The 57,671-nt window shown below is 58.6% G+C and carries 51 protein-coding genes and 1 tRNA gene (1 of these 52 running past the window's edge); 32 read left to right on the forward strand and 20 right to left on the reverse strand.

From position 1 onward, the window contains the following. Nucleotides 1-283 precede the first annotated feature (283 nt). Complete coding sequence (gene tyrS / locus HLUCCO03_RS09110; protein ID WP_027830861.1) at nt 284-1,486, reverse strand: tyrosine--tRNA ligase; 1,203 nt, start codon at nt 1,484-1,486, stop codon at nt 284-286. Between the two features lie 306 nt (nt 1,487-1,792). Here tyrS and HLUCCO03_RS09115 point away from each other — a divergent pair, with 306 nt between their 5' ends. Next, a complete protein-coding gene (locus tag HLUCCO03_RS09115) occupies nt 1,793-3,226 on the forward strand; it encodes a peptidoglycan DD-metalloendopeptidase family protein (protein WP_027830860.1) in 1,434 nt (477 codons plus the stop codon). A 3-nt stretch (nt 3,227-3,229) separates the two neighbouring features. Continuing rightward, the gene (locus tag HLUCCO03_RS09120) at nt 3,230-4,327 is read left to right on the forward strand and encodes an anhydro-N-acetylmuramic acid kinase (RefSeq protein WP_027830859.1); all 1,098 of its coding nucleotides are present in this window, start codon (nt 3,230-3,232) and stop codon (nt 4,325-4,327) included. 9 nt (nt 4,328-4,336) lie between these two features. Here the strand turns inward: HLUCCO03_RS09120 and erpA are convergent, their stop codons facing one another. The 4 genes from erpA to argC all read right to left on the reverse strand — a co-directional run bounded on the left by erpA (nt 4,337) and on the right by argC (nt 7,020). Then, complete coding sequence (gene erpA, locus HLUCCO03_RS09125) at nt 4,337-4,690, reverse strand: iron-sulfur cluster insertion protein ErpA (RefSeq protein ID WP_027830858.1); 354 nt, start codon at nt 4,688-4,690, stop codon at nt 4,337-4,339. A 64-nt stretch (nt 4,691-4,754) separates the two neighbouring features. Next, nucleotides 4,755-5,231 carry a polymer-forming cytoskeletal protein gene (locus tag HLUCCO03_RS09130; RefSeq protein ID WP_027830857.1) on the reverse strand — a complete coding sequence of 159 codons (477 nt, stop codon included), beginning with the start codon at nt 5,229-5,231 and terminating at the stop codon, nt 4,755-4,757. A gap of 1 nt (nt 5,232) precedes the next feature. Beyond that, nucleotides 5,233-5,973 carry a DUF6776 family protein gene (locus HLUCCO03_RS09135; RefSeq protein WP_027830856.1) on the reverse strand — a complete coding sequence of 247 codons (741 nt, stop codon included), beginning with the start codon at nt 5,971-5,973 and terminating at the stop codon, nt 5,233-5,235. A gap of 9 nt (nt 5,974-5,982) precedes the next feature. After that, on the reverse strand, nt 5,983-7,020 hold the full coding sequence (gene argC / locus HLUCCO03_RS09140) for an N-acetyl-gamma-glutamyl-phosphate reductase (RefSeq protein ID WP_027830855.1): 1,038 nt from the start codon (nt 7,018-7,020) through the stop codon (nt 5,983-5,985). A gap of 134 nt (nt 7,021-7,154) precedes the next feature. On the opposite strand from argC, the gene HLUCCO03_RS09145 reads away from it, so the two are divergent. The 6 genes from HLUCCO03_RS09145 (at nt 7,155) to HLUCCO03_RS09170 (ending at nt 13,387) form a co-directional block, all read left to right on the forward strand. Further along, on the forward strand, nt 7,155-8,939 hold the full coding sequence (locus tag HLUCCO03_RS09145; protein ID WP_027830854.1) for a chloride channel protein: 1,785 nt from the start codon (nt 7,155-7,157) through the stop codon (nt 8,937-8,939). Nucleotides 8,940-8,942: 3 nt separating this feature from the next. Further along, nucleotides 8,943-9,365 (forward strand): protoporphyrinogen oxidase HemJ, encoded by a 423-nt coding sequence (hemJ, locus tag HLUCCO03_RS09150; RefSeq protein WP_027830853.1) that lies wholly within the window; start codon nt 8,943-8,945, stop codon nt 9,363-9,365. Between the two features lie 41 nt (nt 9,366-9,406). Then, on the forward strand, nt 9,407-10,165 hold the full coding sequence (locus tag HLUCCO03_RS09155; protein ID WP_027830852.1) for a hydroxymethylpyrimidine/phosphomethylpyrimidine kinase: 759 nt from the start codon (nt 9,407-9,409) through the stop codon (nt 10,163-10,165). 11 nt (nt 10,166-10,176) lie between these two features. Continuing rightward, on the forward strand, nt 10,177-10,848 hold the full coding sequence (gene thiE / locus HLUCCO03_RS09160; RefSeq protein ID WP_027830851.1) for a thiamine phosphate synthase: 672 nt from the start codon (nt 10,177-10,179) through the stop codon (nt 10,846-10,848). A gap of 3 nt (nt 10,849-10,851) precedes the next feature. Continuing rightward, a complete protein-coding gene (hemL, locus tag HLUCCO03_RS09165; protein ID WP_027830850.1) occupies nt 10,852-12,132 on the forward strand; it encodes a glutamate-1-semialdehyde 2,1-aminomutase in 1,281 nt (426 codons plus the stop codon). 364 nt (nt 12,133-12,496) lie between these two features. After that, the gene (locus HLUCCO03_RS09170; RefSeq protein WP_292016685.1) at nt 12,497-13,387 is read left to right on the forward strand and encodes a triacylglycerol lipase; all 891 of its coding nucleotides are present in this window, start codon (nt 12,497-12,499) and stop codon (nt 13,385-13,387) included. A 39-nt stretch (nt 13,388-13,426) separates the two neighbouring features. Here the strand turns inward: HLUCCO03_RS09170 and HLUCCO03_RS09175 are convergent, their stop codons facing one another. From HLUCCO03_RS09175 to HLUCCO03_RS09190, 4 genes are all read right to left on the reverse strand, one after another. Beyond that, a complete protein-coding gene (locus HLUCCO03_RS09175; protein WP_197025639.1) occupies nt 13,427-14,674 on the reverse strand; it encodes a tetratricopeptide repeat protein in 1,248 nt (415 codons plus the stop codon). Nucleotides 14,675-14,873: 199 nt separating this feature from the next. Continuing rightward, nucleotides 14,874-15,245 carry a hypothetical protein gene (locus HLUCCO03_RS09180; protein ID WP_027830848.1) on the reverse strand — a complete coding sequence of 124 codons (372 nt, stop codon included), beginning with the start codon at nt 15,243-15,245 and terminating at the stop codon, nt 14,874-14,876. Then, nucleotides 15,242-15,946 (reverse strand): anti-sigma factor, encoded by a 705-nt coding sequence (locus tag HLUCCO03_RS09185; protein ID WP_081813607.1) that lies wholly within the window; start codon nt 15,944-15,946, stop codon nt 15,242-15,244. The genes HLUCCO03_RS09180 and HLUCCO03_RS09185 overlap by 4 nt, the downstream gene beginning before the upstream one ends. A 10-nt stretch (nt 15,947-15,956) precedes the next feature. Next, on the reverse strand, nt 15,957-16,544 hold the full coding sequence (locus HLUCCO03_RS09190) for an RNA polymerase sigma factor (protein WP_027830847.1): 588 nt from the start codon (nt 16,542-16,544) through the stop codon (nt 15,957-15,959). 224 nt (nt 16,545-16,768) lie between these two features. On the opposite strand from HLUCCO03_RS09190, the gene HLUCCO03_RS09195 reads away from it, so the two are divergent. Then, a complete protein-coding gene (locus HLUCCO03_RS09195; protein WP_027830846.1) occupies nt 16,769-17,674 on the forward strand; it encodes a DUF4382 domain-containing protein in 906 nt (301 codons plus the stop codon). Nucleotides 17,675-17,722: 48 nt separating this feature from the next. Here HLUCCO03_RS09195 and HLUCCO03_RS09200 read toward each other — a convergent pair whose 3' ends face one another. Together HLUCCO03_RS09200 and mrcB are read right to left on the reverse strand one after the other, a co-directional pair. Next, the gene (locus HLUCCO03_RS09200; protein ID WP_027830845.1) at nt 17,723-18,298 is read right to left on the reverse strand and encodes a tetratricopeptide repeat protein; all 576 of its coding nucleotides are present in this window, start codon (nt 18,296-18,298) and stop codon (nt 17,723-17,725) included. Next, on the reverse strand, nt 18,295-20,619 hold the full coding sequence (mrcB, locus tag HLUCCO03_RS09205) for a penicillin-binding protein 1B (RefSeq protein ID WP_027830844.1): 2,325 nt from the start codon (nt 20,617-20,619) through the stop codon (nt 18,295-18,297). Before mrcB ends, HLUCCO03_RS09200 begins: the two co-directional genes overlap by 4 nt. Before the next feature lie 122 nt (nt 20,620-20,741). Here mrcB and HLUCCO03_RS09210 point away from each other — a divergent pair, with 122 nt between their 5' ends. Together HLUCCO03_RS09210 and HLUCCO03_RS09215 are read left to right on the forward strand one after the other, a co-directional pair. Next, nucleotides 20,742-22,319, forward strand: coding sequence for a bifunctional aminoglycoside phosphotransferase/ATP-binding protein (locus tag HLUCCO03_RS09210; protein WP_027830843.1), 1,578 nt, complete (start codon nt 20,742-20,744; stop codon nt 22,317-22,319). A gap of 71 nt (nt 22,320-22,390) precedes the next feature. Then, nucleotides 22,391-22,747 (forward strand): pentapeptide repeat-containing protein, encoded by a 357-nt coding sequence (locus tag HLUCCO03_RS09215; protein ID WP_027830842.1) that lies wholly within the window; start codon nt 22,391-22,393, stop codon nt 22,745-22,747. 21 nt (nt 22,748-22,768) lie between these two features. Here the strand turns inward: HLUCCO03_RS09215 and sfsA are convergent, their stop codons facing one another. Further along, the gene (gene sfsA, locus HLUCCO03_RS09220) at nt 22,769-23,488 is read right to left on the reverse strand and encodes a DNA/RNA nuclease SfsA (protein ID WP_027830841.1); all 720 of its coding nucleotides are present in this window, start codon (nt 23,486-23,488) and stop codon (nt 22,769-22,771) included. Between the two features lie 118 nt (nt 23,489-23,606). Between sfsA and dksA the strand changes: the two genes are divergently transcribed. The 10 genes from dksA to pgi all read left to right on the forward strand — a co-directional run bounded on the left by dksA (nt 23,607) and on the right by pgi (nt 35,616). Then, nucleotides 23,607-24,047 (forward strand): RNA polymerase-binding protein DksA, encoded by a 441-nt coding sequence (gene dksA, locus HLUCCO03_RS09225; protein WP_027830840.1) that lies wholly within the window; start codon nt 23,607-23,609, stop codon nt 24,045-24,047. A 57-nt stretch (nt 24,048-24,104) separates the two neighbouring features. Next, complete coding sequence (gene gluQRS / locus HLUCCO03_RS09230) at nt 24,105-24,977, forward strand: tRNA glutamyl-Q(34) synthetase GluQRS (RefSeq protein WP_027830839.1); 873 nt, start codon at nt 24,105-24,107, stop codon at nt 24,975-24,977. A 50-nt stretch (nt 24,978-25,027) separates the two neighbouring features. Continuing rightward, entirely contained in the window at nt 25,028-25,204 is a 177-nt protein-coding gene (locus tag HLUCCO03_RS09235) for a hypothetical protein (RefSeq protein WP_027830838.1), read from the forward strand. Next, the gene (locus tag HLUCCO03_RS09240; protein WP_027830837.1) at nt 25,194-28,154 is read left to right on the forward strand and encodes an ATP-binding protein; all 2,961 of its coding nucleotides are present in this window, start codon (nt 25,194-25,196) and stop codon (nt 28,152-28,154) included. The genes HLUCCO03_RS09235 and HLUCCO03_RS09240 overlap by 11 nt, the downstream gene beginning before the upstream one ends. Before the next feature lie 7 nt (nt 28,155-28,161). Continuing rightward, the gene (locus tag HLUCCO03_RS09245) at nt 28,162-29,568 is read left to right on the forward strand and encodes a sigma-54 dependent transcriptional regulator (RefSeq protein WP_027830836.1); all 1,407 of its coding nucleotides are present in this window, start codon (nt 28,162-28,164) and stop codon (nt 29,566-29,568) included. Between the two features lie 738 nt (nt 29,569-30,306). After that, nucleotides 30,307-31,650 carry a polynucleotide adenylyltransferase PcnB gene (gene pcnB, locus HLUCCO03_RS09250; protein WP_027830835.1) on the forward strand — a complete coding sequence of 448 codons (1,344 nt, stop codon included), beginning with the start codon at nt 30,307-30,309 and terminating at the stop codon, nt 31,648-31,650. 1 nt (nt 31,651) lies between these two features. Continuing rightward, nucleotides 31,652-32,167: a 2-amino-4-hydroxy-6-hydroxymethyldihydropteridine diphosphokinase gene (gene folK, locus HLUCCO03_RS09255; protein WP_027830834.1), complete on the forward strand. Its 516-nt coding sequence runs from the start codon at nt 31,652-31,654 to the stop codon at nt 32,165-32,167. Between the two features lie 118 nt (nt 32,168-32,285). Further along, the gene (panB, locus tag HLUCCO03_RS09260; RefSeq protein ID WP_027830833.1) at nt 32,286-33,080 is read left to right on the forward strand and encodes a 3-methyl-2-oxobutanoate hydroxymethyltransferase; all 795 of its coding nucleotides are present in this window, start codon (nt 32,286-32,288) and stop codon (nt 33,078-33,080) included. After that, on the forward strand, nt 33,077-33,925 hold the full coding sequence (gene panC / locus HLUCCO03_RS09265) for a pantoate--beta-alanine ligase (RefSeq protein ID WP_027830832.1): 849 nt from the start codon (nt 33,077-33,079) through the stop codon (nt 33,923-33,925). The genes panB and panC overlap by 4 nt, the downstream gene beginning before the upstream one ends. Before the next feature lie 26 nt (nt 33,926-33,951). Beyond that, the gene (pgi, locus tag HLUCCO03_RS09270) at nt 33,952-35,616 is read left to right on the forward strand and encodes a glucose-6-phosphate isomerase (protein ID WP_027830831.1); all 1,665 of its coding nucleotides are present in this window, start codon (nt 33,952-33,954) and stop codon (nt 35,614-35,616) included. Nucleotides 35,617-35,631: 15 nt separating this feature from the next. Here the strand turns inward: pgi and folK (HLUCCO03_RS09275) are convergent, their stop codons facing one another. Then, entirely contained in the window at nt 35,632-36,150 is a 519-nt protein-coding gene (gene folK / locus HLUCCO03_RS09275) for a 2-amino-4-hydroxy-6-hydroxymethyldihydropteridine diphosphokinase (protein WP_027830830.1), read from the reverse strand. After that, nucleotides 36,150-36,506, reverse strand: coding sequence for a dihydroneopterin aldolase (gene folB, locus HLUCCO03_RS09280; protein WP_027830829.1), 357 nt, complete (start codon nt 36,504-36,506; stop codon nt 36,150-36,152). The genes folK (HLUCCO03_RS09275) and folB overlap by 1 nt, the downstream gene beginning before the upstream one ends. Before the next feature lie 159 nt (nt 36,507-36,665). Between folB and plsY the strand changes: the two genes are divergently transcribed. Further along, complete coding sequence (plsY, locus tag HLUCCO03_RS09285; protein ID WP_027830828.1) at nt 36,666-37,259, forward strand: glycerol-3-phosphate 1-O-acyltransferase PlsY; 594 nt, start codon at nt 36,666-36,668, stop codon at nt 37,257-37,259. Here the strand turns inward: plsY and tsaD are convergent. Then, nucleotides 37,256-38,311: a tRNA (adenosine(37)-N6)-threonylcarbamoyltransferase complex transferase subunit TsaD gene (tsaD, locus tag HLUCCO03_RS09290; RefSeq protein ID WP_027830827.1), complete on the reverse strand. Its 1,056-nt coding sequence runs from the start codon at nt 38,309-38,311 to the stop codon at nt 37,256-37,258. The two genes, plsY and tsaD, sit on opposite strands and share 4 nt — an antisense overlap. Before the next feature lie 239 nt (nt 38,312-38,550). Here tsaD and rpsU point away from each other — a divergent pair, with 239 nt between their 5' ends. The 4 genes from rpsU (at nt 38,551) to HLUCCO03_RS09310 (ending at nt 42,886) form a co-directional block, all read left to right on the forward strand. Further along, entirely contained in the window at nt 38,551-38,766 is a 216-nt protein-coding gene (gene rpsU, locus HLUCCO03_RS09295) for a 30S ribosomal protein S21 (RefSeq protein ID WP_007153483.1), read from the forward strand. Nucleotides 38,767-38,919: 153 nt separating this feature from the next. After that, nucleotides 38,920-40,653: a DNA primase gene (dnaG, locus tag HLUCCO03_RS09300; protein WP_027830826.1), complete on the forward strand. Its 1,734-nt coding sequence runs from the start codon at nt 38,920-38,922 to the stop codon at nt 40,651-40,653. A 182-nt stretch (nt 40,654-40,835) separates the two neighbouring features. Then, nucleotides 40,836-42,683, forward strand: a complete 1,848-nt coding sequence (rpoD, locus tag HLUCCO03_RS09305; protein ID WP_027830825.1) for an RNA polymerase sigma factor RpoD — start codon at nt 40,836-40,838, stop codon at nt 42,681-42,683. Between the two features lie 126 nt (nt 42,684-42,809). Beyond that, a tRNA-Ile gene (locus tag HLUCCO03_RS09310) sits at nt 42,810-42,886 on the forward strand. Between the two features lie 92 nt (nt 42,887-42,978). Here HLUCCO03_RS09310 and HLUCCO03_RS09315 read toward each other — a convergent pair. Next, on the reverse strand, nt 42,979-43,587 hold the full coding sequence (locus tag HLUCCO03_RS09315) for a hypothetical protein (RefSeq protein ID WP_155939876.1): 609 nt from the start codon (nt 43,585-43,587) through the stop codon (nt 42,979-42,981). Nucleotides 43,588-44,185: 598 nt separating this feature from the next. Between HLUCCO03_RS09315 and HLUCCO03_RS09320 the strand changes: the two genes are divergently transcribed. Further along, nucleotides 44,186-44,845 carry a PEP-CTERM sorting domain-containing protein gene (locus HLUCCO03_RS09320; protein ID WP_027830822.1) on the forward strand — a complete coding sequence of 220 codons (660 nt, stop codon included), beginning with the start codon at nt 44,186-44,188 and terminating at the stop codon, nt 44,843-44,845. A 62-nt stretch (nt 44,846-44,907) separates the two neighbouring features. Here HLUCCO03_RS09320 and HLUCCO03_RS09325 read toward each other — a convergent pair whose 3' ends face one another. Continuing rightward, nucleotides 44,908-45,240 (reverse strand): tRNA-binding protein, encoded by a 333-nt coding sequence (locus HLUCCO03_RS09325; protein ID WP_027830821.1) that lies wholly within the window; start codon nt 45,238-45,240, stop codon nt 44,908-44,910. 135 nt (nt 45,241-45,375) lie between these two features. On the opposite strand from HLUCCO03_RS09325, the gene HLUCCO03_RS09330 reads away from it, so the two are divergent. The 5 genes from HLUCCO03_RS09330 (at nt 45,376) to HLUCCO03_RS09350 (ending at nt 53,690) form a co-directional block, all read left to right on the forward strand. Continuing rightward, nucleotides 45,376-45,615, forward strand: a complete 240-nt coding sequence (locus HLUCCO03_RS09330; protein WP_027830820.1) for a TIGR02647 family protein — start codon at nt 45,376-45,378, stop codon at nt 45,613-45,615. Between the two features lie 350 nt (nt 45,616-45,965). Next, nucleotides 45,966-47,303 (forward strand): alkane uptake protein AupA, encoded by a 1,338-nt coding sequence (gene aupA / locus HLUCCO03_RS09335; RefSeq protein ID WP_027830819.1) that lies wholly within the window; start codon nt 45,966-45,968, stop codon nt 47,301-47,303. Between the two features lie 13 nt (nt 47,304-47,316). After that, a complete protein-coding gene (locus HLUCCO03_RS09340) occupies nt 47,317-50,631 on the forward strand; it encodes an Ig-like domain-containing protein (RefSeq protein WP_027830818.1) in 3,315 nt (1,104 codons plus the stop codon). A 288-nt stretch (nt 50,632-50,919) separates the two neighbouring features. After that, nucleotides 50,920-53,214 carry a molybdopterin-dependent oxidoreductase gene (locus tag HLUCCO03_RS09345; RefSeq protein ID WP_027830817.1) on the forward strand — a complete coding sequence of 765 codons (2,295 nt, stop codon included), beginning with the start codon at nt 50,920-50,922 and terminating at the stop codon, nt 53,212-53,214. Nucleotides 53,215-53,234: 20 nt separating this feature from the next. Beyond that, nucleotides 53,235-53,690: a DUF2489 domain-containing protein gene (locus HLUCCO03_RS09350; protein ID WP_027830816.1), complete on the forward strand. Its 456-nt coding sequence runs from the start codon at nt 53,235-53,237 to the stop codon at nt 53,688-53,690. Between the two features lie 326 nt (nt 53,691-54,016). Here the strand turns inward: HLUCCO03_RS09350 and HLUCCO03_RS09355 are convergent, their stop codons facing one another. The 3 genes from HLUCCO03_RS09355 to HLUCCO03_RS09365 all read right to left on the reverse strand — a co-directional run. Further along, nucleotides 54,017-55,381 carry an HDOD domain-containing protein gene (locus HLUCCO03_RS09355; protein ID WP_027830815.1) on the reverse strand — a complete coding sequence of 455 codons (1,365 nt, stop codon included), beginning with the start codon at nt 55,379-55,381 and terminating at the stop codon, nt 54,017-54,019. Between the two features lie 130 nt (nt 55,382-55,511). Continuing rightward, the gene (gene recG / locus HLUCCO03_RS09360; RefSeq protein WP_027830814.1) at nt 55,512-57,587 is read right to left on the reverse strand and encodes an ATP-dependent DNA helicase RecG; all 2,076 of its coding nucleotides are present in this window, start codon (nt 57,585-57,587) and stop codon (nt 55,512-55,514) included. Nucleotides 57,588-57,595: 8 nt separating this feature from the next. Next, nucleotides 57,596-57,671 carry the 3' portion of a hydrogen peroxide-inducible genes activator gene (locus tag HLUCCO03_RS09365; protein WP_027830813.1) on the reverse strand. 884 nt of this gene lie beyond the right edge of the window, so the window shows 76 of its 960 coding nt (coding positions 885-960); the start codon falls outside the window, past its right edge; it ends in the stop codon at nt 57,596-57,598.

The following is a 57,671-nucleotide window of genomic DNA, read 5'->3' on the forward strand; positions in this document are numbered from 1 at the left end:
TACCTCGGCCAGCGCCCACACGAATTACTTGGTCAACTTTTTAAAGAGCGTTCGGGCTTCGAACTATCCCGATCAAGGCCGCGTATTCTACATCGAATCGCCGCCTTGTCAACCGCTTTGTGAAGAAATTAAAAACTCGAAATCTTCAATTAATTCAAACGGTTGCCTTTCAATTTCTGACCCGCCCCAGGGGCGTGTCCCTCGAAAGAGATGCGTATTCTACAGAGCTCACTTGAGGTGTCAACGAGCTTTTGGATATTTTCTCAAAATCCCCGGATTCCGTTCAATCCTTAACCACAACACGGGCAATTTTCTTTTTTCCCGCCTGGATGACGGAGTCATCACCGGCGGTAAACATACGCTCGTCGGTTAACTGGTCACCATTAATGTACACAGCGCCGCGAGCAAAAACGTCCTTGGCAGCCTTACCATTAGCTGCCAGCCCCGCCTCTTTAAGCAAGGACACTATGTGCAGCTCACCACGCCCGGCCAGCGAAACCTCAACCGTGGGCACATTTTCCGGGATTTCCCCCAGACCGACCCGGTTGCCCGCGGATTTGTGGGCGGTTGCAGCCGCGTCAGCGTCATGGAAACGGGTAATGATCTCTTCCGCCAGCAGTTTCTTGTAGTCCTGAGGGTTCGCCCCCTTGTCTACAGCAGCGTGAAACTCTTTCACCTCCGCCAGCGGCCGGAAACTCAACAATTCGAAGTATCGCCAGAGCAGGTCATCCGGCATGGAGAGCAACTTGGTGTACATCTCTCCTGGCGAGTCATTAACCCCCACATAGTTACCCAGGGACTTCGACATCTTCTGGACACCGTCGAGACCCTCCAGTATGGGCATGGTAAGGACAACCTGGGGCGACTGCCCGTAATGCCTCTGCAGAATACGCCCCATCAGAAGATTGAATTTCTGATCGGTTCCACCCAGCTCCACGTCCGCCTCGAGAGCGACCGAGTCATAGCCCTGCACAAGCGGATAAAGGAATTCATGAATCGCGATTGGCTGCTCTGCCCGGTAGCGTTTGGTGAAGTCGTCCCGCTCCAGCATCCGGGCCACTGTGTACTGGCCGGCCAGGCGAATCATGTCTGCCGCGGAAAGCTTGTTCATCCAGTCAGAATTGAACACCACCCGGGTTTTCGCAGGGTCCAGGATCTTGAACACCTGCTCTTTATAGCTGATGGCGTTTTGAGCCACCTGGGCCTCTGTTAATGGCGGCCGTGTTGCGCTCTTGCCGGTGGGGTCGCCGATCATCCCCGTGAAATCACCAATAAGAAAGATGACCTCATGCCCCAGATCCTGAAACTGGCGCAGCTTGTTGATCAGCACGGTATGCCCCAGGTGCAGATCAGGAGCGGTGGGATCGAACCCCGCCTTGATCCTGAGAGGACGACCCTCCTGCAGCTTTTCAATCAGCGCTTCTTCGGAAATCAACTCATCCATGCCGCGCTTGATTACGGCCAGAGCCTCATCAATAGATGCCATGAACTCCACATCCTCAATTCTGATAGTTGGGGCGGGAAGCTGGTTACAGACCTCTACAAAAGAAATCTGTGCGTTACCAGTCTCCCTGCTAAAGTATTCCTGCTCAGTATTTAAACAGGGCCGGAGATTTAAGGCGGGGGAGTATAGCAATCCTGGCCGCGGAAATCCGGTCCGTATACCAGCAACGGTAATGTTTGAAGCTGTCCTGAGCGCATTTTATACGGTAATCTGTTGGACTATACTTAAACAGCAGCTTTAATTAGGTAGTATAAACTACCGGAATGCCGATCAAAACGGATGCGACACGTGCTGAAAATGTTTCCAAAAACGCATATTACCATCGCCGCCGCGACCAGTGTTGTTGTCGCCGCAGCTATTTTAATGAGCCCGAGTGCCAGTGTTGAAGCCAACAGAATGGCATACGCACTGGACCTTGATGAAGGTACGGTAACCCAGTCGGGTAACAAGGCTGCGGCTGAAGAAACCGAACGGCAGGCTGACAGCGACAAAAACAGCCAGGGCGAGGAAAGCTCCGCATCCAGCCCTGACGTGTTGGCCTTGTCGGAAGAATCCGAACTCCCTGACGTGCTTGATACCGCTTCGGCCATGGCGGAGGCAAGCGAGCCCGACCTGGAGTGGCAGGAATACAAGATCAAGTCCGGCGACTCCCTGTCATCACTGTTCGGCAAGGCCGGCTTCAACGACGGCGTCATGCTGTCTGTGATCAATGGCGATGGCGAGGCGGACAAACTGCAGCGCCTCTACGCGGGTGAAACCATCTCCTTTGCAACTGATGACGCCGGCGACCTCGCAGCAATTGACCTGCAGCGCAACCGTCTTGAAACCCTCCGGGTAGAAAAAACCGAGGACGGCTTTACCGCAGAAACAGTCGAGCGGGAACCGGAAGTCAAACCCGCATTTGCTTCAGGTATTATCGACGGTTCGCTGTATCTTGCCGCACGGGCAGCGGGAATGACCGACAGGCTTGCCATGGACCTGGCAGGTATCTTCGGCTGGAACATCGACTTCGTCTATGACGTGCGTAAAGGTGACCGGTTCGAGGTAGTGTACGAGGAGCTTTACCTGGACGGCGAGAAATTCGACACTGGCAAAATTCTCTCTGCCCGCTTTGTAAACCAGGGGAAGGAAGTCATCGCGCTGCAATACACTGACAGCAATGGCGATACCGACTATTACAGCCCGGATGGCAGCAGCATGCGCAAGGCATTCCTGAGAACGCCAATCGATGCCCGGGTATCCTCTTCCTTTAACCTCCAGCGCAGGCACCCGGTACTGGGCGTGGTTCGCCCACACGAAGGTACCGACTATGCAGCGCCCCCGGGAACTCCAATCAAGGCGGCAGGCCATGGCAGGGTTCAATTCGCAGGATGGAAAGGCGGCTACGGCCGCACCGTGATACTCCAGCATGGCGACAATATCACCACTCTCTATGCCCACATGAAAAGTCTCGGAAAGGGCATGAAGAAGGGAGCCCGCGTCAAACAGGGACAAACCGTCGGGCATGTAGGTTCCTCCGGCATGGTAACCGGCCCTCACCTTCACTACGAATTCCGGGTGAACGGCTCCCCCAAGAACTCCCGCACGGTAAAACTTCCGGATGCCAAACCGATACCGGATAGTGAAATGGCGCGGTTCAAAACCTATGCCAACCAACAGGTTGCCAAATTCGAGGTTTTCCGCAAGGACTACCAGCAACTGGCCCTGGCCGCAGACGAATAAAACATGAAAGCCTGGATTGGACTGATGTCAGGCACCAGTATGGATGGCATAGACGCCATACTGGTGTCGTTCGGTGACCGGCGGATCGAGATCCATGCCACCCACACCACCGATTATCCTGACGACATCCGCCAGCGCCTTTGCAGCCTCAGCCAGAATCACGGTACCCCGGACGATCTTGGGGAACTGGATCACACCACCGGCTCCCTGTTTTCCCTGGCCGCAATCAGTGTCATCAAAAAATCCGGCTTCTCATCAGGCTCGATTGCAGCTATCGGCAGCCACGGACAGACGATCCGGCACCAGCCGGACGGCTCCACACCGTTTTCCATCCAGGTAGGCGACCCCGCCCTTATTGCAGAGCGTACCGGCATAACAACCGTTGCCGACTTCCGGCGCCGGGACCTGGCAGCCGGCGGACAGGGCGCCCCTCTGGTACCAGCGTTCCATAAAGCCTTTTTCAGTGCTGCCGGCGAAGATCGTTGCATCCTTAATCTTGGCGGCATTGCCAACATCACCCACCTGCCTTCGGATGAACAGACGCCGGTTACCGGATTCGATACCGGCCCAGCCAATGCGCTGATGGACGCCTGGTGCATGGACCAGACCGGACGCGGCTATGACAAGGATGGAGCCTGGGCAGCCGAAGGGAGCGTTGATCAGGGCCTGCTGGGCGATATGCTTTCCGACGCCTATTTCTCACGCCAACCGCCCAAAAGCACCGGTACCGAACGGTTCAATCTGGAGTGGCTGAAATTACAGTTGAACCGTCATCCGAACCTGTCCGGCGCCGATGTACAGAGGACATTGCTGGAGCTTACTGCCGTCACCGTGGCACAGCAAATCCCCCATTCGCCGGGGATGACCATCTTCGTGTGTGGTGGCGGTGCAAACAACCGGGTGCTGATGCGGGAACTGCAACGTACCTGCAGCCCTACCCGGATTGCGTCTACTGCAGAGCTGGGCCTGGACCCACAATGGGTGGAGCCCGCTGCATTTGCCTGGCTGGCCAGCCAGACCCTGTCGGGAAAACCCGGCAACCTTCCGGAAGTAACAGGTGCAAGCGGAGAGAGAATTCTGGGCGCGGTTTACCACGCCTGAGCGGGCGCGTCAGATCGAAAAAGAGCTGCCGCAACCGCAGGTGGAGCTGGCGTTGGGATTCTGCACAATGAACTGGGAGCCCTGCAATCCTTCCTGGTAGTCCACGGTGGCCCCCACCAGGTATTGATAACTCATGGGGTCCACCAGAAGCATTACACCATCCTTTTCGATCACGGTGTCTTCGTCGTCCTGGGCTTCGTCAAACGAGAAGCCGTACTGGAAACCCGAGCAACCACCGCCAGTGACAAACACGCGAAGCTTGAGGTCAGAGTTACCCTCTTCCTCAACAAGCTCACGTACTTTGGACACCGCGCTGTCACTGAAAAACACCGGTGTGATTGCCTGTTGCTGAACTACACTCAAGTCCGCCTCCGGTTTGCCACTAGAAATCTGACCTGATTATCGTATTCCTGACTAAAACAATCAACTATTCCTTGTCGGGCACCACCACTGCATCATTGTGGTCTTCTGCCTTGCCTTCTTCAGCAGCCGGGGCACTGATCTGGTGCTTGTCCCGCCCGAGCAGGCCTACCGGCTCGTTCTGATGAACCAGGCTGCCATTTACCGATGCCCCCATGGCCATCTCTATGAGGTTGTAATAGACGTTACCATGGATGGAGGCTTTTTCCGCCAGTTCAAGATGCGTGGAAGCATAGACATCCCCGTGCACGGTACCGTTGATGATGACATGGGGTGCAACAATATCCCCCTCAACGGAGCCCACCTCGGACACTCTGAGTACTGCGTCGCCACCTTCTTCCGCGACCACCCGGCCCCGAATGGTACCATCGACGTGAAGCCCGCCGGAAAAATGCACATCACCTTCAACCGTTGTCCGGGACGAGACCAGAGTGTCGAAGTGCCCCGTCGGACGACGCGGTTTCTGTTTCTTTTTGCCAAGCATGTCAGTTCTCCGTTAATTCATCCCAATCAAATGTTCGTTCGGCCTGGGACGACTTGTTACCTTCGGCCCGGGCGACAACCTGAAGCTCCACTGGCTCGAAGCCATCCGGGACCTCCAACCGACCCTCGATATCCTGGAAGTACCGGAAGCGGAACTTCACCCCCAGATCGTCGATATCGTCAGAAAGGTCCCTAAGGGCGATCACTTCTTTCTCGTCATCGCGCATGCCGATCACGTTCACGGCGACGACGCCAGAAATATAGCTCTTGTTATCGCCCACCTGGGTCAGTACCAGTTTGAAATTGTAAGCCCCTTCCTGTCGTGCGCCCTGCACAGACAGCCGATCAACCTGCAACCCCTTGCTGGTTTCCGAAGGTGCCATAATGTTTTTATAGAATGTCAGGTCCGCATTCAGTGATGCGATCTGCGTTTCCAGATCAACGATGGTTCTGCGGGCCTGGTTAAGGGCCTGGGCATCAATGGTTCGCCCGCGTTCAAGATTGACCAGCTCCTGACTGGTTTCGCTGTTCTGCTCCCGGAGCTGCTCAACCTGCTCCTCGAGACGGTCACGGGATTCCTCCGCGGTGGAGAAACGGAATCCGCCCTGGGCCATCCCCGTCACATACCCGAGCACCGCAGCAGTAATGGAGAATATCAGCAGGATCAGCGTGCGCCGCAACCGGTAGCCAGGCCGATGCCTGATGACAACGTATTCTTCAGCAGGTTTTCTGGGTTCGCTCACCGGACAGACCTATGGCAGCAACGCGGGCGCTTCCAGCCCCATGGTTTCCTGCAGGCCGAACATGATATTCATGTTCTGGATAGCCTGTCCCGCGGCACCTTTCACCAGGTTATCGATCACCGAAGACACGATTACAATGTTGCTCTGTTCCTGCCGGTGAAGTGCCATGCGGCAGTTATTGGCGCCGCGCACACTGCGGGTTTCCGGATGGCTGCCAAACGGCATCACGTCGACAAAAGGCTCGTCCCGGAAGCGATCCTCGAACAATGCCTGCAGGCGGTCGAAGTCAGCGGGGTTGCTCAGCTCTGCATACAGGGTGGCTTCGATACCGCGGATCATGGGAATGAGATGCGGGACAAAGGTAACCCCCACATCACCGCCGGCCGCCTGCGACAGGCCCTGACGGATTTCCGGAAGATGCCGGTGGCCCGAGGCACCGTAAGCCTTGAAGCTCTCACCCACCTCACCGTGCAGCATGCCGATCTTGCCCTGCCGGCCGGCACCGCTGGCACCGGATTTTGCATCAGCAATCAGGCGTGAGGGATCGACCAGGCCGTTCTCCAGCAGTGGCAGAAAGCCCAGCTGAACCGCTGTCGGATAACAACCGGGGTTGGCCACCAGTTGCGCGGTGCGAATCTCGTCCCTGACCACTTCCGGCAGGCCGTAGACAGCCTTTTCCGCCCACTCGGGGCTTTCGTGGGGCATGCCATACCAGTTTGCCCAGACATCCAGATCCTTCAGGCGGAAGTCGGCGGACAGATCCACCACCCGCGCACCCGCTGCCATCAGTTCCGGCATCATCCGCATGGCCACACCATGGGGAGTCGCGAAAAAGATCAGGTCACAGCTTGCCAGGGTTTTCACATCCGGCTCTGAAAACGCAAGGTCATAATGGCCGCGCAGGTTGGGGTACATATCCGCGACCGGCATGCCCGCCTCGGAACGCGAGGTGATGCAGCTGACGGTCGCCTCCGGATGAACCGCCAGGAGTCTCAGAAGTTCAACACCGGTATAACCGGTTCCACCTACAATGCCTACTTTTATCACCAGTTACTCCAGCTATAAATAAGGTTCCCGAAAGGGCAATAGTCTAACATGATAAACCAATGACTTATTGCAGCCCGACCAGCGCTGGTTACAATATCGTCAGAAAACCATTCACCTCCGGAAAACCGGCGTTCATGCGTAAATTCTGGCACAAGACCACCGAGAACCTGATCCCTGTTTTCCGCCGCCGGCTCTCCGGTGTGGACGCGCTGCCGCAACTGGCTGTTCTCGGCCTGCTGTCCGGATTATTTACCGGTGGTGTGATCCTGATTTTCCGGCTGGCAATTGAATGGCCGCTGGACTATTTCCTGCCCGGTGAAGGCTCCGAATCCTTTGAGGACCTGCACATCCTGACCCGCGCCATCCTGCCACTGGCCGGGGCCGTGGGGCTTGGTCTGTTGCTGCACAGCCTCGCCATCAACGACCGCAAGGTCGGCATCGTGCATGTCATGGAACGGCTGAACTATCACCAGGGCTACATCTCCATGCGCAGCGCCCTGGTTCAGTTCGTCACGGGTGTCGGCACAGTCGTAACCGGTCAGTCCGCTGGCCGGGAAGGGCCGGCAGTACATCTGGGCGCCGCGTTTTCAAGCCTCATGGGCCAGTGGATGCGGCTGCCCAACAACAGTATTCGCACGCTGGTCGCCTGCGGCTGCGCCGCGGCCATCTCGGCGTCGTTCAACACGCCCATTTCCGGCGTTATCTTCGCAATGGAAGTGGTGATGATGGAATACACCATTGCCGGATTCACGCCGATCATCCTGGCGTCCGTGACTGCTGCGGTGGTGAGCCAGGCCGTGTATGGTTCCGAACCTGCGTTCAGTGTGCCCCCCCTGACCATGAACTCGCTGCTGGAGATCCCCTGGATTATCGCGATCGCCATCATCATAGGGGTGGCCGCGGCGGCATTTATCCAGCTGGTGGATTCCACCGGCAAGCATCATCACCGGCCGGTATTACTGCGCCTCACCATAGCGGGACTTCTCATGGTGCCCTTTGCCGTGGTGGTGCCGGAAGTGATGGGCATCGGCTACGACACGGTCCAGTTCACCATCGACAATCAGCTGCCTTTCTGGTTATTACTGGGGGCGGGCATCGCCAAGCTGGTCATTACATCGGTCACGCTGGGCCTGGGCATGCCAAGCGGCGTAATAGGCCCCACTCTGTTCATGGGCGCAACGCTGGGGGGCGCCATGGGGCTTATTGGCGCACAGATTTTCCCTGACACAGCGTCATCGGTGGGTTTCTATGCCATGCTCGGCATGGGGGCCATGATGGGCGCCGTGCTGCAGGCTCCCCTTGCGGCACTGATGGCATTGATGGAGCTTACCCGCAACCCCAACATCATTCTGCCGGGCATGCTGGTTATCACTACCGCGAGCCTGGTAACCAGTGAGGCGTTTGGCAAGAAGTCCCTGTTCCTGACCATCCTCAAGAGCCAGGGCCTGAGTTACCAGAACTCCCCGGTCATTCAGGCACTGAGACGGGTTTCCGTTGGCGCCATCATGGACAGGAGCATTCTGCGCACCGAGCGTTTCCTGTCCCGGGACGAGGCCAGCAAGATCCTGAAATCCGAACCCAAATGGCTGGTGGTCGAGGGCAGCAGCGGGCCCACGGCCCTGCTGCCCGCCGTGGATCTCGCGCGTTACCTGGAAGATACCGAGCCAACAGCCAGCCGCGAACATGAAGACGGGGAAGAAACCCCGGAACAGATCGACCTCATGGACATTCCCGCCAATCGCCGGGATATTGCCCCGGTGCAATACCAGGCGACCCTGGAAGAGGCACTGAACGAGTTTGAGCATACCAGCGTAGAAGCCCTGTATGTGCAGCGCCACGTTGCTCCGATGATTCAGCGGGTGTATGGCGTGGTACTGAAATCCGATATCGAAAGTTACTACCAATACCGACGGAGTTAGCCAATGCTGTGGGTCAAAGCACTGCATATTATTGCCATGGTGTGCTGGTTCGCCGGCATATTCTATCTGCCCCGGCTGTTTGTCTATCACGCTGCCTGTGAAGACGAACCCGGCCGGGAGCGCTTCAAGATCATGGAGCGCAAGCTGTATCGTGGCATCACCACGCCGTCCATGGTGGCAACAGTCATTTTTGGACTCTGGCTCATCAGTTACAATGTCCAGGGCTATATGAGCCAGGGCTGGCTGCATGCCAAGCTGCTGCTGGTGGTTCTGCTGATTGTTTACCACTTCTACTGCGGGCACCTGGTGAAGGTATTCCGCGACGACAGGAACACCCGCAGCCACGTGTTCTATCGCTGGTTCAATGAGGTGCCGGTACTGGTTCTTGTCGCCGTCGTCATTCTTGCTTCTGTCAAACCATTCTGAGGAGCCTGATCATCAAACTTTATCACCGTCCTCATGTTCTTATTGTTTCCGGCCTTGATCCGTCGGGGGGAGCCGGCATCCAGGCTGACATTCAGGCCGTTACGGCCCTGGGTTGCCACCCTTTGCCAGTGCTTTCATGCCTGACCGTGCAGGATACCCGCAACGTCTATAACGCCACCGCGACAGACCCGGAGATTATCCGCCAGCAACTGGAATGTCTGGCGGCAGACTCCCCCATTCATGCCATAAAAACCGGCGCGCTGGGCAATGCCGCTGTGGTGGATGTGCTGGTGGATTTCCTGGCGGACCATCCGGAGGTGCCGCTGATTACCGATCCGGTCATCAAGGCCGCCGGCGGCGGAGACCTGGCCGACGAAGTCCTGATTGACCGCATGAAGGGTCGCCTGTTCCCCCGCGCCGAGATCATCACACCCAATGGTATCGAGCTTGCCCTGCTCGGTGGTGACAACGACGAAGCCCGTTCAGCCCTGAACCTTCTGGCGACCGGCTGCCAGTCCGTACTGGCCACCGGAGGGCATGGCGAAGGCGAGGAAATCATCAATACCCTCTATGCCCCGGACCATGAACCCCTGCACTTCTACATCGAGCGTATTGGTGGCGAGTACCATGGCACCGGCTGCACGCTGGCAGCTTCCATTGCTGCAGGCAGAGCTTCCGGGCTCTCGGTCCGTGCGGCGATAGCCCAGGCCCAGAACTATGTGCTGCGGGCCATACGGCATGCCCTGAAAGTCGGTGAGGGCCAACCGGTACCGGACCGGGGCATCCCATGGGAGAACTGAGCACCAACGCCATGGCCAAGGGGCTGCGGCCCGGCCTCTATGCCATTACCGACAGCCAGCTGTTACCGGCAGACAGGCTGCTGGCAGCGGTGGAAGCGGCACTGCGGGGCGGTGCCGTGCTGGTTCAGTACCGCGAGAAGCGGGCGCCACATCCCGAGCGTCTGCGGCAGGCCAGAAATCTGGCGACGCTGTGCAGAGAGGCAGGCGTGCCGCTGATCATCAACGACGACCCCGACCTGGCCCGGCGCTGCGGCGCGGCCGGTGTTCATCTGGGGCAATCCGACAGTTCCCTGGTTTCCGCCAGGCAACAGCTCGGCGAACATGCGATCATAGGCGCCACGTGCCATGCCGATCTGGCCCTGGCCGCAAACGCAGACCGTGACGGCGCCGACTACCTGGCCTTTGGCCGGTTTTTCAACTCGACAACCAAGCCGGATGCGCCAGCGGCAGACCCCACGGTTCTGGCCAGCGCCAGGCAGTTCGGCAAGCCGGTGACCGCCATTGGCGGCATCACCGTGGATAACGGCGAATCCCTGATCCGTGCCGGTGCCGACCAGCTGGCGGTGATTGGTGGCCTGTTCCACGGCGACCTGGCTTCCATCGAGGAACGGGCACGCCAGTTTACCCGGCTGTTTGCAGCCCATCATCCACTTTTCTCATCGTCCGTACATCAGGAGTCCTGAACCATGACCCAGTCCGAAACCCTATTCGCCGAGGCTCAGAAATACATTCCCGGAGGTGTTAATTCCCCGGTCAGAGCCTTCAAGGGAGTCGGCGGTACACCGCTGTTTTTCAAACATGCCGAGGGTGCCTACCTGTTCGATGAGGATGATCGCCGTTACATCGACTACATCGGCTCCTGGGGCCCCATGATCCTCGGCCACGGCAACCAGACCATCAAGGATGCCCTGCACGCCCAGGTAGACCAGGGCATCGGTTACGGCGCGCCTACCGCCCTTGAAACCGAGATGGCGAAGAAGGTCTGTGAGCTGGTGCCTTCCATTGACCTTGTGCGCATGGTGAATTCCGGCACCGAGGCCACCATGAGCGCCGTGCGCCTGGCCCGGGGCTATACCGGCCGAGACAAGATCGTGAAGTTCGAGGGCTGCTACCACGGCCACGTGGATTCACTGCTGGTCAAGGCCGGCTCCGGTGCCCTCACGATGGGTGTGCCCAATTCCCCGGGCATTCCCGCCAGCCTGGCGGAACACACCCTGACCCTGACCTTCAACGACATCGACAGCGTTCGGGAAACCTTTGCAAAAATGGGCGACGACATTGCCGCCATCATCGTCGAACCGGTTGCCGGCAACATGAACTGCATCCCGCCGGTACCGGGTTTCCTCGAAGGATTACGGGAAGTGTGTGACGAGCATGGCACGGTGCTGATCTTCGACGAAGTCATGACCGGTTTCCGGGTATCCCTGGGAGGCGCCCAGGGCTTTTACGGCGTCACCCCGGATCTTACCGCACTGGGCAAGGTCATCGGTGGCGGCCTGCCGGTGGGTGCGTTCGGCGGCAAGCGGGAAATCATGGAGCATATCTCTCCCCTGGGGCCGGTGTACCAGGCCGGTACACTCAGCGGAAACCCGCTGGCCATGTGCGCCGGGCTGGCGACACTGAACGCCATTTCCGAACCCGGCTTCCACGACCGCCTGACCGAGAAAACCAATGCCGTTCGCGATGGACTGAAAGAAGCTGCAGACAGCACCGGCATCCCCCTGGCGGTGCAGAGTGCCGGCGCCATGTTCGGCTTCTTTTTCACCGATGCGCCGGCCATTACCCGCTTTGACCAGGTCATGGCCTGCGATGTGGAGCGATTCAGGAAGTTCTTCCAGGGTATGCTCCGGGAAGGCGTCTATCTCGCACCCTCGGCCTTCGAGGCCGGCTTCACCAGTGCCGCCCTGACGGATGAGGACATTCACCAGACCATCGAAGCAGCACGCCGGGTAATGGCCACACTCTGACGCCTGTGACACCAGAGAAACTTCCGGGCTGCGGCCCGGAAGCCTACCGAAAACATGTCTTCTCAGGCCACACACATGAACCCCGTCACACTTTGACAGTCTCCACCCCTCCAGGGCCTCTCCTGCCGTTGACTTATTACTCCTTCTGGCCGAATTATGTGCAGATCTCATACAAAGAGATGCACTGACTGCGACCATCTAACAAAGACAAGACAGAAGTCAGCGCAAGGAAGCCATGCAGTACTGCCTTGGACTGCCTGCAAGCAGCAACCGGCATCACCTGTTAGGTCGAGCCGCAGTTTGATAACAAATACAACAGCAAACTGTAGGTGCAACAATGAAACAATGGATCAAGGCATTCGCCATGCTGGTCGTTCTGGCATGGTCAGCGCCCTCAATGGCCTGGTGGGACTCTACTCCATCCAACTACACCGACACCCGTTATCCTGTGGTGCTGGTTCACGGCATGTTCGGCTTCGACTCGATCGCCGGCGTGGATTACTGGTACGGCATCGCGGAGGACCTGCGCAAGTATGGTGCTGACGTATACACCACCCAGGTACCGGCACTGGACAGCACCATTGCCAGAGGTGAGGCATTACTCCCGCAGATCGCATCCATTGCGGCGATTCACGGCAAGGTAAACCTCATCGGCCACAGCCATGGCGGACCGACAGCACGGTATATTTCCAGGGTCAGGCCTGACCTGGTGGCCTCGGTGACTTCCGTCGGCTCACCCCACAAGGGTTCACCGGTAGCGGACCTGATCTACGGCTCGCCCGCGGAAAGCCTGGCGGCATCCCTCGGCAATGCGCTCGGCGGCCTGATCGACCTGCTGTCTGGCGGTGGCTACAACCAGGACCTGCGCTCCAGCCTCTACTCACTGACCTCCCAGGGCAGCGCCGAATTCAATAACTTTGCCCCCGCCGGCGTCCCTGCCACTGCCTGTGGTGAAGGCGCCTATTCCGCCAATGGCGTACGTTTCTATTCCTGGGGCGGAACCGGAGTACTGACCAACGTTCTGGATCCGTCGGATGCGCTGCTCGGAACCACCAGCCTGGCATTCGGCTTCAGTGCCAACGACGGCCTGGTCGGGCGTTGCAGCAACCACTTCGGCAAGGTCATTCGCGACAACTACTTCATGAACCATCTGGATGAGGTGAACCAGGCTCTTGGCCTGCACAGCCTGTTCGAAACTGACCCGAAAACGGTCTACCTGCAGCAGGCCAACCGGCTCAGAAACGCCGGCCTCTGATCTCAGGCCCTGGCCGGGAATGGACGCCCGGCCATCACATCAGAACCCCATCTCGATACCCACCATTGCCTCGCGGCGGCTGTAGTCGTAGCGCTCAATAGTGCTGCGGTTATTCACCATGTTCAGTTCCGCCAGAACCAGCCACGGGCCAGACAACTGATACTGGGCCAGCAACACACCCCTCAGACGATGGTCGGTACGGCGCTCGGAGATGATATCAGCGCCCGATAACAGCCGGTGTTCATCCTGGTAGCGGGAATGGCGGTAATCCCCCCTGGCGGACAGGGATAGCCGGGCGGTCACGTAATAGCGGGCCTCCGCCGACAACAGGTTGCGTAACGGAGACACGCTGATGAACTGTTCTCCGGCCGTCAGATCCCGGCGATCGTTAAATTCGAACTGATAACGGCCAATGAATACCCAGTTTCCGATACCTTTTTCAGCACCGGCCCCCAGGCGCAACATCTCGCCGTCGTAGGCACTGAAACCGCTCCCGCCCTGAATGGTGGAAACCGACCCGTCAATGCTGCAGTCGTATCCGTAAGCCCCGATGCCGAAGGCGCAATCGTCGGGACGATATACCGCTTCCAGCCCGAGCTGGCGTTCCAGGGTGTCGCCGCCAAACCAGGAACTGGCGAGGCTCAGAGTGGAGGTCAGCTCCCCGGCCCCCACACCCTGCTGCCAAGCTGCGCCCGTGCTGAGGTAACTGTTGTCGAATTCGGCGTTATCCGGATACTGGCGGGTGTAGGCAACGCCAAGCAGGCTGACGCCATTGCCCAGGCGGAGATTCCCGGTCGCCAGCAGATCGGCAAATCCACCACTCTGGTTACTGGAGGCATCGTCCGGTGTCCCGGCAATATTGTCATCGTAACCACCAACGGCGGCGAGGTAGCCACTGGCGTCAATACCATCGAATCGGCCGGGTTGCGCCTCATCAAGCTGACGACGTGCCAGCACCCTCACCTTTTCCGGTGACTCAGGCCCGGCTGCCTGTTCGAACCATTGCCGGGCAGCCGGTTCGTCACCGCCGGCCCGCTTCACCAGCCCGAGATTGAATCGGGCAAGATCCGCATGGGGAGTGTCCAGCAGTTCCATGAACACCGCTTCAGCCTCGTCATAACGCCCGAGCCGGAAGTAGACAACGCCAAGATTGTAGAGCAGTGACGGGGTTTCGAGGCCACTTGCCCTGGCCGTCTCAAAATGGGCCAGCGCCTCGTGAGGCTTGTCATCAGCGAAGGCCGCCACGCCGGCTTCAAAATCCGCGGACCCGGCTGAATCCTGGGCCACCAAAGGCGTGGCCGGCATCATCAGGGCAAAAAAACGAGGGCTAAACTTGAAAGGCGCAAGCCTTGCTCCGGGGTAACGGTTGTTATCCGATGGCCCACACCGGAGATCGCTCGGTTAGTGGGCCGGCAAACCCGGGAGTATAGCAAGGGAAGCAGCAGATCACCGCATCAGGAAAGCGTTATGAAAATCTGGCAGGGAGTTATGGCAGCTCGGGCCGCTCCGGGCGGTTCGATGGGTCCGGGCGATCAGGGAGCTCGGGGCGACCGCGTTGCTCGTTCCGTTCACGAACTTCCCGCGCCCGTTCGGTGGCAGTCCGAGCCGCTTCACGGCCCCGCTGACGTGCTTCGCGGGCATTTTCCGCAGGCTCTCCCGCGTTGCTGTCCCGACGCTCAAGCGCCACGGGTTCGCGCAGTTCAATCTCACGGACAACGGATTCCGTCAGGTTGGTATCGTCTGTAACCATCCGCATGGTCACGCCCATATCATCGTCCGCAACCACTGCGGCAGGTGTCAGTATCAGCAACCCGATACTTCCGAAAGCAGCCACACTCTTCCAACCCCAGGGTTTCATGATGAAGGCTCCGGCTTTCCGTTCACAGCAGCGCCATCAAGGCTGGTGCGGAATGTCTTGGTTCTGCGGCCGTCATCGAGATGAGCAACCAGCTCTCCCTCACCCGCAAACAGAATATTAAGTGGCAGATTGACCACGTTCTCACCTTTATCCAGATCCACTTTCCAGCTCAGCCGCTGATGCCCGGGGTAATCCGAAACTTCCACGTTCGGCGGCAACTCCACCGTCAGAGTGACCCCTTCAAGGGCCTCCGTTGAGCTGAAGGCCAGCCGGACATTCCGGGCAACCGGCTCGGCTACCACAGTCCTGGCATCGGCGGCCTGCTCCTCATCGGAGAGCGCCAGATCCGCACCGGAGTCCGTGCCTGATTGCCAGCCGAACCCCAACGCAATACCCACAACCAGGGCCGCCGCGACGGCACCACCGGCTACGGGGGTGCTCCAGCCATGGCCGGAAGAACCTGCCCGGGACCGCCCGCCTTTGCCTGTGGCAGCCCCCAGCACCCGTGCCTCGAATCCGGACGACGGGGACGGCACCGCCTGGGTGTCATGCAGTGAATCGAAAATGGCTTTTTCGTTATGTGCGGCGATGGAACAATCATTACACATGGCAATATGCTGCTCAATGCGGCTGGCCTGCGCCGCAGAAAGTTCGCCCCTGATCCAGGAACGCAGATTGTTCTTGCATTCGTTACACTGCATTTTCATCACCTCATTGTTCCACACGCCCGGCCTGCTGAAAAAGTTCCGGTCTCTCCAGCAGTTTTTTCTTCAGCGATGCGCGGCAACGATGAACCCTTGATTTCACCGTACCCACCGGTATTTCAAGCACCCGGGCAATGTCCTCCTGGCTCCACCCATCCACATCATGGAGCAGCATCAGTGTGCGCATATCCGGATCCAGTTCCTGAATGACCGAATCCATCACCGGCTTCAGACGCCCGGCACTGATCTGCTCCGCCAGCTCCGGAACATCCGCTGCGTAGGAATCCAGAAAGGTGGCCTGCTGATCCGGCTCCGCCACATCACTCACCGGCCGGTCCGCACGGCGGCCCCGTCGCCGCACCTGATCGATAAAATGCCGGTACAGCACCCGGTTAAGCCACGGCCGCAACTGCTCGATACCCTCCAGCTCTTCAAGCCGGGGGTAGAGTTTCACCACCACGTCCTGGACCAGGTCCTCCGCATCCTGCTGCTGCCCCGCCAGCCGGAAGGCAAAACGGTACATGGCCTCCAGATGAGGCTGGACCAGCTTTTCAAATCTTTTGGAACGGGAAGGTCTGAAGGGAAGTAATGCCAAATCCGGTTTCCGCGCGCTCGTGAATGATCAGTTGAAAGTGGAGCATAGCGGTATCGCAAGCCCAAGTATATTGCCGGGAAAATCTTCTCCTGAGGATTTATGTGCGTCTTTTAACAAATAGTAATACTCGCCAATGGAACGCGCTTACCTCTCCCGTCGTTAGGCCTGCAGCGGCATAGAAAAATGCATGCAGACCCGGATAAATCAAACAACGGAGTTTTATTATGAATCATTCTCTCAAGGTCTTTACCGTCACGGCCCTTGCCAGTGCGCTTGCCGCCTGTGGTGGCGGTGGAAGTGGCGACGGCGATTCTACTGGCACTGCATCATTTGACCTGACAGATGCTGCCGTCGACAGTGTCCAGGCAGTGAACATTACGGTGGTTGGCGTTGAATTGCAGCCTGCCGACGGGGAGAGAATCAGCTTTGATGTAGAAAATCCTGATCTTGAAAACATCAACCTCCTTGATCTCCAGAACGGCTCTGTTGAAGCTCTTTTGAGTGACCAAGAGCTTCCAGCTGGGGAGTACGAGTGGATTCGCCTGAAACTCGGCGATCAGAGCACTTTTACAGTTATTGATGATAATGGCGGCACTAATGATCTTTTCGTGCCTTCCGGTGACCAGCGCGGCCTCCAGACGTCCGGATTCGTTGTGCCAGCAGGAGGGACGGTAAACTTTACTATAGACTTTGATGTCCGAAAGTCTCTGGTAAACCCTCCCGGGCTTAACAGCTATTTGCTCAAACCTGTACTGAGGCTGGTGGACAACGCCGAAGTAGGTACCATCAAGGGCACTATTGGCCAAACACTTCTGTCGACTTGTGAAGATGCCAACTCTTACGCGGGCGGCGTATACATCTACGAAGGAAGCGACGTAACGCCAGACGATCTTGGCAGCGAGAACGAGCCATTGGTCGTTGCACCAGTGGACACAGAGTCCGGCGATTATGATTACACCGCTGCGTTCCTTCCAGCGGGTGATTACACCGTTGCATATACCTGTGACATGGATGAACGCCAAGATGAGGACGGCAACATGATTGACGAGGATCTCGATTTCACTCCTGGCGTCAATGCTGAAGTCATCGAAGGCGAAGAAACAACGGTCGATTTGACAGCTGCAGACTAATTGAAAGGCCTTGCTCATAATCCCCGCCACTGGCGGGGATTTTTTTATCTACAGACTAGCTGCCCTCTCCTCCGCCTGATCCGCCCCGGCCACATTCCCCCGGGCACGACGAATATCCGCCAGCAACAACCAGCCCGAACGCTGCAGTGCCGCATCACTGCCTGCCAGTGACAGCCCTTTCAGGGTGAACTGCTCCGCCGAGCCCAGTTGATCCAGCGCCACATAGGCTTCCGAGAGTTTGAAGTAAACTGCAGCGGAGCGTGGTGCTATGCGCTGTGCCCGCTCCAGTTGCGCGACCGCAGCCTCGGTATCGCCCTCGGCCATAAGGCTGTCTGCCCGCTGGATCAGGCTTTTGGCAGCCGGCGAGAGTACATCGCCTTCTTCCTGGTAGCTCGGTGAGCTTCGCTCTGGCTCCACCACCGGTTCCTCGGGCTGCTCGCTCTTGCGCTCGACCCTTGGTTCGTCACTTTCTTCGGTGGTTCTGGGCGGCTCCGGGGCTTCGTCGTCGGACGAGGCGCCGCCGGCGGGCACATAGATGGAACCACCACCGGGGCCGGAGGCACAGCCAGCCAGTGTAAGCGCCAGGGCAAGGAGCCCGGCATATCGGAATGTGTTCATTTTCATTGGAAGAGTCCCTCAAACCAGCCCCGTATCCGCCGCTCGATATTGCCGCCGCAGGAAACCATTTCCTGGGGCTCGCTACCGGCTATGAACGGTACAAGGCGTGCATTTTCACAGTGCTCATCAGTCAGGGCACCTTCTGCCGGATTGACCCAATGATACCCCACACCATCCGGCACCACCGGCGAGAATCCGTGCTGTGGCACCTGGCCCATAAACCGCGACCAGATCGGTAACGCACCGGTCGACCCGGTCAGTGCCGTGGGCCCGTTGTCGTCGCGGCCCACCCAGCTGACCGCAAGCAGGTCCCCGCTGAAGCCGGCAAACCAGGAATCGCGGCCATCATCGGTGGTTCCTGTCTTGCCCGCAAGTGTAAGTTCCCGCGGCACGGTACGGTATACCGATCGGCCGGTGCCTTCCTGCATGGTTTCCTGCATCACATACTGAACCAGGTGGACAGCGGCCGGGTCCGCCACCTGGTCCACTTTCAGGCTGTAGCGGGAAAGTGCTTCACCTTTCGCATCGGTCACCTGCCGGATGGTTCTCAGAGGCGTGTTGAAGCCGGAGGTTGCCAGCCCCTGATAGATCTGGGCAACCGCCACCGGTGTCATGGGTACAGAGCCCAGCAACATGGAGGGATACTCGGAGATCGCGCTGGTAACGCCGAATCCCTGGAGTGTGGATTTCACCGCGTCGATGCCCACATCGAGCCCTACACGAACAGCGGGGAAGTTATAGGACCGTGACAGGGCTTCGTGCAGTGGCACCTGGCCACGCTCTTCGCCGTCAAAGTTCTTTGGCTCCCAGCGCCGGCCATCATCGAATACAAGTGAAAAGCCCTTGTCTTCAACGGGGCTGATCAGGGTGTAGCGGTCCGGTTGCTGAAGGGCCGTCAGGTAAATAAAGGGTTTGATCAGCGAACCAATGGGGCGACGGGCATCCAGAGCCCGGTTGAAACCGGCATATTGCGGATTGCGGCCACCTACCAGGGCCAGCACTTCACCGCTGTCCCTGGATGTAACTACCAGTGCGGATTCCAGCGTGGTGTCGGAATTGCCCTCCATACGGGCCAGCATATCCTTGACGGAAAACTCAGCCGCATACTGGATGGCCGGATCCAGGGTGGTGAATATGCGCAGGCCTTCGCTTTGCAGGTCCTCCTGCTTGTAATCCCGGGCCAGGTGCCGGCGCACCAGATCAATATAGGCAGGGTAACGATTCTCCGAATAGGATGCCTGGTCCGTTACCTCAAGGGGCTGGGCGCGTGCCCTGGCGGCTTCTGCCTCACTGACCAGGCCGGTTTCCGCCATCACGTCAATTACCAGATTACGGCGGGACAGTGCCTGCTCCGGTCGGCGCCGGGGATTGTAGTAGCTGGGCCCCTTGACCATTCCCACCAGTAACGCCAGCTGATGGGCTTCGATGTCACGGAGGGACTCACCAAAATAGAACTGGCTGGCCAGGCCAAAACCGTGGATGGCCCGCGTACCCGCCTGCCCCAGGTACACCTCGTTGAGGTAGGTTTCCAGTATGTCGTCCTTCTCGTAGTGCAGCTCCAGCAACAGCGACATCAGGGCTTCGTTGCCCTTGCGCAGCAGGGTCTGCTCGCGGGTCAGGAAGAAGTTTTTTACCAGTTGCTGGGTCAGGGTGCTGCCCCCCTGCACAATCCGGCCTGCCTGAATGTTCGCCAGCATGGCCCGGGCAATAGATAGTGGAGCGACACCGTGATGGTCTTGGAACTGACGGTCTTCCACCGCCAGCAGGGTGTCGACAAACAGGTCCGGAACCTCGTCAAGCTGCACCAGTACCCGGTCCTCTTTGTGGGCGGGATAGATGCCGCCAATCTGGGCCGGTTCCAGGCGAACGATAGGAGAATCTTCGCCGGACAGCACCCTGAAATCCTGCACCCGATCCCCGTAGATGGTCAGTGACAGACGCCGGCGTGGTTCCAGCCCGTCTGTGAACAGGAACCCCCTTGTACTGATGGTAAAGTGCCCGCCGTTGCGGCGATAGGTGCCGGCCTTGCTGCCATCCCCTGCACGGTATCCGGAGAGCGCCAGTTCCCGCTCAAGCGCCCCGGAGCTGACACTGGCGCCATCGTATAGCTCCAGTGGTCGTGCATAGACCCGGGACGGCACCTCGAAACGGCGGCCTTCAAAGCGGGATGTCACCACGGCATCGAGATACACCATCCAGCCGGCAAGCAACACCACGCCGATAAAGAATACGCGGAAAAACAACCGCCAGAACCAGGGCTTGCGGGCACTCTTGCCTTTGCGACTGTTCTTTTTCGGGGATTTTCTGGGAGGGGCAGATTTTTTCATGGCGGGATTATAACGAATCCCGGCATCCCTGAGGCAGGCCATCCGTGTGTTATTTCTGTAATCTGCCCGTTATGATAGGCACAAGAAAAATCAATGAGTTCGAGGAACCCAAGGAGAGAACCGTGAGCGATGTAACTGCCGACAACCTGATTCTGGCGCTGCAGGATCCTGCGCTGTACGACCACCCGGTGAAAGAGTTTCAGGTTCTCGAAACACACATCTCCTGGGTCATCCTCACCGGCGACTACGCCTACAAGATCAAGAAGCCCATGGATTTCGGCTTTCTCGATTTCTCCACCCTGGAGCGGCGCAAGCGTTTCTGCGAGGAAGAGCTGCGCCTGAATCGTCGCCTCGCTGAAAAGCTCTACCTTGAGGTGCTTCCCATCAGCGGATCACCGGACGCCCCGGAACTCGGTGGCCATGGTGAAGCCTTCGAGTACGCCATTCGCATGCGTCAGTTCGACCAGAACGACCTGTTCGACGTGCGCCAGGAGAATGGCAAACTGGCGCCGGAGCTGCTTGCCAGCCTGGCCCGCCAGGTTGCGGATTTCCACGAAAAACAGCCGGCCGTTGCCGAAGGCAAGCCCCTGGGTACGCCGGAAGCTGTGTATGCCGCCATGCAGGAGAATTTTGACCAGATCCGGCCGATGATTGACGATGAAGCCCTGTTATCGCAGCTGGACAATCTGGAGCAGTGGACCCGCACCACCTTTGAGCGCCATTCAGCCCTGATCGCCGAGCGCCACGACGGTGGCTTTGTCCGGGAATGCCACGGTGACCTGCACCTGGCAAACATCACCGTGTATGACGGTGAAGTGACGGTGTTCGACTGCATCGAATTCAGCGAGCCCTTCCGCTGGATTGACGTGATCAATGACCTGGCCTTCCTGCTGATGGACCTGGAGTCCCGCCGCGAGCCCGAGCTGGCCAACCTGGTTCTGAACACCTACCTGGAATACCGTGGTGATTTCACCGCCCTGCCCCTGCTGCCCCTGTACAAGGCCTATCGTGCCATGGTGCGGGCCAAGATCGCCCTGTTTACCATGGGCAACCCGTCGCTGACCGAGGCCGACAAGGCGGGGCTGATGCAGCGCTATCGCGATTACGCCCAGCTGGCGGAGGATTACAGCGCCATTCCCAACCCCTATCTGCTGGCTACCACCGGGCTGTCCGCCAGCGGCAAATCCCTGGTGAGCAGCTCCATGGCCGCCGAACTGGGGCTGATCCGCCTGCGTTCGGATGTGGAGCGCAAGCGGCTGTTCGGGCTGGGGCCGCTGGACCAGAGCAAGTCACCCACCGGCGGCAACCTGTATACCGAAGAGGCCAACCAGCGCACGTATCAGCGCCTGGCGGATCTGGCGGGGGAGCTGCTGACCAGTGGCCTGCCCGTCATTGTCGATGCCGCCTGCCTGAAGCGGGCGGAGCGTGAGATGCTTGCGGAAGTGGCCGAAAGCCGAGGAATGCCGTTTGCCCTCATTCACTGTGAGGCTCCCCTGGAAAGCCGCAGGGAATGGATCCGCAAGCGCGAAGGTGATGCCTCCGAGGCCACCGAGGAACTGCTCGAGGTTCAGGAAACCTGGTTCGAACCTCTCACTACAGAAGAAAAAACCCACACCATCCATCTGCATACGGACCAGGAACACGTGGCCGAAGCCGTTGCGGACCGTATCCGCCAGCATTTTGGCCTGCCCGGGCACTAAAACGTCTACACTGAACGGAGCCCGGCTATCAGCGCCGGGCTGATGTGTATAACTATCCCGGGAGTGTAACCATGGATACAGATGCCGTTCGTCACATTGAACATCCGCTGTATGAAAAAATCCGCAACGAAGATATCGATGCATTCAATGCCGCCAGAAAGGAGCTGCCCGAGCTTCCGAGCCTGGCCCACGGTGACTTTCGGGGTCTGGACCTGCGGGGAATGGACGCAAAGGGCCTGGACCTGAGCCATGCCTATTTCCGGGGCGCGGATCTGCGTGGCATTGATTTCAGCCAGACCAATCTGGAAGGCGCGAGTATCGCCGGCGCCAAGATTTCAGGCTGTTACTTTCCGCCCCAGTTGCATTCGGATGAGATCATACTGTCTCTCAACCATGGCACACGGATGCGTTACAACATCCTGAAATGACGACGGCAACGCGCTGGCCGCTCAGGCTTCCAGGCTGACCGGCACGGCCCCGGTCAACGAGAGGTCGCCATCGGGCCCCAGCAGTGCCGCCCTGTAAGCCAGCAATTCCACGCCCGCCGCCCGGGCCTCACGCAACAGCTTGCCATAGGCCGGGTCGATATGATCCGCCGGCCGCACACTGGTGATGCCGGTATGATTAACCACAAAAAACAGCACTGCCCGCTCGCCGGCACGGGCCTGGGCCATGAGCTCCCGCAGGTGTTTCTGGCCACGGGTGGTAACGGCATCCGGGAAATAACCCCGGCCGTCCTCGCACAGGGTTACGTTCTTCACTTCCACCCAGGCATCGGCAAGGCTTTTGTGATCCGACAGGTGCAGGTCAATCCGGCTTTTCTCGGTTCCGTACCGTACCTCTGCCCTGCAGGTTCCGTAGCCCGCCAGTTCGGGGACAGTACCCTGTTCAATGGCATCGCGTGCCTGGTTATTGGGGCGGGAAGTATTGATGCAGGCCACCTGGTCCGGGGCTGTCTCGACCAGCTCCCAGGTGTATTTCAGTTTGCGCTTCGGGTTGTCACTGGCGGTCAGCCAGACCCGTGCATCTGCCGGCTGGCAACCCAGCATGGAGCCTGTATTGGGGCAGTGAGCGATCACTTCGCTGCCGTCCGGCAACAATACGTCTGCAAGAAAACGCTTGTAGCGGCGAATCAGCCTGCCTTCGATGAGAGGCGCGGGTAACTTCATTGATGACTCCATGCTAAAGTTGTTGTCACAAGGCTGGCACCCCCGGGACTAATCTGCTATTTTCCGCAAATTCCCGTTTCAGGACGAGTGCTTTTCAGGATTATAAGAGGCCGTATTCATGGCAGATACTGCAGCACAAACACGCGAGCGTTTTACCAACTTCACCCCCTATGAAATGAAAAAGGGTGAAGAGTACATGAGTGCTGACATGCTCGAGCACTTCAAGAATCTGCTCCTGCAATGGAAACAGGAGCTGATGGAAGAAGTGGATCGCACCATGCACCATATGCAGGAAGACGCCGCAAATTACGCGGATCCCAGCGACCGCGCAACCCAGGAAGAGGAATTCAGCCTGGAACTGCGCACCCGTGACCGTGAGCGCAAGCTGATCAAGAAAATTGACCAGACCATCGATCGCATCGACAAGGACGATTACGGCTTCTGCGACCAGTGCGGTGTTGAAATCGGTATCCGTCGCCTTGAGGCGCGCCCGACAGCCACACTGTGCATCGACTGCAAGACCCTCGCAGAAATCCGCGAGCGCCAGACTGGCATCTGATCAACCCCTGCCCTCTGAATGTGCTGGCCTCCGAAGCGGGGTCAGCCGTCACACATCATGAATGAATCCCGTTACCGGGGCCGCTTTGCGCCCTCTCCCACCGGCCCGCTTCACTTTGGCTCACTGGTCACCGCGGTTGCCAGCTTCCTGGAGGCCCGCAGTCACCACGGTACATGGCTGGTACGGATCGAAGACCTGGACCCCCTGCGGGAATCCCCGGAGGCTACCCGACAGATACTGGCAAGCCTTGATGCCCACGGCCTGCACTCCGACGAGCCGGTGCGTTTCCAGTCTGAACGGCATACTCATTATCAGAAGCTGATTGACCAACTGCTGGATCAGGGCCGGGCATACCGCTGCGCCTGCTCGCGCAAGGAACTGCGGGAGCACGGTGGCCGGCATCCGGCGCACTGTCGTGACGGCCACGCCAATCCCGGCGACCAGCCGTTTGCAGTGCGCTTCGCCTTGCACGATGAACACAGTGTCTGGCAGGACCAGCTACTGGGGCCCCAGTCCCAGACCGTCCACGCCGAACTGGACGACCCGGTCATCCTCCGCAAGGAAGGCTTCTATGCCTACCAGCTGGCGGTGGTTGCCGATGACATAGACCAGGACATCACGCACGTGGTCCGGGGTTCTGACCTGTTGGACATGACAGCCCAGCAACAGCAGATTGACCGGGCTCTCGGGGCCCACCCACCCCACTGGATGCACATTCCTGTCATACTTAACGAGCAGGGGCAAAAGCTCAGCAAGCAGAATCATGCCCCGGCGCTGGATGACGCGCTGGCGCAGGACAACCTGGAACAGGCCCTGGCAGCACTTGGGCAGGATATGAGCCGGTTGTCCGGCGCGCCGGACATCGATACCCTGCTAGAGCGGGCGGCAGCCGACTGGGCGCCGGAGCGGATTCACCTGACAGCCCGGTGAACGACATGTTATAAAGCTTCACACAAACGACAGTGCGGATATCATGCCTGATGTATATCTACCGTCTGGTCTTCCTTCTGGTTCTGGCCATCTACATATTCTCGCCCAACATTCTTGACTGGTGGACCTCACCCGGGAATGCCTGGTACAGCCCCTACATTATCTGGGCCGGCCTGATTGCCATCGGCTTCTGGCTGGAATGGCGACGGGATCCCAATGAGTTTTAGTGCACCCGGCCTGTTGCTGGCCAGCCTGCTGTACCTGATTCTGCTCTTCGGCATCGCATGGATTACCGAAAAGGGCGTGCTGCCCCGCAGCTGGGTCAGGCACCCTCTGGTTTACACACTGAGCCTTGGCGTCTATGCCGGTATCTGGGCGGTCTATGCCGCGGTGGGCATCGCGGCGGAATCCGGGTTCGGTTTCCTGGCCTACTATCTGGGCATCAGCGGGGCCTTTCTGCTGGCACCGGTGCTGCTCAATCCGATCATGAGGATCGGCCGCGCCTACCAGCTCACCTCCCTTGCCGACCTGTTTGCCTATCGATATCGCAGCCAGTGGGCGGGCACGCTTGTCACCATCTGCTCCGGCACGGCGATACTGGCCCTGCTGAGCATGCAGATTCAGGCGGTTTCCACCTCTGCCAGCCTGCTGGCGCCAGACACCTCTCCCCAGTTGATCAGCGTACTGTTCAGCATAACCGTGGTGCTGTTTGCCATGCTGTTCGGCACCCGGCGCAGCCAGGGATCGGAAAATCACCAGGGCCTGGTGCTTGCCATCGCCTTCGACTCCATCGTCAAGCTGCTCGCACTGCTGACCCTGGGTGGTGTGATCCTGTTTGGTGTCTTTGACGGCATGGCAGGCCTGGAAGCCTGGCTTGCAGACCAGAGCTCACCGGTCAGCTCCATGACCATGAGCATCGACGATGGCAGCTGGCGGGCACTGATGCTGATGTCCTTTGCCGGCGCCCTGGTGCTTCCTCATATGTACCACATGACCTTCAGCGAAAATCCCTCGCCCAAGGCACTGGCGAAGGCCAGCTGGGGCCTTCCCCTGTATCTGTTGCTGCTCGGCCTGCCGGTACCACTGATTCTCTGGGGTGGCCAGGCACTGTCTGCCACCACCGGCCCCGACTTCTATGCCATCGGCACGGCCCAGGCACTGCGCAGTCCGGCACTGACGCTGTTGATGTACATTGCCGGCCTGTCTGCAGCCAGCGGATTGATGATTGTCAGCACCCTGGCTCTGGCGGGCATGGTGCTGAACCACGCCGTATTGCCGTTGCGCACCCCGAAAGACCAGGGCGATATCTACCACTGGCTGCGATGGGTCAAACGGCTGCTGATTGCTGCCATCATCTTCGCGGCTCTGCTGTTTCACGAAACCCTGGGCAAGAATCTTGACCTGTCCATTCTGGGCGCCATTTCCCTGTCCGGTATGCTCCAGCTTCTGCCCGGCGCGCTGGGGGTGATCTACTGGCCTGAAGGCAATCGCCGCGGCCTGATTGCGGGCCTGATTTCCGGCCTGGCTATCTGGATCGTCACGCTGGTACTGCCTTTTTCCCACACTGCCAACCTGCTGGAATTCCTTGGCGCACCGCTGGTGCCGGACTACAGCAACTGGCACATCTTTACCTTCGTCAGTCTGACCGTAAACGTTGTGGTGTTTACGCTGATTTCGGTGCTCAGCAGCAGCACCGCCGAAGAGGCGGGTGCGGCCGAATCCTGCTCCCTGGGTGCGCTCTCCCGCCCCCAACGCCGGGAACTGCTGGCCACATCCTCAGCGGATTTCGTGAAACAGCTGGCGGTTCCGCTGGGGTTTGGTGTGGCCAGGCGGGAGGTTGAGCGGGCCCTGGCCCAGCTCAAACTGCCCAACGTGGAATACCGGCCCTACCAGCTCAGACGCCTGCGTGACCGGGTGGAAGTGAATCTTTCGGGCCTGCTTGGCCCGGCCGTGGCAAGGGACCTGGTGAAACGGCATCTGGGCTACAAACCCATGGCAAGCGGCGGCACCGCCCAGGATATTCGCTATGTGGAACGGGCCCTGGGTGACTACCAGAACCGCCTGACGGGGCTGGCCGGGGAACTGGACAACCTGCGCAGGCATTACCGCCAGACACTGCAGAACCTCCCCATTCCCGCCTGTTCCGTGGGCGAAGACGGGGAAATACTGATGTGGAACAACGCCATGGAAACCCTTACCGGCATCACCGCCGATGATGTGGTCGGCGCGCGGCTGATGGCTCTGCCGGAGCACTGGCACCTGCTGCTGGACGACTTCAACAGCGGTGAGGACCTGCATCGCTACAAACACCGCCTTGACCTGAAAGGCCGGCCCCACTGGCTGAACCTGCACAAGGCAGCCTTGAGCGGCCCGGATCACACCGAAGGTGGCAGTATTATTCTGGTGGAAGACCAGACTGAAACCCGCTTGCTGGAAGACGAACTGATGCACAGCGAGCGGCTTGCGTCGGTTGGCCGGCTGGCCGCCGGCGTTGCCCACGAGATCGGAAATCCGGTGACCGGTATCTCGTCACTGGCGCAGAATCTGAAACTGGAGACCGACGATCCGGATATCCTCTCTACGGCCGACCAGATTCAGCAGCAGACCCGTCGCATATCCACCATTCTGCAGTCGTTGATGAATTTCGCCCGTACCGGCAACCATGCCCATGCCAACCGCTATGAACCGGTGACCATTCGCCGCTGCGTGGATGAGTCCATCAATCTTTTGTCCCTCAGCGACAAGGGTATGGGCATTCACTACGTGAACGACTGCCCGGACGATCTGCTGATCCTGGGAGATGAGCAGCGCCTGGTTCAGGTGTTCATCAACCTTCTGGCCAACGCCCGGGATGCCTCGCCAATCGGTGGTGAAGTGCGCATCAGTGGAAACCGCGATGGCTACTCCGCTATTATCGAAGTCACTGACGAAGGGTCCGGCATACCTACAGAACAACTGGACCATATCTTCGAGCCTTTTTACACCACCAAGGCACCCAACAAGGGAACCGGTCTTGGGTTATCGCTGGTGTACAGCATCATTGAAGAACATTACGGCAATATACAGGTGGACAGTCCGGCAGATGCTGACCTGGGCCGGGGAACCCGTGTGCGCATGAGGTTACCCGCCTACGAACCGGACACCGGAAATACCATCAGCCAGAACCAAGGGTCGTAAAAACGTTATGCCTCGCATTCTGATCGTAGAAGATGAAGAGATAATCCGTTCAGCGGTCCGCAAGCTGCTCACCCATGCCGGCTATGACGTCGCCGACGCGGGATCGGTCGAGGAAGCTGAAGACCACGACCCCACCCGCTTTGACCTGATCATTTCCGACCTGCGGCTGCCCGGTGCACCGGGCACCGAGCTGATCAAGCGCGCACCCAACACCCCGGTGCTGATCATGACCAGCTATGCCAGCCTGCGCTCCGCCGTGGACTCCATGAAAATGGGAGCGGTGGAATACATCGCCAAGCCGTTCGATCACGACGAAATGCTGGAAGCGGTGGAAGGGATTCTCGACAGGCAGACACGGAGCGCCGGCGTGGCTGTCGACACAACCGAGCGCACCCCCGCAGGCAGCCACCCGGACAGCGATCCGGCAGCGATCATGTACGGCCACTGCGACGCCATGCAGAAGGTATTCACTCTGATCCGCAAGGTGGCCCCCACCGAGACCACGGTGCTGATCCAGGGTGAGTCCGGCACCGGCAAAGAGCTGGCCGCCAGGGCTCTGCACCTGATGAGCCCCCGCGCTGCCCGCCCGCTGATTTCAGTTAACTGTGCGGCCATTCCGGAAAGCCTGATCGAGTCAGAGCTGTTCGGCCACGAGAAAGGCTCTTTCACCGGTGCCGTTTCCGCACGCACCGGCCTGATCGAGGCGGCAGACGGCGGCAGCCTTTTCCTGGATGAAATCGGTGAATTACCCGCTGAAGCCCAGGCCCGCCTGCTGCGGGTGCTGCAGGAGGGGGAAATCCGCAAAGTGGGCTCCACCCAGAGCCGACAGGTGGATGTGCGCATGATTGCCGCAACCCACCGTAACCTCAAGGCCATGACCCGCACTGGTGAATTCCGGGAGGACCTGTTCTACCGCCTCAACGTGATGCAGGTACGCATCCCCCCCCTGCGGGAGCGCCAGGGTGACATTCTGGGACTGGCCCAGCGCTTCCTGAAGCGTCAGGGCGAGAAAATGGGCAAACCCGATCTGAACCTGACACCAGAGGCCATGCGGGCCCTGGAAAGGCACCGCTGGCCCGGCAACGTCAGGGAGCTGGAAAACGCGATCGAGCGGGCCACCATCCTGTGCGACAACGACCTGATCACCCCGTCCCTTCTGGACCTGGATGGCGAAGGTGGCGACGTCAACATTCCGGAATCCCTGGTGGAAGGGGATAACGAGCAGACCCTCTCGCGGGATGCGGAAGCCACCAGCGACCTGTCCCTGGAGGACTATTTCCAGCACTTTGTACTGGAAAACCAGGACCGTATGAGCGAAACAGAGCTTGCCCAGAAACTCGGCATCAGCCGGAAGTCCCTTTGGGAGCGGCGCCAGCGCCTGGGGATACCCCGCAAGAAAAGTTCGGGTAACTGACTACACTCCGGCGGGGGCCAACAGTGTTACCGGGAAAGTGTGAACCTGGGCTCATTTGTTACCCCGTGTTCCTCACGGTAACACCCCCGATCTAAAAAACGAGCGATCAGTAACACTCCGGACTTATACGTACTCCTCCAGCAAGATTGCAAAATACTAACTCACTGTTAATAAAGACTTTTCAAAAACTGGCACACGGACTGCACTCTATAGGGCGCACAACAACAAAAACAACAGTGATACGCAGCGCCAACAACAAGAACAAAAAGCTGTAGAAGACGTTCGGTAACAAAAACAAAAACAGAACGTGAGCGAACTGAGTGTTTTGGGTACTTTGCTTTTTAGTGGTCCCACGGCACGTGCGGGTTGTAGATGTGGAGAAGAATCGTCAACAGACGGCACAGCATTTACCTCAAAACCTGCCCGATGTCTCTGACTGCTCTGTGTATTCAAAGCTTTCCGTTTGCACTACTGAGATCCCTGTATTTGGGGATTGACAGTGGGGTAGAAAAACGAAGAAAAATCCCGGTAACAACAAAAACAATGCAGATCGTCAACGCTTTCAGGGCGGGTTCGTGAAAACGGATCCGCCTTTTGATTATCTGGCCCACCGGTTTTCCAACCGGGCCACATCTGCCCTCTGCAAGCAGTTTTCGCGCCCTTATGGCCGCCAGACGTGTGCAAATCCCGCCCAAACCGTTAAACTCTCGCTTTTGCTCATCGCAATAACGGAATTCAATGCTTAAACGACTGTTGTCATACGTTTCAGGAAACGGGAAGAAAAAACCCCGCACCTACCAGCGTCGGGAGATCCCCCGGGACCAGCACAATGTCTCCCGCTCGGCCATCAGCGAGCCGGCCAAGAAAGTCCTCAGCCGCCTGAATAACGCTGGCTATGAGGCCTACCTGGTGGGCGGCGGTGTTCGCGACATTCTGCTTGGCGGCAAGCCCAAGGATTTTGATATCGCCACCAACGCCACGCCGGAAGAAGTCCACGACCTGTTCCGGAATTCGCGGCTGATCGGACGGCGCTTCCGGATTGTCCACGTTCTGTTCGGCCGCGAAGTCATCGAAGTGACCACCTTCCGGGGCAACGCCGCTGATGCGGACGAGGAGGACGATGATGACGACCGCAGAACCAGCGAACACGGCCTGTTGTTGCGGGATAACGTCTACGGCAGCCAGGAAGAAGACGCCCTGCGCCGGGACTTTACCGTCAACGCCCTGTATTACTGCATCCGCGACTTTACCGTGGTGGACTTCGCCAACGGTATTGAAGACCTGAAAAACCGCCAGATGCGCCTGATTGGTGACCCGGAGACCCGTTACCGGGAGGACCCGGTCCGCATGCTTCGCGCGGTGCGGTTCGCCGCCAAACTCGGCTTTGATATCGAGCCGGAAACCGAGGCCCCGATCCGGGAGCTGGCGCCGCTGCTGACCCACATTCCTCCGGCCCGGTTGTTCGAAGAAGTCCTGAAACTGTTTTCCGCCGGGCACGGCGAGGCGACCTACGATCTTCTCAGCGAATACAACCTGCTGGCCCCGCTTTTCCCGGAAACGGTACAGGCCATCAACAACGGCGAGCCGGATGAGCTGATCCGCCAGGCACTGCGCAACACCGACGCCCGTATTGCCAAAGGCAAGTCCGTTACCCCCTACTTCCTGTTTGCAGCTATGCTCTGGCCGGCGCTTCAGGCGGAATGGCGCAAACGCCAGGATAACGGTGAGCCGGTGCAGCCGGCATTGCACCAGTCCATCGCCAAGGTTATTGGCCGGCAGGTGCAGGCCACTTCGATTCCCAAGCGTTTCTCCGGGCCCATGAAGGAAATCTGGGAACTGCAGATGCGCCTGCCCAGACGCCAGGGTAAACGGGCATTCGTCACCATGTCCCACCCGCGTTTCCGTGCCGCCTACGATTTCCTGCTGGTGCGGGAAGAGTCCGGTGAGATAGAGCCGGGCCTGGGCCAGTGGTGGACCGAGTTCCAGGAAACCGACGAACGCGGTCAGGAGCGCATGCTGACGCAACTGGGCAGTGATCGCCCCAGGAAGCGCCGCCGCAAGAAGCCTGCAAAAAAGGCCTGACATGACAGCCACGGACGCCTTTGTCGGGCTTGGCAGCAACATGGCAGATCCGTCTGCACAACTGGCCGGCGCCGTGGCCCGGCTGGCGGCGTTGCCCGGAACCACGCTGCTGGCGCAGTCACCGTTTTATCGCAGCAAACCGGTGGGCCCCCAGGACCAGCCCGACTTCGTCAACGGTGTCGTCTGGCTGAGCACGGAGCTTACCGCCCTGGAACTGCTGGACCAGCTGCAGGCCATCGAACAGGCCCATGGCCGCGAACGAACACAGCACTGGGGCCCGCGAACACTGGATCTGGACTTGCTGCTCTACGGCGACGAAACCATCTCCGAAGAACGCCTGACGGTTCCCCACGCCGAACTGGCCAATCGCGACTTCGTACTTCAGCCGCTGCTTGATCTGGATCCGCATCGGCGCCTGCCGGACGGCCGCAGCCTCGCGCACCTGAGGCAACACTGCCCGGACAACAGCCTGCAGAAACTCAACCCGGTGGCACGAACGCCCTTTCCGCCCGGCTGATACCATTGGCTCGGTGTGCGGCTATTGCCTCAGGCACACCCCCGGATTACCCTAAAGGCCTGAATGCCGGCATACCCCCGGCCCGGCCTGGCCCATCCACCCACAAGGCAAGGATTCTATGGCTGTTACCATCAATACCCTGCGGGATTACAAGCAGAAGGGCGAAGCCTTCTCTGTGCTGACATCCTACGATGCCACGTTTGCCCAGATCGTGAGCGAAGCTGGCGTTGACGTTATCCTGATTGGCGACTCCCTGGGCATGGTACTCCAGGGGCACGACAGCACCCTGCCCGTTACCATGGACCAGATGGTGTATCACGTGTCGTCTGTCGCCAAGGGCAATCGCGGATCACTGATCATGGCTGACATGCCGTTCATGACTTACGGCACCACGGAAGCCGCCCTGGAGAATGCAGCCGAACTGATGCGTGCCGGTGCCCACATGGTCAAGCTCGAAGGCACCGACTGGATGAAGGACACCATCCATGCCCTCAGTGAACGGGGCGTTCCGGTGTGCGCCCATCTTGGCCTGACCCCACAGTTCGTCAACAAGTTTGGCGGCTACAAGGTGCAGGGGCGCGATGAAAAGCATGCGGAACTGATGATCGAACACGCCTGTGAACTGGTTGCCGCCGGCGCCGACGTCATCCTGCTGGAGTGCGTACCCGCCCCGCTGGCCGCCCGCATCACCCAGGCCGTGCAGGCGCCTGTAATCGGCATCGGCGCCGGTGCCGATACCGACGGCCAGGTACTGGTTGTCCACGATATGCTGGGCATGACCACCGGCCGCAAGCCGCGCTTTGTGAAGGATTTCCTGGCGGAATCCGGATCCGTCAAGGGTGCTATCGAAGCCTACGTGGCCGCTGTTCGCGACCGATCATTCCCCGCCGAGGAGCATACGTTCAAGGCATGAGAACCGTCCATACGCTCAAAGAACTCCGCGCCATGCTTCGCAGCCATCGCCAGCAGGGCAAACGTATCGGGCTGGTACCCACCATGGGTAACCTGCACGAGGGCCACATCTCGCTGGTCAGAAAAGCCCGCGAGGCCGCAGATATCGTGGTCACCAGTATTTTCGTGAACCCCATGCAGTTTGGTGCAACCGAAGATCTGGATACCTATCCACGCACCTTGCTCGAAGACCAGGAACGCTTGGAAGAAGCCGGCAGCACGCTGGTGTTCGCCCCTTCCAACGAGGAAATCTATCCCCAGGGTCTGGCACGGCATACCCGCGTTATCGTGCCCGAGGTCAGTGAAGGCCATTGTGGCGCGAGCCGGCCGGGGCATTTTGAGGGCGTGGCAACGGTCGTCACCATGCTGTTCAATATGGTGCAACCCGATATCGCCGTGTTCGGAGAGAAGGATTACCAGCAACTGGCTGTTATCCGGAAGCTCACGCGGGATCTGATGATACCGGTTGAAGTCATCGGCAGCCCCACCATCCGCGAAGACGACGGGCTGGCCAAGAGCTCCCGCAATGGCTTCCTCACCGAGGATGAACGGGCCATCGCCCCCATTGTCTATCGCACCCTCAAGAACACGGCGGAACAGATCCGCAATGGCCGCAGCGATTTTTCAGCGCTGGAGCGGGAAGCCACTGAAGCCCTTAGCGAAGCCGGCCTGCGACCGGATTACTTCAACATCGCCAACAGCCTGACTCTCAAGCCGGCAAGCGCCGACGATACCGAGCTGACCCTGTTGGCGGCTGCGTTTCTGGGCACCACGCGGCTGATCGACAATCTGTCTGTAACCCGATAACCAAAACTGTCAGAAAGGATTCCATTATGTCCAAGGGCTCTGCTCCACTCACCAGCCGGCCCGAGTGGCAGGCACTGACGAGCCATCAGGCGGAACTGGAAAACACTCACATGCGGGACCTGTTTCGCAATGACCCTGACCGGGCCGACCGCTTTTTCATCAGCGGAGGTGGCCTGTCTCTGGACTATTCCCGCAATCGCATGACCGACAAAACCATGACCGGGCTGATGGCGCTGGCCAGAAGCTGTGGGGTGCCGGAACGCATCGAGGCCATGTTCCGCGGTGACGTCATCAACGTCACGGAAAAGCGCCCGGCATTGCATGTTGCCCTGAGGGACACCAGCGGCGACCCCCTCCTCGTGGATGGCACCAACATCACGCCGGAAGTGGAAACCACCCTGAACCGCATGGCACAGTTCGTGGACGACGTGCTCAGCAGGCGCTGGCTGGGCCATACCGGTAAGGCCTTTACCGATGTAGTGAGCATTGGCATTGGCGGCTCCTTCCTTGGCCCCAAGCTGGTGTCCGAGGCTCTTCGCCCTTACTGGCACGGCCAGTTGAACTGCCACTATGTGGCCAACATTGATGGTACCCAGATTGCCGAGGTGCTGCGCCGGGTCAATCCGGAAACCACCCTGTTCCTGATCCAGTCCAAATCCTTCCGTACCCAGGAAACCCTCGAGAACAGCAAGGTGGCCAGGGACTGGTTCCTGGAAAACGGGGGCAGCGGGGACCAGATCGGCAGGCACTTTGTGGCGGTCACCGCCAATACCCCGGAAGCCGTGGACTTCGGCATTTCCGAAGACAATATTTTCCCGATGTGGGACTGGGTAGGCGGGCGGTACTCGCTGTGGTCCGCCATCGGGCTGCCGGTGGCGCTGACCATCGGCATGAAGAATTTCCGGGCCCTGCTTGCCGGTGCCAACGCCATGGACCAGCACTTCCGTAACACGCCGCTGGAACAGAACCTGCCGGTGGTGATGGCCATGCTGGGCATCTGGTACAACAACTTCTGGGGCGCCGAAACCTATACCATCCTGCCCTACGATCACTACCTGCGCAGCCTGCCGGCACACCTGCAGCAGCTGGACATGGAAAGCAACGGCAAGAGTGTCAGCCAGGATGGCAAAGCGCTGGACTATCAGACTGGCCCGGTGATCTGGGGCGGCGTTGGCGCCAACGGCCAGCACGCCTTCCATCAGCTGTTACATCAGGGTACCCGGCTGATTCCGGCTGATTTTATTATCCCGCTGGAAACCCACAACAAGGTGGCCAGCCACCACGTCACGCTGTTCGCCAATTGCCTGAGCCAGTCACGGGCGCTGATGTCGGGCAAGAACCTGGAGGAGGCGAAAGCGGAGCTGCAGGCCGAGGGCATGAGCGCTGAGGAAATCGACAAGCTGGCACCCCACAAGGTCATTCCCGGCAACAAGCCCAGCAATACCCTGCTGATGGACAAGTCGACCCCGGAGACGGTCGGTGCCCTGATCGCGCTCTATGAACACCGCACCTTTGTGCAGGGCATCATCTGGGATGTGGATTCGTTTGATCAGTGGGGGGTGGAACTGGGCAAACAGATGGGCAAGGGCATCCTGGACCGCCTCACCGGGGACACTGAAGAGGGTTCCGAACCCAGTGACAGCTCAACGGACAACCTGATCCGGCTGTTCCGCTCACACCATTCGTCCTGAGCAGACGTTGCAGGGTTACCTGGCAGCGGCCCGGGAAATCAGCCGCCCCTGCCAGGTGAAATCCACCGGCCAGAGCTTCTGGTCGCGGTCGTAGGCCTGCCAAAGCGCGTCGTAGCGCTTGCCACAGACCGGGTGAACATCGGCCGGCGCTATTTCCGCCAGGGGCAGCAGAACAAAGGCGTTCTTCAGAATCTCGCCCCGGGGCAGCTCCACGCCATCAATGCTGCCGATTTCCTCATCGTAGGTGAGGATATCAAGGTCCAGGGTTCGGGCGCTGAACCTGGGCACGTCCCGCCGCCGGCCGTTGTCTGCTTCCAGCTGCTTGAAGCAGGCCGACAGCTCCGCCACGGTCAGGCCCGTGTCGACACCCACCACCAGGTTGTAGAAGGGAGAGCCGTCAAAACCGACGGACTCGCTTTCGTACACCGAGGAAATCAGCAGTTCGTCAAACCAGGTGTCCAGCGCATCCAGGGCCGCCGTAATGTAGCGCTCACGGTCGATGTTGCTGCCGATACTGATATACACCCGCGCCATCACAGGCTCCCCCGTTCAATCTTCACGCCAACCGCTGCGGCGGCCGGCACTGCCCCGGGTTTGCGAAGGGTCAGCCTCAGCCAGCGCACGCCAAACTCTGCCTGCAGCAGCCCGGCAATGCCTTCGGCGGCGGTTTCCAGCAACTGCGGGCGAGCGCTTGCCAGATAGGCCGCAACCCGCTCGCTCACCCGGGCATAGTCCAGGGCGTCGCCAACGTCGTCCGAAGCCGCGGGCACCCGGTTGTCCCAGGCCATTTCCAGATCCACCAGCAGCCGCTGACTGACCTCCCGCTCCCAGTCGTACACGCCGATGATTGCCTCAACGGCCAGACCTTCGATCAGTACACTGTCTGTCAACGGATCGATCTCCCGGGCTTACACTCTTTGCTGATTGAATAACGTACAGGCAGCGGATACTGTATAAATCCTGACCTGCTCTGTCGCGGGGCCGGCATTTTCTCATAAATGATCGGTGCGCGTCTTTGGGTCTTTACACTTTGCCGATGAACACCAACGATGAGTTATCTGAGCGATCCGGTACTGACAGTTCTGCTCTGCGCCCTGGCTTACCTGGCCGGCTCGGTGCTGTTCGCGCTGCCGGTATGCCGCGCCTGGCGCCTGCCGGATCCGCGGGCCCTCGGCTCCGGCAACCCCGGCGCCACCAATGTCTACCGCGCTGGCGGCTGGCCACCGGCGGCAGCCACCCTGCTCCTCGACGCCGCCAAAGGGTGGCTGCCGGTCTGGTTTGCCCACCAGGCAGAGCTGTCCATTCTCTCCCAGGCCATGGTGGCCCTGTGCGCCGTCACCGGGCACATGATTCCGCTGTTCTATCGCTTCAAGGGTGGGAAAGGCGTGGCAACGGCCCTTGGGGCCGGGCTGGCGCTGGCACCGGCCACCACTCTGATGCTGGCCGCCATCTGGGCACTGGTGATGTGGCGCTGGAAAATATCGGCACTGGCGTCCATCGTCGCCATTGTCAGCGGCCCGATCATCAGCGCCCTGATCGAGCCGGACACCCTGCCCCTGTTTGGCCTGCTGGCCATCCTGATTGTGGTGCGGCACCGCAACAATCTGATCCGCATGGCCCAGGGCCGCGAGCCCGGCTTTTAGTCAACGAGTCCGTTTGCCCGCGGTTCACCCACCGGCGGTAACGTGCTCATGGGCCAGCGTGGTACCGCGACGATCCGGTCACCATCCTGCTGTCCGGCTTTCATGCGCTGGCAGCCGGCATAGGCAATCATCGCTCCATTGTCGGTACAGAATTCCGGGCGGGCATAGAACACATTGGCCCGGAGTTTCCCGGTCATTGCCTCCAGCCCGGCCCGCAAGCGCTTGTTCGCACTGACCCCACCGGCGATCACCAGGCGTTTGCAGCCGGTGTGCTCCAGGGCCCGGCGGCACTTGATGGTGAGGGTATCCACCACCGCCGCCTCGAAGGCCAGGGCGATATCGGCGCGAGTCTGGTCATCCAGCTCACCGGACTTCTCTGCGGCATTGACGGTGTTGAGGGTGAAGGTCTTCAGGCCACTGAAGCTGAAATCCAGCCCCGGCCGGTCGGTCATCGGGCGCGGAAAGCGATAGCGCCCGGGGGTACCCTTCTCGGCCAGCGCGGCCACCCTCGGCCCGCCGGGGTAGTCCAGCCCAAGCATCTTGGCGGTTTTGTCAAAGGCTTCACCGGCGGCATCGTCCACGGATTCACCCAGCATTTCATACTCGCCAATGCCGTTCACCAGCACCAGCTGCGTATGGCCGCCGGAAACCAGCAAGGCTACAAAGGGGAAGGCCGGGGGATTGTCTTCCAGCATCGGCGCCAGCAGGTGGCCTTCCATGTGGTGAACACCCAGCACCGGCACACCCAGCGCAAACCCCAGAGCATGGGCCACAGAGCCCCCCACCATCAGTGCGCCCACCAGGCCCGGACCCGCGGTGTAGGTGATGCCTTCAATATCGCCCCGAACCCGGTCGGCGTCCGCCAATACCTGGTCGCACAATGGCAGCAGCTTGCGGACATGGTCGCGGGACGCCAGCTCCGGCACCACGCCACCGTAATCGGCATGCATGGCAATCTGGCTGAACAGGGCGTGCGCCAGCAACCCCTTCTCGCTGTCGTAAAGTGCAACGCCGGTTTCATCACAGGAGGTTTCAATACCGAGAATCAGCATAAATAAGGGCCACTACTCCGGGCTGGTTGAATACAGCGGGCCATTTTAGCAGAAACCCGAAACCCTCCGTCAGTTTCATCGAACAAACATTGACCTTGGCCATGGGCAGGCGCTATCATTGCCGGCCTTAAATACGCACTGGTCGAGTTTTAGCCAATCTGACCAGGTATCGAGTCGATCTGACAATCCGGTCGATCAGACAAAACAGAAACCGAATCAATCAGGTAGGTGATTTTCGAATGCCAGCTGTTAAAGTGAAAGAGAATGAACCGTTTGACGTAGCCCTTCGTCGCTTCAAGCGCTCCTGCGAAAAAGCAGGCGTTCTGTCGGAAGTACGTCGCCGTGAGCACTACGAGAAGCCGACAGCCGTGCGCAAGCGCAAGGCAGCTGCAGCCGTCAAGCGTCATCTCAAGAAGCTTCAGCGGGAACAGCGCAAGTTCGAGCGTCTGTACTAAGCTTTATCCGGACGCCGCTTGACTGCAAGCCTATAATCGCCTGTAAAGCCACAGGCTGCACAGAGCGATACCAAAATGCCGCCGAGGCCTGGCTTCGGCGGCATTTTTGGCTGTACTTGCAGGCCCGGCTCTTTCCCCGCGACCGGAGACATCATGAGTGGACTGATCCCGCAACGCTTCGTTGAAGACCTGCTTGACCGGATTGACCTGGCCGAGCTGATCGGATCACGTATCACCCTGAAAAAGGCCGGCGGAAATTACAAGGCCCGCTGCCCGTTCCATGATGAAAAAACGCCGTCTTTCAATGTTCGGCCGGACAAGGGCTTTTACCACTGCTTCGGCTGTGGCGCCCATGGCGATGCCATCAGTTTTGTCCGCGAATTTGACGGCCTCGGGTTTACCGACGCCGTAGAAGAACTGGCCCGCCGCGCCGGCATGGAAGTGCCTTACGACCAGAGCGCGCGCCAGGAAATGCAGCAGGCACGAACCCTGACCGATGCACTGGATTATGCCAGCCGCTTCTATCAGTCCGCGCTCAGGGGCCAGCAAGGCGAATTCGCCCGGGACTACCTGAAACAACGGGGCCTGGACGACAGCATTATTGAACAGTACCAGCTTGGCTACGCCCCTGGCACCGGCACGGCGCTTTTCGACAGTGCCAGCAAGGATCTGCAGGGGCCACTGATCGAAACCGGCACTGTCTCCGACCGCTACGGGCGGCCACGGGACCTGTTCCGCAACCGGGTGATGTTCCCGATCCGCAACAGCCGTGGCCGGACCATCGCCTTTGGCGGGCGCACGCTGGGTGATGACAAGGCCAAGTACATCAACTCTCCGGAGTCTGATGTTTTCCATAAAAGCCGCGAGATCTACGGCCTTTATGAAGCGAAACAGTCTATCCGCCAGCTCGACAGACTGCTTGTGGTGGAAGGGTATATGGATGTCATTGCCCTGGCGCAGAACGGTATCCACTTCGCGGTGGCAACACTGGGCACGGCAACTAACCAGGACAGCCTGGCAGCCCTGCTCAAGCAGGTAAGGCATCTGGTTTTCTGTTTTGATGGTGACCAGGCCGGTTACCGGGCGGCAGACAAGGCCATGGAAAACGCCCTGGAACTGCTCACCGACGGCCTGCATCTGCAATTCCTGATGATGCCGGACGGCGAAGACCCGGACACACTGGTACGCAAGGAAGGCCCGGAAGCCTTCCAGGAGCGTATCAACGGTGCCACGCCGCTGTCCCGCTACCTGTTCAACCGGCAGAGCGAGGGGCTGGACCTGTCACTGCCGGAAGACCGGGGCGAGCTGAAGGCAAGGGTGGAACCCCTGCTGAAGAAAATGCCCAGGAGCACCCTCAGGGACGCCATGTGGCACGAAATGCTGCGTCTCTGCGGCACCAACCGGGGGGACTGGCAGAACCGGCGCCAGCAGAACGGCAAGGGCGGTTATGGGGAGCGCCGGGTTCAGGAACAACGGATTGACGTAAAGCTGAGCAAGGACACACAGCTCTGCCTGGCCCTGCTGGAAGCACCAGACATGGCCAGCGAGATTGCCGAACTGTGCCGGAGCAGCCGCCAGTACCGGCAGGCCGGCCAGTTCGCCGGCTGGATACTGGAGAACGCGATTTCCGACAGGCGTTCACTGATCCATCACCTGGCAACGGATAACCGGGCCAGGAAACAGTTTTACAGCCTGTTCGACGGCATTGAACATGTGCCGGCAAGGGAGCAGACCCTGGCAGGCGCGCGGGAAATGCTGAATCCGAATCGGGAAGTGGCCCGCAAACAGCGCCTGGCCTCCCTGCTCTCGGAGAAGCGCAGCCTGGCCGACCTGACCGCCGAAGAACGGCAGGAACTGAAGGCGCTGACCGGGCAGAACGACGACTGAACAGCGACAGAAAAGACAGGGCCGGCGGGCCAAAAAACGCAATAACTGCAGCCGGACAGGCCACTGCACTTGAAACTTGCAGTGTTGATCACCATCTAACCATCCGGTGGCAGAGCAATAGCGTGACAGCTATAATGGCTGTTTAACTTTTTTACTTTTACCAGCGAGTTCACAGGGTGTCTATGTCAGGCAATTCGCAGAAATCACGTTTAAAAGATCTCATTGCACGAGGCAAAGAGCAAGGTTACCTGACTTACGCCGAGGTAAATGATCACCTCCCGGAAGACATTGCTGACCCGGACCAGGTCGAAGACATCATTCGCATGATCAACGACATGGGCATTCAGGTCTCTGAAGTTGCACCGGACGCAGACACACTTCTGATGACCGACGGCGATTCCACCGCCGACGAAGCCGCTGCCGCAGAAGCTGCCGCCGCACTCGCTGCCGTAGAATCCGACGCCGGCCGTACCACCGACCCGGTCCGCATGTACATGCGGGAAATGGGTACCGTGGAACTGCTGACCCGTGAGGGCGAAATCGTCATTGCCAAGCGCATCGAGGAAGGTATCCGCGATGTGATGGCGGCTGTTGCGCACTTCCCCGGCATCACCGGCACTGTCATCCAGGCCTATGACCGCATCATCGAAAACGAAGGCCGCCTCAGCGACATCGTATCCGGCTTCCTCGACCCGGACGGCGCCGAGCCGTTCATGGACGAAGACAACACGCCGGACACGTCAAGCAGCTCCGACGACTCATCCGACGATGATGACGATGACGACAGCGAAGAAGAAACCGAGAGCGGTCCGGATCCGGAAGAAACCCGGCTGCGCTTCGAACTGCTGAAAGAAAAGCTTGATGCCGCTGACGCATGCCTGGCCAAGTACGGTCGTGGCCACAAGAAAACCCAGGAAGCCCTGAACGAGTTGGGGCAGGTGTTCGCACCCTTCAAGCTGGGCAACAAGGCGTTTGACGAACTGGTCAACGTGGTTCGTTCCACCAACGACCTGGTACGTGAAAACGAGCGCGCGATCATGAAAATCTGCGTGCGCGAGTGCAAGATGCCACGCAAGGATTTCATCAAATCCTTCCCGGGCAACGAAGTCAGCCTGGACTGGGCCGAGAAGATTGCCAAGAGCAAGAAGCCCTACGCACCGCTGATTGCCGAGCGCATCGACGAAATCGTTCGCCTGCAGAAGCGCATCGCCAATATCCAGACCGAAGTGGACCTGGACGTTTCCGATATCAAGGAAATCAACCGCCGCGTATCCATCGGCGAAGCCAAGGCCCGCCGCGCCAAGAAGGAAATGGTGGAGGCCAACCTGCGTCTGGTTATCTCCATTGCCAAGAAGTACACCAACCGCGGCCTGCAGTTCCTGGATCTGATCCAGGAGGGCAACATCGGCCTGATGAAGGCCGTGGACAAGTTCGAGTACCGCCGTGGCTACAAGTTCTCCACCTACGCCACCTGGTGGATTCGTCAGGCCATCACCCGCTCCATCGCGGACCAGGCCCGCACCATCCGTATTCCGGTGCACATGATCGAAACCATCAACAAGCTCAACCGCATCTCCCGCCAGATGCTGCAGGAGATGGGCCGCGAGCCCACGCCGGAAGAGCTGGGCGAGCGCATGGAAATGCCCGAGGACAAGATCCGCAAGGTGCTGAAGATCGCCAAGGAACCGATCTCCATGGAAACCCCGATCGGTGATGACGAAGACAGCCACCTGGGGGATTTCATCGAGGACATCCAGGCCCTGTCGCCGGTCGACTCCGCTACTGCGGAAGGCCTGCGCGAAGCCACCCGCTCCGTACTCTCCGGCCTGACCGCCCGCGAGTCCAAGGTGCTGCGCATGCGCTTCGGTATCGAAATGAACACCGATCACACCCTGGAAGAAGTGGGCAAGCAGTTCGACGTGACCCGTGAACGCATCCGCCAGATCGAAGCCAAGGCCCTGCGCAAACTGCGCCATCCTTCACGCTCCGACCACCTGCGCGGCTTCATTGACGACCAGGGCAACGGATAACACCACAACAGTAGCGGGGGCCAGCCCTCACCGGTATAATGGCGCCCGCTTTGTTGCTCTCGTTCCGGCACCGCCCGGAAACGATACCCCGAAAAGCAAACCTTTAAGCAGCATCCGCTGACAAAAGGGCCTATAGCTCAGTTGGTTAGAGCAGAGGACTCATAATCCTTTGGTCCCTGGTTCGAGTCCAGGTGGGCCCACCATTTTTCAATGACTTAAACCGCTTCTTTGCCCTGTAAAACGACTATGTGTCGACGAAGTGTCAACCTGAATATCTAGCGATACCGAAAGCGGCTTATTTCAACAGCTCTATCCAGAACTCAGTGGCAGCGCTTTCATCTTGAGTCTCCAACGCACCCCTTATTCCCTGTTTCGCCCTCTCTATATCTACCAAAAACTGTTGAGCCATACTTTCGAACTGGCTTTTTATCATTGCGTTGGATTCTGATTTTCTCGATGTCAAAACACTCTGATATGAAATAACTGATTTGGTATATAATGAGCTCAGGACAGATTCTCCGACGGTATACTCACCAACATCAGGTACGGTAGCCTCAAACTCCATAGCTATGGCACAACCCCCCGTGCTTGGAATTTCGTAACCTAAGGCACTAATAACAACATCAGGAATAAAAGCGCTACCATCATTTCCATCCTGGGTTTCATATCCACTTCGAATTAGTTGAAGTTCAACTGCGTTCTTTGCACCGCTTAAGTCTGTCCAACAGCCATCGCCAACCTGGTCATCCAAATGAACGTCGAACATCTCCGCGTTCTTTAATACCAGCCAGGCTGGATCATGCCCCCACACTGAAGCATTAAGTTCCAGTTCTTCCTCTGCAACAACCCCAAAAGAAAATGGACAGAGCAAAAAACACACACTAATAATTGTTAAATTTTTCAAAACTAATCTCCCGGCTACAGTAGCGACACCAATTAAACGTAGCCTCTATCGATGGGATCTGCACGTGCGTTAACACTGAGGGAGCGCCCTTTCTCAACAACCTCTTCCAAATAATCAGGTGCAAAATGTGCGTATCTCATTGTCAACTTTAAATCCGAGCGCCCCAGTACCTTATGGAGTGCGCGGATATAGCCGCCGCTCATTAAAAAATGGCTGGCGAAAGTGGTGTCGTGGCAGATGTGGGTGAGTTGCCCCCTCGGAAGTTTGATTTCCGCTCTATCCAATGCTGACCCGAAGGCACTGTAGAAGGATTGGCACGGTAGCTCTTGGGTAACCTGGTTGTAGATTTCTTTGACAATCGGGACCGATATATACCGTTGAACGCCATAGTTCTCGAATGGCAGATGATTCCACAAAGCTAGCCATAATTATTTGCAACTATTGTAGCCACTTAAAATTTATGTCGAAAAATTTTACATGCGCCGAAAAGGGGGTAGCCATAGATCTATGATAAATAAAGACAAATTGTAATGGCGCGATTAATGCATTAGTACACCTCATAGCCGGCAACGGTGCCGATACCAAGGAGTCAAGATCAATGAACTATTTCCAACGATTCGTTTCAGCAGCATTTATCCTTTCAATCACGTCTGTTGCCAATAGTGCCGTCATCACTACACAGTTGGAGGATGTAACTAACGGCGGTGGCTTTTTTGGTGAGGTAACCTTTTCGGATTCTGGCACCGATACGGTTAATATTTCTGCAGACATCTCGGACCCAATTAACGCAGACCTTACCCAAGGTGATATTTTGGCAATCTGGTTTGATTTTGCCGACTTTAGTGCACTTTCAGGGTCTCCCACAATTACTAACGAAAATCCCTCTGGCATAGTTGTGGATTCATTTTTTGGCGAAGACTCAGTCAGCTCAAGTCTTGGAGGAAATTTAAACTTGGAAGGGACTGGCGAAACCAATTGGGATTTTGCAGTCATAACTGGAAGTGCAGGGCCAGACTTTTACCAGACGCTTAGCTTTGATTTGACGATTGACGGCTTGGACGCGAACCAATTTTCAAATCAGAGAGTAGGCATGCGCGTCCAAAGCATTCCCGAAAACTACTTCGAGGAAGGCTCATCAAAGCTGATTGGTATCGGGCGTCCACCAGTTGAAGTCCCGGAACCAGGCACTCTCGGTTTGTTGGGATTGGGCATTATTGGCCTTTTGACGGCGAGGCGTAAAGCACAGAAAAAATTGTAAGCTTCAACGTATTCATGACCGATTAAAACTCCTCGAAAGGGGAGTTTTTCTAATGTAACAGTTCATATTAGCCGCTGCCCATTACTGACCTCATTGTCAGGCGTCACAAGTGAGATTGCTCCCTCATCTGTTTTGATACCCGTCACCAGACACTCTGAAATAAAAGGCCCAATCTGTTTCGGTGGAAAATTGGTCACGGCCAGTACCTGTTTCCCCAACAGCGTCTCGGGATCGTAAAGATCGGTGATCTGGGCGCTGGATTTTCGGACACCCACCTCCGGGCCGAAATCAACTTTCAACTTGTAGGCTGGTTTTCGGGCTTCCGGAAACTCGTTTACCTCAATGATGGTTCCAATTCGCAGTTCTACTTTTTCAAAGTCTTCCCAACTGATCATTCACGACTCTCCTCGGGGATTTACGGGTAAGCACCCGGACAAGGGAAATATCAAGGCTGAATTCGTTTTGCCGAATACACTGGCATCGTATACAACTACACTGAAGTCGTTAAAAAATAACACAAGGAAACCACCATGCCCTTCTCTTCCGACCACATTGACGAACTCAACCTCCTGGCCCTGTTCGACCTGTCTTCCGCGCAGGAAGGTATCAAAGTTCATCAGCATTCGGCAGCACCGGAGATGGTTGCCGCGGCTGAGCGTCTTCACCACAAGGGACTGATTACCCAGAAAGACGGGGGTTACCTGACAAGCCTTGGCAGCGAAACCGCCGAGCATGCACAGAAAGTATTATCCGTTCTGACCAGCGGCTGAGATACCGGTTCAGTTGATATTGCGTATCCTGCCTGCCCGTTACCAAGTGGCTCCCTGGCGGAGCCTTTTGATTCCCCCCTCTGAAAACCCGCAACAGTTCACAACTCCCCGTAACAGAAAAAAACTTTTCAGGCCTCATAAGACTCTGTAATAACGTCATTTTCAAACCATCTTTGTCCGGAAGGTGGTCATTCCGACATCAAAGACTGTCAAGACAGCCAACGTCCCGATAAGACAAGAACACTACACTGCTTTCCGAACAAACGTACCAACAATGGTTCATAGCCCTCTCGCGCTCTCCGTTGGCACGGTGAAGGCCAATAACAAGACAAACGAATGGAGTGTATTTCATGGTTCTGACCTCCCGCTTTTCCCTGCGTGCGACGACACTTGCCGTTGCGGCCGCCTCGGCCGGCCTGTCACTGAACGCGTCTGCCAGTATGGGCAACCTCGGCACCACTTACGGTGTAATGCCGGTGGATGTGGCAACTGCCCAGTCACTGTCCATGTTCAATGAACAGGTGTCTGCCACCTACTACAACCCGTCTTACCTCACCAGTGATGAGCGCGGTGAGCTTACTGGCGGCATCCTCCATGCTGAACAGGAGCTGCGTTCCAGCCGCTCTGATGCGGATGGCGACATTGTTTCCGATTCCCCCAGTCAGCATGTGCTGATCGGCATGAAAACCAACCTGGCTTCCCTGACCCGCTTCAAGCATCCCATTTATCTGGGTTTCATCGCGGGCGTTGAGAAGTACGGCAAGGAAATGCTGGCCTTCTCTTCCGAGACCTCGGAAACAGGCCAGTACCTGCAGTACGGCAAAGAGCCGCTGTTTCTGAATATTGGTGGTGCCACTCCGCTCTGGCGGGGCATTTCCGGTGGTTTCTCGGTGCGTGTGACCCTGGAAGCGGCCGCACAGCTGGATGCAGTATCCACTCTGGGCGGAGAAACCAGCCGGGAGCGACTTGCGGTGAACGCCGAGCCGTCCCTGAAATCCATTCTCGGCACCACCGTTAAATGGGGTGACACCCTCTGCCCCGAAAGTGACTGTTTTCTCGACGGATGGGAGAGCGCGGTGACCTATCGCACCAAATCCTCCGCCTCCACTGCCGTGGACTCCAACATCATTGTTACCCAGACCATCCCGGACCCGGGCCTGAGCCTGGCAGTTGCGACCATTGACTCATTCCAGCCGGAAACCATCACCTTTGGCACCCAGTACAAGGGCGATGGCTGGCGGGTAGGTGGCAGCATCGAACAGCAGAACTGGTCGGAACTGGAAGATGAATTCTCCGGCGACACCATCAAGGACCAGGAAGACGTCAGTGCCTCGAACCGTATCGGCTTCGACGACATTCTCGTCCCCCGGATCGGTGGCGAATACCAGCTCAACCGTAATTTCGCGGTTCGTGGCGGCCTGGCCTATGAGGAATCCCCGCTCAAGACCACCCGCAATCCGGAGCTGAACTATCTGGACACAGACAAGATTGTGGCCGGCCTGGGTATCAGCGCGACCTATGAGCGCACCCGCCTGCTGGCCTACCCGGTACGGCTGGACCTGGGTTACCAGTACCAGCAACTGCAGGACCGGGATTTCACCATCGTCGACTTTGACGGCAATGAGCAGCAGGCCACTGCCGACGGCGACATCCATGTCATCAGCGGCTCCATCACCCTGAAGTTCTGAGGAGAAGTCTGCCATGAAGTACAACAAGACCCTGGCACTGATTCCCGCCGTGCTGCTTGCAGCCTGCGGGGGTGATGAACAATCCATCAACGAGCCTGCAAAGCCGGGCTCCGTTGTCTACTCCTATCCTGCCGACGGACAGGGCGAAGTCAGCCCCAAAGCAGACCTGGTACTGCGGTTTTCACATGCCCTTTCCGATGACGACATCGGGGGCAAGATCCGTATCAGCGACGGCGAGAATAACATCGACTTCTCGTCAGAGCCGGTTGATCAGGGGCGGAGCCTGAAGATATCTCCGGATGAAAGGCTCAGTCCCGGCACGGAATACACGGTGGAGTTCAGTGAAGAACTTGAAGCCGAAGGCGGTCGACCGATCCCGACGCCCAATGCCATCGGCCCGGACGGGATACAGTTCACGACCCGGGGCGAATTCAGCGGTATCGCGGCGCTTGATGAGCTGGGCTCCGGATTTACCGTGGCCGAGATGATCCCGTCCGAGAACAATACCTTCCGGCCCATGAACTTCTCCACGTTCCGCCTGCGCCTGACCAGGGCGGTGCATCCAGAATGGAAGGGGCGTGGCGGTGTCATCGAGCTGACAGACAGCAACGGCGACACAGTACCGGCAACCGTGCTGGTGAATGGCCGTTATATCACCATCGACCCCTGCATCGCGGACAGCCCTGAACAATGCGGCCGTGAAGACGATGTTCTGGAAGCCGGCGAGACCTATACAGTTTCCATCCGGAACCTGCCGGGTATCAATGGCGATACCCTGGAGGAGTTCAGTGAAGAGGTCACACCGCGGGACACCAGCCCGACCGTTGTGCTTTTCCAGGAAGTCATCGACTCCGGACTGAACGCCGGTGCTGACGAGGACAGCGCCCGCCGCTCCCGCCTCAACGGTGAGATTATCAATGGTGTCACCCTGAATTCCGTACTCCAGGGTATTGCTGGTCCGTCACAACAGACCGGTGGGCTGTTTGCGGAACTGGCCTATGCGCCATCGTTTGAAGCCGACGAGCCCCTGCCCCTGCGCGTACCCAAGGGCAGCGTGCTGAACAGTAGCAGCCTGGATGTGCGCATCAACGGCACGGTTCCCATCATTGATCCGGAAACCGGCCAGATCCAGAAAACCGGCAACATCAAAGTCACCATGCTGTCGGATGCCACCGGCTACCTGATGCCCAACCCCTACACGGACGACCAGAACGCCCCGCGTCACGTCAGACTGTTCATGGACGTGTCCATGAACACCGAGGAGGCGCAGCCCAATGCCTCCCTGTCCCAGGACCTGCTCGGGGTGGAGCTGTCCGGCATTGCCATCGTGGAGGATGGCGTACTGACCATCGACGCCATCGGCATGGTTGAACCCAACCTGCTGGGCCAGGAGTTCACCGACTCCACCATCGCCTTCCGCATCGAAGCCGCGACCGATTCCGAATCGGCTCTGGATGCCGCAGACCAGCGCGACGACGAACTCGCGGATACTACCGGCCCACAACTGGTGAGCTGGATGCCGGGGCCCGAAGACGCCCTGCCGGATACCCGCCAGGACATGCAGCGGCCAGGTGACCCTGTAGTGCTGAACTTTGATGAGCCGCTGGATGAGGATTCCATTGAGGGGAATGTTACCCTTGATGAAGACGGCGTTCCGTTGACCATCGAAGATGGCACACTCAGTGCCGAGGTAGACGGCACCGTACTTGTGCTGAATCCGGAAGGTGGTCTAGAACATGGCGTAGACTATACCGTCAACATCGGCGGAGTGACCGACCTTGCCGGAAATGCCGCCAGCGTCCCGGCATTGAACTTCAGCTTGCCGGAAACTGGTGATCCGGATGCAGTGACTCAGCGTTCACCGTTTGCGCTAACAACCTACCCTGGATTCCCTTGCGTAACCACTGATGTCAACCTTGGTGAGGATGGCGATCACGGCTACTGCAAAGACAAGTTGTCTGAAGAAGGGAGCGATCTGCCCGAGGATCGTGAACGGGATCGTCTGCCAATAACGACCTTACCCGCAGACAGACCGATAGTCGTCGTATTTTCACAATCCATGGACCTCGAAACGATCAATGACTCCACGTTTATTGTCGAAGAAGTCGATGATTCGGGTAATTCTGTCGAAACTGTAGCGGGAAGGATAGAGAAGAATAACCAACGCGTCCGCTTCTACCCGGAAAAGCCATGGGACGAAGGGAAGCTTTACAAATATACGCTCGTCTCTGCCCAGTTTGGTGACCCCGAGACCGAGGACGAGTCTGCCGCCGACTGCACCAGTGTAATTTGCGGTGAAAATGGTAAAGCTTTTGCAGCTTCTCATCTGCTCAGTCCGACAGCCAACGGAAGCGAATCTCTGGAGATTTTCTTCCGTGGGGACGCACAGCTGGATACTGTGTTCACACCATTGCGAAACCTGCCAATCAGGGATGCCAATTCAAACTATGAAATTGATGACTTTGAAACATTCGATTTCGAGTTTGCAGAGAATCCCGAAGGCGTGGAACAAGATCATTACGTAACACCACCCAATGCATCGCGGCTAGCCATGGCAGGCAATGCCACCGTTCTTGGCAACGACGGAGGCGAAGAACGCAACGCAAGGGTCGGATGCGATTACAGCGGGGACGACTGCCCTGAAGAAAAATTCATTTACCAGACATACGGCCTCAACACTGAAGTCGTTGGCCCTGAGATTGATCCGGAAACCGGAGAAGAGACTGGAAGGGTTAAGGTACTGCTTTATCCCACATTACTTGTCACTTCACCGGCTACCGTATTCTATAACCTCGCAGGTAAACCTTCCGAGTCTTCAACTGGCCCTCAGGTGCTGAGGATGCGATATCAAGAGAAGACAGAAGATAACCCGTTAGGTTTAGTTGAGGGCTATATCTCCGAGGGCGAGGATGGACAACCACAATTTGAAACCGAAGCACGCCTGATGCTGGATGCACCGAATCTGCATCTGCCGCTGGGAGAACTGAACCTGTTGGCACACAACCTGTTCAGTTACCCCTTTACTCTGGATCTTGAGGGAGATATTCAATTCTTCGATGATGGGCGGATGCAAATTGAACAAAGGAATATCAATAAAGAAAATCCTGCGATAGACGTTGTGGTTGCGGGCAGCAGCGATGAGTCCACAACTCTAGTCGGCCTCGTTAGTTGTCTTGGTGGGGTATTCACCGGAAGTGGAACAGATTCCTGTGATGAACTCATTGAGGGAGAGGGCTCAGCAGTAAAGCTGCCGCTAGAGATCCCTTATCACGGCCTGTACCTCAACTTCATCTCCAACCCAATCAAGGAAATCCCAGCAGAGTACTAATCTTCAGGCTCCGCTGTTCATGGCCAGCCCTCGGGCTGGCCTTTTTTGTGGCCTGAAGGGCCAACAACCAGTTTTCCCCTATCAGGCATTTCCTGCTAATCTGGTTGCCTATTGAAACCAACTCTGAAGACTCGTGGCAATCGGGTGCGGCCTTCCAAAACCGTGCGGAGCCATGGATGGCGGAGCCCGAGCGTTACATGGACGTATTTAAAGCGTGTTTTGGAAGGCCGTACCCGATTGCCGTTGCACCGGGTCAGACAATATAAAAACTGCTTGGAGAGAGAACCCATGGAAAACGGCACCCACTACCGTACCTGTCATTTGTGTGAAGCCATGTGCGGCGTAGCGATTGAGGTAAAGGATGGCCATATCGCCTCGATCAAGGGTGATGAGGACGACCCGTTAAGCCATGGGCACATCTGCCCCAAGGCCGTCGCCCTGCAGGATCTCCACGAAGACCCCGAGCGCCTGCGCAAACCTGTTCGCCGCACAGCGGATGGCTGGCAGGAAATGGAGTGGGACGACGCCTTTGACCTGGTCGCAGACCGCCTGCACAGCATACGCAGGGAATATGGCCGCAACAGCATTGGTGCCTACCTTGGCAACCCCAATGTTCACAATCACGGCTCGCTGGTTGCAACCATGCCATTCCTGCGGGCACTGGGCACACAGAACCGCTTCTCGGCCACCTCCAACGACCAGCTGCCCCACATGCTGGCCAGCCTGGAAATGTTCGGCCACCAGATTCTGTTCCCGATCCCGGATATTGACCGCACCGAACTGTTTATCTGCATTGGAGCCAACCCCATGGCCTCCAACGGCAGTCTGATGACAGTGCCGGATTTCCGCGGCCGGCTGAAAGCCCTCAGGGCGCGCGGTGGCAAAATGGTGGTGGTAGACCCCCGCCGGACCGAAACCGGCAAACTGGCCGACGAATTCCACTTTATCCGCCCCGGCACCGACGCCCTGTTACTGATGGCGATGGTGCGCACCCTGTTTGAGGAAGATCTCGTCAACCTGGGCCATGCAGAACCCTGGACCAGGGATGTCGACCTGATACGCCTGGCCTCCCTCGGGTTTACCCCGGAAGCCGTGAGTGAACACACAGGCCTGCCTGCAGCAGACATCCGCAACCTGGCCCGCCAGCTTGCCACCACACAGCGGGCCGCCCTGTATACCCGCATGGGCACCAGCACCCAGGCCTTTGGCGGTGTTGCCACCTGGCTTGCCTACGTACTGAACATACTGACCGGAAAACTGGACTGTACCGGCGGTGTGATGTTTTCCCAACCTGCGATCGACCTTATCGCCCTTGGCGGCATGTCGGGCCAGCGCGGTCACTTTGCCAAGCGCTTCAGCCGGGTGAAGAAGCTGCCGGAGTTTGGCGGTGAATATCCCTCCAGCACCATTGCAGACGAAATACTGACCCCGGGTGAGGGACAGATCCGTGCTTTTGTCACAGTTGCCGGCAACCCGGTGCTGTCCAGCCCCAATGGTGGCCGTCTTGATGAGGCGTTCAGCGGGCTGGATTTCATGGTATCGGTGGATTACTACCTCAATGAAACCACCCGACATGCGGATGTCATCCTGCCGCCCACCGCTGGTCTGGAACGCAGCCACTACGACCTGATTTTCAGCATGCTGGCCGTTCGCAATACCGCCAAATACAGCCCGGCGCTGTTCGACGCCGGCAAGGATACCCGCCATGACTGGCAGATTCTGCTGGAGCTGGCTCACCGGCTGGAGAAAAAACGCAAGGGTGGCAGGCTGCCGGTGCGGGCAGAATTGGGCTGGCGTGCCTTCAAGCAGATCGGGCCCGACCCTATTCTCGACATGATGCTGCGCGCCGGCCCCTATGGCGCCGACATTGGTCGCGCCCGCGGCCTGGTGCAGCCGGCTGTTGATCTGGTCATGGATATCCTCCCCGAGCGCCATCCGTTGCGTGGCCTTGCGAAACTCAGCCCATTGAACCGTAGCTGGCAGGATCTTCCCAAGGGCCTTTCGATCAACGCACTGAAACAGCTGCCCAACGGGGTGGACCTGGGGCCGCTTCGGCCGTGCATGCCCGGCCGGCTGTTTACCCGCGATGGCAAGGTGAACCTGGCTCCCCGGCGCTACCTGAACGATCTGGGCCGCCTGCACTCCCTGCTGTCGGCGCCCTCGCCGGAGGGACTCTTGCTGATCGGGCGCCGCCACGTGCGCAGCAATAATTCCTGGATGCATAACAACCAGCGGTTGGTTAAAGGCAAGGAGCGCTGTACCCTGATGATACATCCTCAGGATGCGGCCCGCTGTGGACTTCAGGCGGGTGATTCCGCCGAAGTCGCTTCCCCGGCGGGCAGGATTGTTTTACCGGTGGAAATCACCGACGACATCATGGCGGGTGTGGTCTCCGTGCCTCACGGCTGGGGCCACCATCGCGATGGCACCCGGCAGTCCGTCGCCGTTGCACACCCCGGGGCCAGCATCAATGATGTCATCAGTGATCAGGAAACAGATCCGCTGGTGGGTACGTCCGTACTAAACGGACAGACGGTGAACGTGAAAGTCTGGCGCGCGGAGCGTTCACGCAAACTGGCCTGAATTTCAGAACGGAGATATCTATGCCCCCGTGGCTTCAATGGACACTGATTATTGCCGGTCTTCTGGTGATCGCCTTACTGGTGGCGTTTATTGCCCGCCAGTTCCGCACCCTGCAGGACAGCAAGAAACGACAGGCCAAAACCGAAGCTTTCCAGAGAGAACGCCGGGAAAGCATGGTGGAGAGTATTCGCGTTCTGGCCATGGCTGTGGAAGAGGACCAGGTGGAATATTCCGAGGCCTGCCTGCGCATCAAGGGGCTGCTGGACCACGTAGCCCCTGAATTGCTGGCAGAGTCACCCTACCTGGTGTTCCAGGAGGTTCATGACCTGATCCAGCACATGCCTACCCACCGGGCACGCCAGGAAACCGAGGGCAGGTTCGTGGAAAAGATGGACAGGGAAAGACTGGCGGTGGAAGAGGAACACGCCGATGCCATCCGGAGAGCCGCAACGGCCATTCGGCACCACCAGTTCTGATCTCAGGGCCGGTGGCTGGCCTGGGCCCGCAGCAATACCGCATTTTTGTAACGATTTGTAACCAGTTTTCGCCGCCGAAAATATGATTAGCTTTACAAATCAATCTCTTCAGATATGACCGGAATATGACACCCCGCTCATTCACCAAACCCTGACACACCCGGCTTTTATTTCTCTCCGGATTGGCTAAGTTTAAAGCAGGACGTTGCCTTCACCGACCCTGCAACGGCCCTGTTTGTTTCTCCTGAACACGTTTGGTTTGATCTGCAACAAGCGGGTGAGCTTGCCGGCCTTCGGGCCGGCTTTTTTAGGTCCGCGGAACAGGTTTACTGGCTCATCATCCCGGCCATGGCCATGATGCTGTCCTTGTTGCGAACCAGCTCATCAAACTGCTCCTCAACCTTTTCAGGATCCAGCCCCAGGGTCTCATAGAACTCCGGGGTTACTTCTTCTCCCGGGCCCATGGCCACACCCCGCCGGGTCAATAACTGCCGGCCCAGCCATAACAGCTTTCCGTACACTGCGTGGGGGCCGGTGTAGTCCGGATTTTTCTGGTTGCGAATGGCGAGGCAGACTTCATCCGGCATACCCCAGTTCTGCATCAGCTCCGCCGCAATCTGCTCACGGGTCACGCCCAGCAGGTAGTGCTCGATCAGCGATGAGTCCAGATGAGGATTTGCCTCCAGAGAACGGCACACCAGCTTGAAGTGAGGCGGAAACACCTGGGCAAGAACCAGGTACCCGAAGTTATGCAGCAGCCCGGCAAGGTAAGCCAGGCCAAACACCGGGCGTTCACCGCGGGGCATCATGCTGGCCAGGATGCCTGCTGACTGGGCCTGCCAGATGGCTTGCTGCCAGTAGTCCACGTAACCTTCAGGATGGTCCTGGGGCTGTTTGAGCGCCCGGCCCAGTGACAGGCCCATGGCCAGGTTCATCACCAGGTCGAACCCCAGAATCCGTGATACCGCATCATGTACCGAACGCACCTGGCCGGCCGCAGCATAGAAAGACGACGACGCCCAGCTGACAACCTGGGCCGCCAGGCTGGGGTCACTTTCCACAACGTCCACCAGGTCGCCCATCACCGCGTTGGGGTTAACCCGCAAGTGAATGATCCGCTGCGCGGTTTCAGGCAGTGGCGGCAGTTCCAGGGTATCTTCAAGGCGCTGCTGGATACGAAGCGTCGTGAATCGCCGGATGGCGGAGTGCAGCTGATCCCGGTCACGTTCCGGGCTGTCCAGGTTGACGGCAATGGTGCCCGCCTCCACCGAAAACGTCCGCCTCTCGGCTGAGGCAGTAATTGCCCTGAACTCATCGCCGGGCATGACCATGCAGAGATTCTGCTCGCCCAGAACCAGCGCAACCGAGGCCAGCTCGTCCACCCGGGTATCCACCACGGTGGGCCATCCCGTCAGTGACGGCAGGGCCGGCAATTCGGTCAGCCCGGAACGCTCCCGGACACGCACCTGCTCCCGCCGCTTCATGACTCGCAGGTCACGGCCGAGTTCTTTATTCAGGGTATTGATGTCCAGCAGGTCCCCCTGACGACAGATGACCTGCAGGTTTCCCTGTTCGTCACTGAGCAGCACCATGCGCAGCAGCTCTTCGTCCATTGCCTGACTTACATCACGCAGGGAAACACCGGCTGCTGAATCACCCAGTGCCTGCCGGACTGCGACAGGTAATTCCATAAGTCTCTCCCCAAATAGTGACGGTGCCTCGCGGGGCACGGTGGTTATCGTCCAGTATAGGGCACAAACAACGACCCGACTTTGACTTCAGCCTAGTTTCCAACAGCTTTTGATGCATAACGGCTGCTGGTTATACGTCGCCGTAGCGAATTCGCTCACCCAGCCAGCGCCGAATCAGGCCATGAACCAGCGCCGGCTGTTTCATCAGGCCCGGCGCCATTTCCCGCACCGGTTCAATCCAGCCCTTGTCGCGTTCAAAATCCGCCAGGCGGAACTGCATCATGCCGGTCTGGCGGGTACCAAGAACCTCGCCGGGGCCCCGTATTTCCAGATCTTTCTCGGCGATCACGAATCCGTCCTGGCTATCTCTGAGGGCCTGCAGCCTGGCCTTGCCATTGAGCGACAGTGGCGGGTGATACATCAGCACACAGAAGCTGGCTTCTTCCCCCCGGCCAACCCGGCCCCGCAGCTGGTGCAACTGGGCCAGGCCCAGCCGCTCCGGGTTCTCGATGATAATCAGCGAGGCATTGGGCACATCCACTCCCACCTCGATGACCGTGGTGGCCACCAGCAGGTCCAGCTCACCGTTCTTGAACTGCTCCATTACCGCTGCTTTTTCCATGGTCTTGAGGCGGCCATGCACAAGGCCCACCTTCAGGTCCGGCAGACGTTCCGCCAGTTCCTGGGCAGTGACCTCTGCAGCCTGGCACTGCAACGCCTCGGACTCTTCAATCAGTGTACATACCCAGTACGCCTGGCGGCCTTCCCTGCAGGCCTTGCGAACCCGGTCAGTTACATCATCACGGCGGCTGTCCGGGATGGCAATGGTTTCAATGGGTTTACGGCCGGGAGGCAGTTCGTCGATCACCGACGTGTCCAGGTCCGCATAGGCACTCATGGCCAGGGTACGGGGAATCGGGGTTGCCGTCATGATCAACTGGTGTGGCGCCATGGTGCCGCCTACGCCTTTCTCGCGCAGGGCCAGGCGCTGGTGCACCCCGAACCGGTGTTGCTCATCCACAATGACCAGCGCCAGCCTGCTGAAGGCCACATCCTCCTGAAACAGGGCGTGGGTTCCCACGATGACGGACGCTGCCCCGTTGCCGATCTCTTCCAGAACTTCCCTGCGGCCCTTGCCCTTGATCTTGCCGGAAAGCCAGGCCACCCGGATGCCCAGGGGCTCCAGCCAGCCCTGAAAATTGTGATAGTGCTGCTCCGCCAGTATCTCGGTGGGCGCCATTAGGGCCACCTGGGTGCCGGCCCCGATTGCCTGCAATGCAGCCAGAGCCGCCACCACGGTTTTACCGGAACCCACATCCCCCTGCACCAGCCGCAACATGGGAACCGGCTGGCTCAGGTCCTGACGGATCTCGCTCATTACCTGGCGTTGAGCGCCGGTAAGGCTGAAGGGAAGCAGGTCCAGAAAGCGCTCGGGAAGATCGCCGGTGGGCAGCAGCGGCAAGGCTTCACGGGCCTGTACCTGCTGGCGCACCTGAAGCAGGCTGAGCTGATGGGCCAGCAGTTCCTCCATCACCAGCCGCTGCTGGGCCGGGTGGCGCCCTTCCATGAGCAAGTGAACCGGAGCGCTGGCCGGAGGAGAATGCACCAGTTCCACGGCCTCGGATATGCCGGGCAACTGGTAACTTGCCAGCAGTTCCGGCGGAAGCCACTCACGAATCGGGAAACGTTTCAGGTAACCCAGAGCCTGCTGGCAAAGGCTGCGCACCCGGGGCTGCTGAATCCCTTCCGTGAGGGGATAAACCGGAGTCAGCGTCGCTTCACCATGGGCCGGCATGGGCGGTGGGTTGACCTGATACTCCGGATGATAGAATTCGTATCCGGCGCGGCCCGGTCGTACTTCTCCGAAGCATCGGACCCGCGCACCCTCAGAAAGTTGATTCTTCTGGGCTGCGTTGAAATGGAAAAACCGCATCACCAGGAAACCGCTGTTGTCCTTCAGGGTTACCTGAAGGCTGCGGCGACGTCCCATTACCAGGTCGGCTTTCATCACCTCGCCTTCCACCACGCCGACATCCCCTATACGCAGGTTACCCATGGGAATAATGCGGGTGCGGTCCTCATATCGGTGCGGCAGATGAAACAGCAGGTCCTGAAGCGACCCGATGCCCAGTTTCGCGAGTTTTTCGGCCAGGGCGCTTCCTACGCCCTTCAGAGTGGTGACCGGGATGTCCTCCAGTGACGTCATATCCTGGCTCAGGCGGTAGCGGCGGCAGCCGGGGTTTCAATCTTCGCTTTCTCGATCACCCGGCACTGACTGGCAGCCAGGGAC

The sequence above is a fragment of the Marinobacter sp. HL-58 genome, from assembly GCF_001314605.1.
In the GTDB taxonomy this organism is placed as follows: domain Bacteria; phylum Pseudomonadota; class Gammaproteobacteria; order Pseudomonadales; family Oleiphilaceae; genus Marinobacter.

Bases quoted from the DNA above. Each gene is read 5' to 3' on its own strand.
- rpoD (WP_027830825.1), top strand. From the start codon at position 40,836: ATGTCAGGCAATTCGCAGAAATCACGTTTAAAAGATCTCATTGCACGA.
- gluQRS (WP_027830839.1), top strand. From the start codon at position 24,105: ATGAATGAATCCCGTTACCGGGGCCGCTTTGCGCCCTCTCCCACCGGC.
- folK (WP_027830830.1), bottom strand. From the start codon at position 36,150: ATGGCGCGGGTGTATATCAGTATCGGCAGCAACATCGACCGTGAGCGC.
- HLUCCO03_RS09340 (WP_027830818.1), top strand. From the start codon at position 47,317: ATGAAGTACAACAAGACCCTGGCACTGATTCCCGCCGTGCTGCTTGCA.
- tyrS (WP_027830861.1), bottom strand. From the start codon at position 1,486: ATGGCATCTATTGATGAGGCTCTGGCCGTAATCAAGCGCGGCATGGAT.
- tsaD (WP_027830827.1), bottom strand. From the start codon at position 38,311: ATGCTGATTCTCGGTATTGAAACCTCCTGTGATGAAACCGGCGTTGCA.
- HLUCCO03_RS09195 (WP_027830846.1), top strand. From the start codon at position 16,769: ATGAATCATTCTCTCAAGGTCTTTACCGTCACGGCCCTTGCCAGTGCG.
- dnaG (WP_027830826.1), top strand. From the start codon at position 38,920: ATGAGTGGACTGATCCCGCAACGCTTCGTTGAAGACCTGCTTGACCGG.
- hemJ (WP_027830853.1), top strand. From the start codon at position 8,943: ATGCTGTGGGTCAAAGCACTGCATATTATTGCCATGGTGTGCTGGTTC.
- recG (WP_027830814.1), bottom strand. From the start codon at position 57,587: ATGACGTCACTGGAGGACATCCCGGTCACCACTCTGAAGGGCGTAGGA.
- HLUCCO03_RS09355 (WP_027830815.1), bottom strand. From the start codon at position 55,381: ATGGAATTACCTGTCGCAGTCCGGCAGGCACTGGGTGATTCAGCAGCC.
- panB (WP_027830833.1), top strand. From the start codon at position 32,286: ATGGCTGTTACCATCAATACCCTGCGGGATTACAAGCAGAAGGGCGAA.
- HLUCCO03_RS09170 (WP_292016685.1), top strand. From the start codon at position 12,497: ATGCTGGTCGTTCTGGCATGGTCAGCGCCCTCAATGGCCTGGTGGGAC.
- dksA (WP_027830840.1), top strand. From the start codon at position 23,607: ATGGCAGATACTGCAGCACAAACACGCGAGCGTTTTACCAACTTCACC.
- HLUCCO03_RS09120 (WP_027830859.1), top strand. From the start codon at position 3,230: ATGAAAGCCTGGATTGGACTGATGTCAGGCACCAGTATGGATGGCATA.
- HLUCCO03_RS09130 (WP_027830857.1), bottom strand. From the start codon at position 5,231: ATGCTTGGCAAAAAGAAACAGAAACCGCGTCGTCCGACGGGGCACTTC.
- HLUCCO03_RS09235 (WP_027830838.1), top strand. From the start codon at position 25,028: ATGTATATCTACCGTCTGGTCTTCCTTCTGGTTCTGGCCATCTACATA.
- hemL (WP_027830850.1), top strand. From the start codon at position 10,852: ATGACCCAGTCCGAAACCCTATTCGCCGAGGCTCAGAAATACATTCCC.
- plsY (WP_027830828.1), top strand. From the start codon at position 36,666: ATGAGTTATCTGAGCGATCCGGTACTGACAGTTCTGCTCTGCGCCCTG.
- sfsA (WP_027830841.1), bottom strand. From the start codon at position 23,488: ATGAAGTTACCCGCGCCTCTCATCGAAGGCAGGCTGATTCGCCGCTAC.
- HLUCCO03_RS09245 (WP_027830836.1), top strand. From the start codon at position 28,162: ATGCCTCGCATTCTGATCGTAGAAGATGAAGAGATAATCCGTTCAGCG.
- HLUCCO03_RS09320 (WP_027830822.1), top strand. From the start codon at position 44,186: ATGAACTATTTCCAACGATTCGTTTCAGCAGCATTTATCCTTTCAATC.
- panC (WP_027830832.1), top strand. From the start codon at position 33,077: ATGAGAACCGTCCATACGCTCAAAGAACTCCGCGCCATGCTTCGCAGC.
- HLUCCO03_RS09215 (WP_027830842.1), top strand. From the start codon at position 22,391: ATGGATACAGATGCCGTTCGTCACATTGAACATCCGCTGTATGAAAAA.
- HLUCCO03_RS09145 (WP_027830854.1), top strand. From the start codon at position 7,155: ATGCGTAAATTCTGGCACAAGACCACCGAGAACCTGATCCCTGTTTTC.
- HLUCCO03_RS09330 (WP_027830820.1), top strand. From the start codon at position 45,376: ATGCCCTTCTCTTCCGACCACATTGACGAACTCAACCTCCTGGCCCTG.
- HLUCCO03_RS09345 (WP_027830817.1), top strand. From the start codon at position 50,920: ATGGAAAACGGCACCCACTACCGTACCTGTCATTTGTGTGAAGCCATG.
- thiE (WP_027830851.1), top strand. From the start codon at position 10,177: ATGGCCAAGGGGCTGCGGCCCGGCCTCTATGCCATTACCGACAGCCAG.
- pgi (WP_027830831.1), top strand. From the start codon at position 33,952: ATGTCCAAGGGCTCTGCTCCACTCACCAGCCGGCCCGAGTGGCAGGCA.
- pcnB (WP_027830835.1), top strand. From the start codon at position 30,307: ATGCTTAAACGACTGTTGTCATACGTTTCAGGAAACGGGAAGAAAAAA.
- aupA (WP_027830819.1), top strand. From the start codon at position 45,966: ATGGTTCTGACCTCCCGCTTTTCCCTGCGTGCGACGACACTTGCCGTT.
- folK (WP_027830834.1), top strand. From the start codon at position 31,652: ATGACAGCCACGGACGCCTTTGTCGGGCTTGGCAGCAACATGGCAGAT.
- rpsU (WP_007153483.1), top strand. From the start codon at position 38,551: ATGCCAGCTGTTAAAGTGAAAGAGAATGAACCGTTTGACGTAGCCCTT.
- mrcB (WP_027830844.1), bottom strand. From the start codon at position 20,619: ATGAAAAAATCTGCCCCTCCCAGAAAATCCCCGAAAAAGAACAGTCGC.
- HLUCCO03_RS09350 (WP_027830816.1), top strand. From the start codon at position 53,235: ATGCCCCCGTGGCTTCAATGGACACTGATTATTGCCGGTCTTCTGGTG.
- HLUCCO03_RS09200 (WP_027830845.1), bottom strand. From the start codon at position 18,298: ATGAAAATGAACACATTCCGATATGCCGGGCTCCTTGCCCTGGCGCTT.
- HLUCCO03_RS09240 (WP_027830837.1), top strand. From the start codon at position 25,194: ATGAGTTTTAGTGCACCCGGCCTGTTGCTGGCCAGCCTGCTGTACCTG.
- HLUCCO03_RS09180 (WP_027830848.1), bottom strand. From the start codon at position 15,245: ATGAAACCCTGGGGTTGGAAGAGTGTGGCTGCTTTCGGAAGTATCGGG.
- HLUCCO03_RS09185 (WP_081813607.1), bottom strand. From the start codon at position 15,946: ATGCAGTGTAACGAATGCAAGAACAATCTGCGTTCCTGGATCAGGGGC.
- HLUCCO03_RS09325 (WP_027830821.1), bottom strand. From the start codon at position 45,240: ATGATCAGTTGGGAAGACTTTGAAAAAGTAGAACTGCGAATTGGAACC.